Raw genomic sequence first — 56,174 nt, 5'->3', positions numbered from 1 at the left:
AGCAGGGTCACGAGTGCGAGGGGCACGAGGGGTGCGAAGCGCTTCAGCATGGGCACGACCGTGTCTGTAATCCTTTAGAAGGGGGAAACTATGCCCTCTATCACGGCCATTTGCAAATTTTATCGAAAAAGATGTGACTTTTTCGTTTTGCCCCTCAGAGCCCAGTGTTTACGGGCTTTACCAGCCGAGGGTTTCCTTCAGGAACGGGATGGTCAGCTTGCGTTGTGCCTGCAGTGAGGCTTGATCGAGCCGTTCGAGCAGGTCGAACAGCGCGCTCATGCTGCGCGTGCCACGGGTAAGGATGAAATGGCCGACTTCGTCGGTCAGGTGCAGGCCACGGCGCGAGGCGCGCAGCTGCAGGGCGCGCAGCTTGTCTTCATCGGACAGGCCGCGCATCTGGAAGACCAGGGCCAAGGTCAGCCGCGACTTGAGGTCGGGCAGTTTGATCGGCAGTTCGCGGGGCGAGGCCGAGGCCGCCAGCAGCAGGCGCCGGCCGCTGTCGCGCAGGCGGTTGAAGAGGTGGAACATGGCCTCTTCCCAATCCGCCTTGCCGGCGATCACGTGCAGGTCGTCGATACACACCAGTTCGTACTGGGCCAGGTAGTCGAGCAGTTCCACGCCGCGGTCGAGCAGTTGCGCCAGCGGCAGGTACACGGCCGGTTCGCCGCGTTGCTGGAAGCGGTGGGTGGCGGCCTGCAACAGGTGGCTGCGGCCAACGCCCTGCTTGCCCCACAGGTAGATGAGGCTCTCGGTCCAGCCGGCATCGGCTTCGCATAGCCGCTCGACATAGCCCAACGCCGCGGCATTGGCGCCCGGATAGTAGTTGATGAAGGTGGCGTCATCGCGCAGGCGCACACCCAGGGGCAACTGGATCGGTGGTTTCATGCTCGCGGGCAGTCGGGACGACCGCAGGGGGCCTTTGGTGAACAATGTGCAAAGTCTATACCCGCATTGCGGGGCGCACAATCACGCAGGCAGATAGCGCAAGGAAAATCAACGAGTTGCGGTGTGTGGCGAGGGGCCTGGGCGTTGAAGATTTCACCTCGGGCCCCTGCTGTCATCAAAGATCCGGGTCAGGATCACCCGCATACATGTCCGATTCTTTGTACAGATCGTGCACATGCCGCAGCAACACCATGATCACCGCCGCCACCGGCAGCGCCAGCAGCACGCCGGTGAAGCCGAACAACTCGCCACCGGCAAGAATGGCGAAGATCACCGCCACCGGGTGCAGGCCGATGCGGTCGCCCACCAGCAACGGGGTCAGCACCATCCCCTCCAGCGCCTGGCCGACCATGAACACCGCCACGATGCCCAGCATCGGGTACAGGTCGCCGCCGAACTGGAACAGCCCCGCCAGCAACGCCGCGCCAATGCCGATGATGAAGCCCATGTACGGCACGATGGCCGCCAGCCCCGCCAGCATGCCGATCAACAGCCCCAGTTCCAGGCCAACCAGCATCAAGCCTGCCGAATAGATGATGCCCAGGGCGACCATCACCAGCAGTTGCCCACGCACGAACGCCCCCAGTACCTCGTGGCACTCGCCCGCCAGGCTCACCACCTGCTCCTCCCGCTGGCGCGGCAGCAGGCTGCGCAGCTTGGCCATCATCAGGTCCCAGTCGCGCAGCAGGTAGAAGCCCACCACGGGGATCAGCACCATGTTCGCCAGCCAGGCGATCAATGCCAGGCTCGACGCGGTCGCCTGGGACAGCACCACGCCGACGATGTCGGTGGTCTGGCCCATGTGCTCGCCGATGGCGGCCTTGATCTTGTCGAACTTCCAGAAGCCATCGGCCAGGCCCAGCTTGTGCTGCACCCAGGGCAAGGCCACGTGCTGCAGCCAGTCGAGGATCTGCGGCGCCAACTCGTACAGGCGCACCAGCTGCTTGGCCAGCATCGGCACCAGCACCAGCAGCAGTGCCATCAGTACCAGGGTGATCAACCCGAACACCACCACCACGCCCCAGGTGCGCGACAGGCCCAGGCGCTCCAGGCGATCGACCAGTGGGTCGGCCATGTAGGCCAGCAGGATGCCCACCAGGAACGGGGTGAGGATGTTGTGCAGGCTATAAAGAAGCACGAGTACCAGCAAACCCGTGCCGAGCAAGATCCAGCGGCGCATATCAGTCACCAACGGTACTCCTTACCAGTGAAAACGCAGGCCGTCGAACGGCTTGGCCGCGGCGGGCGGCGGGTTCGTGCCAGGCGTTGTCCCTGGGGCGGCCGGCACTTCCTGCAACTTGGCCAGGCCAAGCTGGGCACGCAACTGCTCAGGGCTGCCGCTGACGGCATAGGTCAGGGTGCCACCCTCGGCCAATTGCAGGTGTGGGCCATAGGGTTCGAGCACGCGGCTGAGTTCGGCATAGCGCTGCAGGTTCATGCCTTGTACCTGCAGTTGTACCTGGCCGCTGCTGCCGGGCTTGGTGACGTAGCGTGGCGCCAGGCGGTTGCTCACCGCCAGCATCACCGCATCGGCCAGGGCCGCCTGGTCGGCGCCCTCGGCAGTGCCCTGCTCACGCTGGTTACCCAGCCACAGCTGCCATTTGCCCTGCCACTTGCCATCGGCTTGCTGGGCATGCACAGCCAGCAGGGCATCGGCGCCATAGCGCTCGGCCGCCTCACGCAGGGGCGCGGGGTCGTTGCCTTCGAGCTGCTTGGCATTAGCCACCAGTTGCTCCTGCAGGTCGGCCAACGGCAGGCGCAACGGCAACCCACGGTGCTGCGCGGCGTGGCGCAGCGGTTGGGCACTGGCCTGGCCATCGCCGACCAGGTTACTGCCCTCGGCGCTGTCGTTCAGCCACCAGCTGAGGATCGACGGCCGGTTGCTGCCCCACAGGGCCAGGCCCGCCTTGCGCAGGGCCTGCTCGGTGCTGCCCGGGTCGAACTCGACCAACACCGCCTCTGGCGGCCCGGCTTCGGTGCCGACCTGGTTGACGATACGCTGCGGGTCTTTGCGCAGCTCGGCCAGGGCCGGGTTCTGCGCAGCCTTCGGGTCGCCAGTCAGGCGCAGCACCAGGGTTTCGAAGGCCTTGGCGGTGGCAGCAGTGCGGGCTTCGGCGCCCTGCCCTTCGAGCGGTTGGTGGACCTGGTAGAGCCCGGAGACATTTTCAGCCTGGGCGGTGAGCGAAATCAGGGCCAGGCAACTGGCTGCCAGAATGGTGATTGAACGCATGGGGGATTCCTGTCCTTTTACCGCAATGCCTATACCTTATACACGGGGGCAGCAGGTAACCAGTCGCTAGGGGTGAAAGATAAGGGGGTGGGGGGATGTGTTGGGTCTGACAGGTGTTTGGCTTTACAGGTTCAGTGGCCGGGAGATCGAGCGGCGCCTGGGCGGCGCATCGCGAGCTGCGCTCGCTCCTACGGTTGTTCCGGGGGGGCAACACGATTTATGCCCATTTTCATGCCCTGCCCGTCGGCCTGAGGATGGCCGCTGCACGGCAACCCTGATAAAATCGCGCGTCTTCACAGACCACTGACGTTTCAGGCAGCCGCCGCTTTCCAGCCGGCCTTGGCCGTCTTGGTCGTTTTTACGAATCCCTCCCTCTTAAAGGCCTGGATCAATGAGCAAGCAACCCTCCCTGAGCTACAAGGACGCCGGTGTAGACATCGACGCCGGCGAAGCACTGGTCGAACGCATCAAGGGCGTGGCAAAACGCACCGCACGCCCTGAAGTCATGGGTGGCCTGGGCGGCTTCGGCGCCCTCTGCGAGATCCCGGCCGGCTACAAACAGCCGGTGCTGGTCTCCGGCACCGACGGCGTCGGCACCAAGCTGCGCCTGGCCCTGAACCTGAACAAGCACGACAGCATCGGCCAGGACCTGGTCGCCATGTGCGTCAACGACCTGGTGGTCTGCGGCGCCGAACCGCTGTTCTTCCTCGACTACTACGCCACCGGCAAGCTGAACGTCGACGTGGCCGCCACCGTAGTCACCGGCATCGGCGCCGGCTGTGAACTGGCAGGCTGCTCGCTGGTTGGCGGCGAAACCGCCGAGATGCCAGGCATGTACGAAGGCGAAGACTACGACCTGGCCGGCTTCTGCGTCGGCGTGGTGGAAAAGGCCGAGATCATCGACGGTTCCAAGGTTGCCACCGGCGACGCACTGATCGCCCTGCCGTCCTCGGGCCCGCACTCCAACGGCTACTCGCTGATCCGCAAGATCCTCGAAGTGTCCGGCACCGACATCGAGAACACCCAGCTCGACGGCAAGCCACTGACCGACCTGCTGATGGCGCCAACCCGCATCTACGTCAAGCCGCTGCTGCAGCTGATCAAGAACACCGGCGCCGTCAAGGCCATGGCCCACATCACCGGTGGCGGCCTGCTGGACAACATCCCGCGCGTACTGCCGAAAAACGCCCAGGCCGTGGTTGACGTGGCCAGCTGGCAGCGCCCGGCGGTGTTCGACTTCCTGCAGGAAAAAGGCAACGTCGACGAGCACGAAATGCACCGCGTGCTGAACTGCGGCGTGGGCATGGTCATCTGCGTGGCCCAGGACCAGGTCGACGCCGCCCTGAACGAACTGCGCACCGCCGGTGAGCAGCCATGGGTCATCGGCCACATCGCCGAGGCTGCCGAAGGTGCTGCCCAGGTCGAGCTGCTGAACCTCAAGGCACACTGATGCCGAGCAAGCCCTGCAATGTCGTGGTACTGCTGTCGGGTTCCGGCAGCAACCTGCAAGCGTTGATCGACAGTTGCCGCGCTGAGGGCAGCCCGGTGCGCATCGCCGCGGTGGTGTCCAACCGCGCCGACGCCTATGGCCTGCAACGGGCCGAGGCGGCGGGCATCGACACCGTCGTGCTCGACCACACCCAGTTCGACGGCCGTGAAGCCTTCGATGCCGCGCTGATGGCGCGCATCGACGGCTTCGCCCCCGACCTGGTGGTGCTGGCCGGCTTCATGCGCATCCTCAGTGGCGGTTTCGTGCGCCACTACCAGGGCCGCCTGCTCAACATCCACCCGTCGCTGCTGCCCCGCTACAAGGGCCTGCATACCCACCGCCGGGCACTGGAAGCAGGCGATGGCGAACATGGCTGCAGCGTGCACTTCGTCACCGAGGAACTCGATGGCGGGCCTCTGGTCGTACAGGCTGTAATACCGGTGGTGTCTGATGACACGGTGGAAAGCCTGGCCCAACGGGTCCACCATCAGGAACACCAGATCTACCCGTTGGCGGTGCACTGGTTTGCGCAGGGGCGCTTGCGCCTGGGCGAACAGGGTGCCTTACTGGATGACCAACCGCTGCCGGCCAGTGGTCACCTGATCCGACCTTAGGAGAATTTATGCGTCGCGCCCTGCTAATGGCTCTCGCCGTGCTCGCCCTGCCCCTCCAGGCAGCTGACCTGAAGCCGTTCGCGGCCAGCTACACCGCTGACTGGAAGCAGCTGCCCATGAGCGGCACCGCCGAGCGTAGCCTGGTCAAGAACAAGGACGGCAGCTGGAACCTTGATTTCAAGGCGTCCATGATGATCGCCAGCCTGACCGAGCAAAGCACCCTGCGCATGGACAACGACACCCTGCTGCCGCAGAAGTACCACTTCGAGCGCGGTGGCTTGGGCAAGGCCAAGACCGTTGACCTGACCTTCGACTGGACCGCCAAGAAAATCACTGGCACCGACCGCAAGGATGCCATCAGCCTGCCGCTCAACCGCGGCGTGCTGGACAAGTCGTCCTACCAGCTGGCACTGCAGCACGATGTGGCCGCCGGCAAGAAGAGCATGACCTACCAGGTGGTCGATGGCGACGAGATCGACAACTACGACTTCCGCGTGCTCGGCACCGAGAAGGTCACCACCAAGACCGGCCAGGTCGAGGCGGTGAAGGTCGAGCGCGTGCGTGCGCCCAGCCAGAACAAGCGCGTGACCGAGTTGTGGTTCGCCAAGGACTGGGACTACCTGCTGGTGCAACTGCGCCAGGTGGAAACCGATGGCAAGGAGTATGTGATCGTGCTGCAGGATGGCACGGTCGATGGCAAGTCGGTGAAAGGTAACTGAGCGGGCTCAAGCCCTGGGTTTGCGAAGCCCCGCCTTGTGCGGGGCTTTTTTATGCGCGTGGTTGGCGCCGCCGTGCGGCGCATCGCGAGCTTTGCTCGCTCCTACCAGAGCGATCCGTTCATGGCCCTGTAGGAGCGAGCAAAGCTCGCGATGCGCCATCAGAAACGGTACATGCCTGGCAGGCGCTCTGCGTTCCGGGGTTTCATGAAGATAGTTTCATCGCGGTTTTATTTACTTAGCCTGCTAACAAATTCTATAAAGGGGTTGTGCGACACAGTGTCGCAGACAACTCAAGCAGTGGAGTTTAACGATGACTGTCAAAGTAACCGAACGCGACGAATCGAAAATGTCCCACGAAGGCCAGGCTGCTGGCCTGCGGATTTGGGATGTGCACCAACAAGGCCAATTGGTCGGGATGTTCCACAACGAACAGGAAGCCCACCAATACCGCGTGGAGCTCGAAGACCTGGAAAACCAGCGCACCACGCAATGACACCGTCTTCCCATGAAAAACCCCGCCGAGGCGGGGTTTTTCGTGTTTACCACATCAGGTCGTCCGGAATCTTGTAGGCCGCGTACGGATCGTCCTCGTCCGCTTCCTCGACATGGGTGTTGAGCAGCAGGATGCGGCTAGGGTCGCGCTCCTGGATCTTCACCGCAGCTTCACGCGGAATCACCTCGTAGCCACCGGCGTGGGAAACGATGGCCAGCGCCCCGTTGCTCAGCCGGGTGCGCATCAGGGCGTTGACGGCGATGCGCTTGACCTTCTTGTCATCGACGAAGTTGTAGTAGTCCTCGGTGGTCAGCTTCGGCAGGCGGGTGGCTTCGATCACCTGCTTGATCTGCGCCACACGGGCCTTCTGCTCGGCCTTTTCCTGCTGCTGACGGTTCAGCTCCTGGTCGCGCTTGGCTTTTTCGGCCATCGCTTCCTTGGCGATGCGCTGCTGGCTGTCGTCGACTTCAACCTGGCCCTTGTGCTCCAGGCGTTTCTGTTTCTTTTCAGCCTTGTTGGTCTGCGAGACCTGTTTCTGGTTGACCAGGCCGGCTTTGAGCAATTGGTCGCGAAGGGAAAGACTCATGGATGTTCACTCACTTATGCAGCCGCTCAGCCGCAGCTGGGCAGGTTCTTTTCCTGACGCTTGGCTTCACCCCAAAGGGCGTCCAGCTCGTCAAGGTTACAGGCTTCAATCGGCCGACCGCTGTCGCGCAGCGCTTGTTCGATGAAGCGAAAACGCCGCTCGAACTTGCGGTTGGCGCGGCGCAGGGCATTTTCCGGGTCTTGCTTGAGGTGGCGGGCCAGGTTGACGGCGGCGAACAGCAAGTCGCCCACTTCATCTTCGAGGGCATCGGCGTCGTTGTCGGCCATGGCCTGCAACACTTCGTCGAGTTCCTCGCGCACCTTGTCCAGCACCGGCAGCGCGGCAGGCCAGTCGAAACCGACGGTGGCCGCACGCTTTTGCAGTTTGGCCGCACGCGACAGCGCCGGCAATGCCGCCGGCACGTCATCGAGCAGCGACAGTTGTTCGGGGGTGGTTTTTTCCGCGCGCTCCTCGGCCTTGATTTCCTCCCAGCGCGACTTCACCTGGGCTTCGTCCAGGCTGGGGGTGTCCAGCGGGGCGTAGAGTTCGCCGGTGGGGAACACGTGCGGGTGGCGGCGGATCAGCTTGCGGGTGATGCTGTCGACCACGCCGTCGAATTCGAAGCGCCCTTCCTCGCGGGCCAGCTGGCTGTAGTAGACCACCTGGAACAAGAGGTCGCCCAGCTCGCCCTGCAGGTGCTCGAAGTCGCCGCGCTCGATGGTGTCGGCCACTTCGTAGGCCTCCTCGATCGTGTGCGGGACGATGCTTGCGTAGTCCTGCTTCAGGTCCCATGGGCAGCCGTACTGCGGGTCGCGCAGGCGGGCCATGAGGTGCAGCAGGTCTTCGAGGGTGTAGGTCATGTTAAGCAGGTCCTTCGGTGGAGCCTTCTTCGCGGGCTAGCCCGCTGCCACAGGTGAAGTGCAGAGCTTGAAACTTGCACCTATCCCTGTGGGAGCGGGCTTGCCCGCGAAGCAGGCGCCGCGGTCTCAAGGGGTACGGTTACGCCGCGTCTCGATGATGTTCGGCAACTGCGAAATCCTGCCCAGCAAGCGCCCCAGCGCATCCAGGCCCGGAATTTCGATGGTCAGCGACATCAGCGCGGTGTTGTCTTCCTTGTTCGAGCGGGTGTTCACCGCCAGCACGTTGATCTTCTCGTTGAGCAGCACCTGCGACACATCGCGCAGCAGGCCCGGGCGGTCGTAGGCGCGGATCACGATGTCGACCGGGTAGGTCTGCACCGGGATCGGCCCCCAGCTCACCTGGATCATGCGCTCCGGCTCACGCCCGGCCAATTGCAGCACCGAGGCGCAGTCCTGGCGGTGGATGCTGACCCCGCGGCCCTGGGTGATGTAGCCAACGATGGCATCGCCCGGCAGCGGCTGGCAGCAGCCGGCCATCTGCGTCAGCAGGTTGCCGACGCCCTGGATCTGGATATCGCCACGCTTGCCGGTGCGCGGGCCGGTGGGCTTGCGCGGCACCAGCTCGATCTGCTCGATGCGCTCGGGTTCGAGCAACTGCTGGGCAGCGTTGACCAGGTGCGCCAGGCGCAGGTCGCCGGCGCCGAGCGAGGCGAACATGTCCTCGGCGGTCTTGACGTTGGTTTTCTCGGCCAGGCGCTCGAAGTCCACCTGCGGCAGGCCCAGGCGGCTGAGCTCACGTTCGAGCAGGGTCTTGCCGGCGGCGACGTTCTGGTCACGTGCCTGCAGCTTGAACCAGTGGACGATCTTCGCCCGCGCCCGCGAGGTGGTGACGTAGCCCAGGTTGGAGTTCAGCCAGTCGCGGCTCGGGTTGCCGTGCTTGCTGGTGATGATCTCCACTTGCTCGCCGGTCTGCAGGCTGTAGTTCAACGGCACGATGCGCCCGTTGATCTTGGCGCCCCGGCAGTTGTGGCCAATCTCGGTGTGCACCCGGTAGGCGAAGTCCAGCGGCGTGGCGCCTTTGGGCAGGTCGATGGCATGACCGTCCGGGGTGAACACGTAAACCCGGTCGGGCTCGATGTCGACCCGCAACTGCTCGGCCAGGCCACCGATGTCGCCCAGCTCCTCGTGCCACTCCAGCACCTGGCGCAGCCAGGAAATCTTCTCTTCGTAGTGGTTGGAGCTTGGCTTGACGTCGGTGCCCTTGTAGCGCCAGTGGGCGCACACGCCCAGTTCCGCTTCCTCGTGCATGCCGTGGGTACGGATCTGCACTTCCAGCACCTTGCCCTCGGGGCCGATCACCGCGGTGTGCAGCGAGCGGTAGCCGTTTTCCTTGGGGTTGGCGATGTAGTCGTCGAATTCCTTGGGGATGTGCCGCCACAGGGTATGCACGATGCCCAGCGCGGTGTAGCAGTCACGCACCTCCGGCACCAGCACACGCACTGCGCGCACGTCGTAGATCTGGCTGAATTCCAGGCCCTTGCGCTGCATTTTGCGCCAGATCGAATAGATGTGCTTGGCCCGGCCGCTGATGTCGGCCTTGACCCCGGTGGCCAACAGCTCGTTCTGCAGCTGGTTCATCACGTCGCTGATGAAGCGCTCGCGGTCCAGCCGGCGCTCGTGCAACAGCTTGGCGATCTGCTTGTACTGGTCGGGCTCCAGGTAGCGGAAGGACAGGTCTTCCAGCTCCCACTTGATATGGCCGATGCCCAGGCGGTGGGCCAGCGGCGCATAGATGTCGAACACCTCGCGCGCCACGCGCAGGCGTTTTTCGTCATCGGCGGCCTTCACCGCGCGGATCGCGCAGGTACGCTCGGCCAGCTTGATCAGCGCCACGCGCACGTCGTCGACCATGGCCACGAGCATCTTGCGCAGGTTCTCTACCTGCGCCTGCGAACCCAGCACCAGCGACTGGCGCGGGCTGAGGCTGGCACTGATGGCGGCCATGCGCAGCACGCCGTCGATCAGCTTGGACACCACCGGGCCGAAACGCTGGCCAACCTCGGCCAGGGTCACCTTGCCTTCGCGTACCGAACGGTAGATAACCGCCGCCACCAGCGAATCCTGGTCGAGCTTGAGGTCGGCAAGGATTTCGGCGATTTCCAGGCCCGCCTGGAAGCTGGACGTACCGTCGGCCCAGGAATGCTTGGCCGGGTTGCCTTTCTTCTCGATCTCCTGGGTGAAGTCGCACGCCTCCTTGAGCGCCACGCGATCCAGTGCCGAATCGACGCTCACCACATGATCGAGCCATGCATCGAGATTGATACTGCCGTCGGTGTTGACCGGCTGGTGCACTCTCACCTGTACCATCTTTGTTTTACCTTTCCATACAGCGCACCACACGGGTGCGCTGGCTATCACCGTGCGACCTCCACTCCCTGGAAGCCACACCAAGGGGCCAGCCTGCTAGCCCACTTCGAATAACGCCATGGCCTCGACATGCGCCGTCTGAGGAAACATGTCGAGAATCCCGGCCCTTTTTAACCGGTACCCCTGGCCGACCAGCACCTGGGCGTCTCGCGCCAGCGTGGCCGGGTTGCACGATACATACACCAGCCGCCTGGCGTTGAGCCGGGCGATGCCTTGCACCACCTCGTACGCACCGTCGCGCGGTGGATCCAAGAGTACCGCAGAAAAGCCCTCGGCGGCCCATCCGGCACCTGCCAAAGGCTGCGATAAATCGGCCTGAAAAAAGCGTGCATTATGCACATTGTTTTCCCGGGCATTGGCCGCGGCCCGATCGACCATGGCCTGCACACCTTCCACCGCCACCACCTCACGGGCCTGGCGCGCCAGTGGCAGGGCGAAGTTGCCCAGGCCACAGAACAGGTCCAGCACTCGCTCGTCGGCCTGCGGCGCGAGCCAGGCCAGGGCCTGCTCGATCATCGCCGTGTTGACCTGGGCGTTGACCTGGACGAAATCGCCCGGGCGCCACGCCAGCTCCAGCTGCCAGGGCGCCAGGGCAAAGCCCAGTTTGGCGTCCGCCTGTACCGGTGCCGGTTCCCCTTCGCCTTGCAGCCAGAGCTGCGCGTTGGCCTGCTCGCAGAACGCCTGCAAGCGCGCCAGGTCATCCTCCGGCAGCGGCGCCACATGGCGCACCAGCAGCGCGTCTGCGGTGCCGCTGAACAGCTCCACATGGCCAATCGCCTGCGGCTTGCCCAACGAGCGCAGCGCGGTGGGCAAGTGACGGAGAATAGTTTGCAAAGGCTGTACCAGCACGGCGCAGTCGTCGATGGCGACGATGTCCTGGCTGGCCTCGGCGCGGAAACCTACGTCCAGCCGCTTGGCCTTGACGTCCCAGCGCACCGCCACCCGCGCCCGGCGCCGGTAACCGAATTCCGGCCCGCTCAAGGGCGCGGCCCATTCCTCGGGCTGCACGCCTGCCACCCGTTGCAGTTGCTCGGCCAGGGTGCGCTGCTTGAGCGCCAGCTGGGCGTCATGGGGCAGGTGCTGCAGGTTGCAGCCACCGCAACGCTCGTAGTGGCGGCACGGCGCCTGGCGGCGCTCGGGGCTGGCTTGCAGCACGCGCTCCAGGCGCGCCTCGACCACCTTGCCACGGGCATTGAGCACGCGCGCTTCGACCGCTTCGCCGGCCAGTGCGCCACTGACGAACCAGGTGCGCCCTTCGAGGAAAGCGATGCCCCGGCCGTCACCGGCCAGGCGCTCGATGTCCAGGCGCTGTTTCTTGCCCACGGGAACCTGGGGCGTGCGGTTGCCACCGGCCGGCTGGAAGCGCAGGCCGGTGTTGCTTTTCTTCTTTGACATTTAGCTCGGGTCGAACAGGCCGGTGGACAGGTATCGGTCGCCGCGATCGCAGATGATCGCAACCATCACGGCATTTTCCACTTCGCGGGACAGGCGCAACATCGCCGCCACCGCACCGCCGGAAGACACGCCGCAGAAAATGCCCTCTTCACGGGCAAGGCGGCGGGTGGTGTCCTCGGCTTCCTGCTGGGACATGTCGACCACGCGGTCGACGCGGGTGGCGTCGAAAATTTTCGGCAGGTACTCCTCCGGCCAGCGGCGGATGCCGGGAATGGCCGAACCTTCCATCGGCTGCAGGCCGACGATCTGCACGTTGGGGTTCTGTTCCTTGAGGTACTGCGAGCAGCCCATGATGGTACCGGTGGTGCCCATGGAGCTGACGAAATGGGTGATGTTGCCCTGGGTCTGCTGCCAGATCTCCGGGCCAGTGCTGGTGTAGTGGGCGATCGGGTTGTCGCCATTGGCGAACTGGTCCAGCACCAGGCCGCGGCCTTCGGCCTGCAGCTTCTCGGCAAGGTCGCGAGCGCCTTCCATGCCCTCTTCCTTGGTCACCAGAATCAGCTCGGCGCCGTAGGCGGTCATGGCCGCCTTGCGTTCGGCGGTGGAGTTGTCGGGCATGATCAGGATCATCTTGTAGCCCTTGATCGCCGCCGCCATGGCCAGGGCGATGCCGGTGTTGCCGGAGGTGGCTTCGATCAGGGTGTCGCCCGGCTTGATCTGGCCGCGCAGTTCGGCGCGGGTGATCATCGACAGCGCCGGGCGGTCTTTCACGGAGCCGGCGGGATTGTTACCTTCGAGCTTAAGCAGGAGGGTATTGCTGGTTTCCCCAGCAATGCGCTGCAGGCGAACCAGGGGCGTATTGCCGACGCAATCGGCGATGGTTGGGTACTGCAAGGTCATGGCGTATTTCACAATCCGGACGGCAGGGGCGCCTATCATACCGGCAAACCTCCTGCGGCCATATCACGCAATCTGTGGTTGCTATAGCTACACGCTATAAGGGTGTCGCCTGCTTCACGGCAAGCCCGCGCCTACAGGGCTTGCGGTACCCCTGTAGGCGCGGGCTTGTCCCGCGCTGGGGCCGGCACATGCACCGGCAACCGCATGCACAGCCGCAGGCCACGCTTGCCATTTTCAGCCCACAAGGTCCCGCCCTGGCGCTGGATCGCACTGCGCGCGATGCTCAGCCCCAAGCCAAACCCGCCGTCACCCGGCCGCGAGCCGTCAAGCCGGGAGAACGGCGCGAAGATCCGCTCCAGGTCCTCCTCGGCCACCCCGCCACCTTCATCCTCCAGCCACAGCCGCCAGTACCCGCCCTCGCGCTGCCCACCCAGGCGCACCACACCATGTTCCGGCGAATGGCGGATGGCGTTGCGCAGCATGTTTTCCAGCGCCTGGGCCAGGTGGTTGAGGTTGCCCTGCACCCAGCAGTGGTTGGCCACCTCGCAGCGCAGGCGCCCGGGTAACCAGCCGCTTTCGTAGCGGGCATCCTCGACCAGCAACTCCCACAGCGCCGGCACCTGGATCGGCTCCAGGTTCATCGGGGCCCGCTCGGCGTCTTGCCAGGCCAGTTGCAAGGTGCCTTCCACCAGTTGCTGCATGCAGTCCACCTCGCGGCCCAGGCGTTCGCGCAGGCGGGCCAGGTCGGTTTCGCCGTCGCAGGCCACGCGCAGGCGGCTGAGCGGCGTGCGCATTTCATGGGACAAGTCGCGCAGCAACTGCTGCTGCATGGCCACCGTGCCCTGCAGGCGCTCGGCCATCTGGTCGAAGGCGCGGGCCAGCTCGCCCAACTCGTCGTGGCGGGCGATGGTGCGCGAGTCCAGCCGCGCCGAGAGCTGGTCGGCGCGCCAGGCATTGGCCTGCTCGCGCAACTGGTTCAGCGGCACGATCAGCATGCGGTACAGGCCCACGCACAGCAGCAAGGTGAACAGGCCGGGAATGATGCCGTTGGTGACCACCTGCCAGGCCACCCTGTAATGCCCGGGGTTCAGCCGCTGCGGCAGTTCGATGATCAGCATGCCCTGCTCCGGCGCCCCTGGAAACGGAATACGCAGCCAGGGCTGGGCGATGCTGCGCCGGCTCATCGGCCAGTCAACCCCGCGCAGGCGGGTCAGCCGCTGCATGATTTCCGGGCCGAGCACGGCGCTGTTCAAGGGCCGCAGGCTAGGGTCGAGCACGCCGACCCAGCCATGTTCACGCCCGTGCATCAACGCCACCCAGCGGTCCAGCCCTTCGCGGCCACCGCTGCGCCAGGCCTGCTCGGCCTCGCTGGCGTAGCCGCGCAGCACCTCGCGGGCCGGCTCGTCGAGAAAGGCGTTCTGGGTTTCCATGTGCCGGCCCCAGGTGTAGCTCAGGCCAATCATCAGCAGGCAGAAGCCCACCAGCAGGATGGCCAGTTTCCAGAACAGCGAATGGCGGTCGAGCATGGCTCAGTCTGCCTCGCCGACACTGAGCACGTAGCCCTTGCCCCACACCGTGCGCACCTGCCGCTCGTGGTAACCGATGCCCTTGAGCTTGCGGCGGATCTGGCTGACGTGCATGTCGAGGCTGCGGTCATGCCGCGAGTAGCCGCGCTGCAGCACCTGCTGGTAAAGGAAGGCCTTGCTCAGCACCTCGTCGAGGTTGCGGTGCAGGATGTCGAGCAGGCGGTACTCGCTGGGCGTCAGGCCCGCGCACTGCCCGGCCAGGCTGACATCGCACAGGCCGTCATCGAACTGCAATTGGTCGCTGGTGGCATCCAGCAGCGGCTGGTTGCGCCGCTCCAGGGCAACCCGGCGCAGAATCGCCTCGATGCGCACCTGCAGCTCGGCCATGCTGAACGGCTTGGGCAGGTAGTCGTCGGCGCCGCGCTGGAAGCCGCTGATACGGTCGGCCTCGGCCCCCAGCGCCGACATCAGGATCACCGGCGTGCTGCTGCGCTGGCGCAACACGGCCAGGGCGTCCAGGCCGTTCAGGCCCGGCAGCAGGATGTCCATCAGCACCACGTCGAACGCCTGGCGGCCGGCCGTCTCCAGCCCGTCCAGGCCATTGCGGCACCAGGTGACCTGGAACCCGCCGCGCTGCAGCTCTTCGTGCAGGTAGGCGCCCAGGACCGGATCGTCCTCGATGGCCAGGATGCTGGAGGTATGATTAGTTACAGGATTCATTGGCAACTGCCATCCATTCTCAGTTGCGCGATTATTGTGCATGCCCGGTTTCCAGGCAACCGCTCCACGACCAATGCCGCGAGTGCATCAACAATTGGCAGACAAAGGGTGCAATAGCACCGCCAGCGGAGTAACTTTCCGCTTTGGTCCGTCGCTGCGCCGACGGCATGCAGGCACATCACAGGAGGCGAGTGTGCTCGATCGTTTGGGAATCAGAAGCCGGGTGCTGTTGCTGGCGCTGCTGCCAGCCAGCCTGATGGCGCTGGTGCTGGGCAGCTACTTCACCTGGCTGCAGCAGAACCAGCTGCGCACCCAGTTGCTGCAACGCGGCAAGATGATTGCCGAACAGCTGGCGCCGCTGGCCGCCCCTGCCCTGGCCAAACAGACGCCGGCGCAGCTGGAACGCATCGCCTCGCAAACCCTGGAGCAGCCCGACGTGCGCGCGGTGGCCTTCCTCGCCCCGGACCGCAGCCGCCTGGCCCACGCCGGCCCAAGCATGATCAACCAGGCGCCCAGCGGCGGCACCGGCACCCAGTTGCTGCAACGCACCAGCAACGATGCCACCCGCTACCTGATGCCGGTGTTCGGCCACCACCGCGACCTTGCCACCGACGCCGTGCCCGCCGAGGCCGAGCGCCTGTTGGGTTGGGTCGAGATCGAACTGACCCACGATGGCATGTTGCTGCGTGGCTACCGCAACCTGTTTACCAGCGTGCTGCTGATTCTCGCCTGCCTGGCCCTCAGCGGTCTGCTGGCGATGCGCATGAGCCGCACCATCAACAACCCGATCGCGCGCATCAAGCACGCGGTCAACCAGCTCAAGGACGGGCATCTGGAAGAACGCCTGCCCGCCATGGGCAGCCATGAACTGGACGAGCTGGCCCGTGGCATCAACCGCATGGCCGAAACCCTGCACAGCGCCCACGAGGAGCTGCAGCACAGCATCGACCAGGCCACCGAGGACGTGCGCCAGAACCTGGAAACCATCGAGATCCAGAACATCGAGCTGGACATGGCGCGCAAGGAAGCCCTGGAGGCCAGCCGCATCAAGTCGGAGTTCCTGGCCAACATGAGCCATGAAATCCGCACCCCGCTCAACGGTATCCTCGGCTTCACCCACCTGCTGCAGAAAAGCGAGATGACCCCGCGGCAGCTGGACTACCTGAGCACCATCGAAAAATCCGCCGACAACCTGCTGGGGATCATCAACGAGATCCTCGACTTCTCCAAGATCGAGGCCGGCAAGCTGGTGCTCGACAGCATTCCGTTCAACCTGCGCGACCTGGTTCAGGACACCCTGACCATCCTCGCCCCCGCCGCCCACGCCAAGCAGCTGGAACTGCTCAGCCTGATCTACCGCGACACGCCATCGTCGCTGATCGGCGACCCGTTGCGGCTCAAGCAGATCCTCACCAACCTGGTGAGCAATGCGATCAAGTTCACCCGTGAAGGCACCATCGTCGTGCGCGCCATGCTTGAAGACGAGCATGAAGACAGTGCGCAACTGCGCATCAGCGTGCAGGACACCGGCATCGGCCTGTCGCCCCAGGATGTGCGTACCCTGTTCCAGGCCTTCAGCCAGGCCGACAACTCGCTGGCCCGCCAGCCAGGCGGCACGGGCCTGGGGCTGGTGATTTCCAAGCGCCTGATCGAGCAGATGGGCGGTGAGATCGGCGTCGACAGCACACCCGGCGAAGGTTCGCAGTTCTGGATCAGCCTGAGCCTGCCCAAGGCCCACGACGACATCGACGACCAGCCGCTGCAGGCGCTGCTGGGCCGCCGCGCCGCCATCGTCGACGGCCATGAACTGGCGCGCCAGGCCCTGGAGCATCAACTGGAGGACTGCGGCCTGAGCGTCAGCCTGTTCGCCACCTTCGACCAACTGCTACAAGGCGTGCAGGCCGGGTTCCAGGCCGGCATGCCGTTCGAGTTCGCCGTGCTCGGGGCCCACTTGGGCAACCTCTCGCCCGAGCAGCTTGGCCAGTACCACCAGCAACTGGAGCGCTTCAATTGCCAGTGCGTGGTGCTGTGCCCAACCACCGAGCAGGCGCTGTACCACCCCTTCCTGCCCAATGGCCATGGCCAGCTGCTGTCCAAGCCGACCTGCACGCGCAAGCTGCGCCGCCTGCTGCTGGAGCTGGTGCAGCCGCGCCGCCAGCTGGGCGAGCCGGGGCACAACCACGGCGGCGAGCGCCGGGCGAGAATTCTGTGCGTCGACGACAACGCCGCCAACCTGCTGCTGGTGCAGACCTTGCTGGAAGACCTCGGCGCCGAGGTGGTGGCGGTCGACAATGGCTACACCGCCGTGCAGGCGGTGCAGGCCGAGCCCTTCGACCTGGTGCTGATGGACGTGCAAATGCCGGGCATGGACGGGCGTGCCTGCACCGAGCAAATTCGTTTGTGGGAAAACACCCAGAGCAGCAGCCCGCTGCCGATCGTTGCGCTCACCGCCCATGCCATGGCCAACGAGAAGCGGGCGTTGCTGCACAGCGGCATGGATGATTACCTGACCAAGCCGATCAGCGAGCGCCAGCTGGCCCAGGTGGTGATGAAGTGGACCGGTTTGAGCTTGGGAGCGGCGCCGTTGGAGCAGGCCACCGAGTTGCAGGACGAAGGCCACGAGCTGCCGGTGCTCGACGCGGACGAAGGGTTGCGCCTGGCGGCTGGCAAGCCGGACCTTGCGGCGGACATGCTGGCGATGTTGCTGGCATCGCTGGAAAGCGACCGCAGGGCGATTCAGGCCGCGCGGGAGGCCGAGGACCGCACTACCCTGATCGAACAGGTGCACCGGTTGAATGGGGCTTCGCGCTATTGCGGCGTGCCGCAGTTGCGCGCGGCGTGCCAGCGCAGCGAGACATTGCTCAAGCAGGAGAATCCGCAGGCGCAGCAGGCGCTGGATGAGCTGGATGCCGCCATCAACCGCCTGGCGGCCCAGGCACGGTTGAGCGCGTGAGCGTTTGGGCGCGGTTTGAGGGATGTGGCGCCTGTGAGATCGAGCGCCGCTGTGCGGCGCATCGCGAGCTTCGCTCGCTCCTACCGATTCTGACCCGCCACCGCCTTGGTAGGAGCGAGCAGAGCTCGCGATGCGCCGCGCAGCGGCGCGCAATCGCTCACCAACGCCTGATCTAAAAGGACCCCCACCATGCGCGCCCTGTTGTTCAGCAGCCAGCACTACGACCAGGAAAGCTTCACCCAAGCCGCCCAGGCCAGCGCCCTGGAACTGCACTTCCAGCCCGCCCGCCTGACCCCGGGCACCGCCGCCCTGGCCCAGGGCTTCGAGGTGGTCTGCGCCTTCATCAACGACGAACTCGACGCCCAGGTGCTACAACACCTGGCCGCCGGTGGCACGCGCCTGATCGCCCTGCGTTCGGCCGGCTACAACCATGTCGACCTGGCTGCCGCCAAGCGCCTGGGCCTTAGCGTGGTAAGGGTGCCCGCCTATTCGCCGCACGCCGTGGCCGAGCACGCCGTGGCGCTGATCCTGGCGCTGAACCGGCGCCTGCACCGGGCCTACAACCGCACCCGCGAAGGCGACTTCACCTTGCACGGGCTGACCGGCTTCGACCTGCACGGCAAAACCGTCGGCGTGATCGGCACCGGGCAGATCGGCGAGGCCTTCGCCCGGATCATGGCCGGCTTCGGCTGCCAGCTGCTGGCCTACGACCCCTACCCCAACCCGCAACTGCTGGCCCTCGGCGCCCGCTACCTGCCGCTGCCCGAGCTGCTGCAGCAAGCGCGCATCATCAGCCTGCACTGCCCGCTCACCGAGCACACCCGGCACCTGATCAATGCGCAAAGCCTGGCCCAGCTTCAGCCCGGCGCCATGCTGATCAACACCGGCCGCGGCGCGCTGGTCGACACCCCGGCGCTGATCGACGCGCTGAAAAGCGGCCAGCTCGGCTACCTGGGCCTGGATGTGTATGAAGAGGAAGCCCAGCTGTTCTTCGAGGACCGTTCCGACCAGCCGCTGCAGGACGACGTCCTGGCCCGGTTGCTGACCTTCCCCAACGTGATCATCACCGCCCACCAGGCCTTCCTGACCCAGGAAGCACTGGCCGCGATCGCCAGCACCACGCTGGACAACATCATCCGCTGGGCGGCGGGCAATCCGCAGAATCTGGTCAGCGGTTGATGCTAGGATACGCGGCATTTCTGGAGGACCCATGGTCGAGCACGATTTCCGCTACACCCTTTTCAACCCGCAACACACCCTGATCGAGTGCCGCGCCCTGCTGCCGGGCCGTTACCAGGTCACCGGCAACGGTGGCTCGATGCACAAGGGCGATGTCCTGGTAGTGACCCTCAAGGGCAGCAAGGACCTGGCCATGCGCCTGACCGTGGAGAGCGTGCGCCACCTGATCAACCCGCGTGGCCAGTGGGTTGCCGTGGCCAGTGGCCCGGTGTTCAACGAGCTGGAAATCCTCACCTGGAAAGTTGAGTGCGACAGCTGCGACGCGGTGCTGGACTTCGAGTTCGCGGTGGACGCCAAGCTCGGCAAGCAGGCCCGCCAGCCAGCCGCCAGCGCCCGTGTTGCCGAGCTGGGCTGGGCCAGCCGTGGCGACAAGCACCTGTGCCCGCGTTGCCAGGAGAGCGCCGAGTGAAGCATCTGCTGACCGGCCTGCTGGTTGCCAGCGGCCTGCTCGGCTGCGCCGCCGAACCGTCCAAGCTCGAACAGGAGCGCAGCTATGTGCTGGAGTGGATCGGCGAACGCCCGCTGATCGACTACAGCCACCTGACCCTGACCCTGGCCAGCGATGGCCGCGCCTATGGCAATGCCGGCTGCAACCACTGGTTCGCGCCCTACACGCTCGATGGCGAGCAACTGAGCTTCGGCAAGGTCGGCAAAACCCGCAAGTTGTGCGCGCCGGCGTTGATGGAGCAGGAAAAACGCTTCCTGCAGGCGCTGGAGACGGTGCAGCGCTGGGATGTGTCGAAGACCGAGCAATTGCGCTTCTGGCCCGCCGAGGGCAAGCCACTGCGGTTCTGGCCTGAAGAAGGCTGAAGGCGATTTGGGCCGCAAAGCGGCCCAAGTGGGTCAGGCGCCCTTGAGGGCCTTGATCTTGGCCTGCAGCCCTTCCAGGGTTTGCTCGCCCATCAGTTGCTCGCGCACCTTGCCTTTGTCATCGATGATGTAGGTCACCGGCAAGGCCTCGCTGCGTGGCAGCTCATAGCGTTCGGCCGGGTCCTGGGCCAGCACGGTGAACCCGATGCCCAACGCATCGGCCGCCTGCTTGAGCTCCGGCCCTTGCAGGCCATCGAAATTCACCCCCACCACCTTGATGCCCTCGGCCGCCCACTGCTTGGCCGCCTGGTTCAGTTCCGGCACCTCGGTGCGGCACGGCCCGCACCACTCCGCCCAATAATTGAGCACCACCCAGTGCCCATCGATCTGTTCTGCCTTTACCGTCTTGCCATCTTGGTCCATGCCGTAATCGGCACCGCAACCACCGAGCAACAGGCTCGCGGTGATGGCCAGTACTGCTGCCAGACGCCTTGCCATGGGTCAATCCTTCTCGAAGTTTCAAGCAAATAGGTCAGTCGCTGCGGTTAGAATAGCCGCCACACCCAGCTGGATGCGACCCGACATGACTGACTTGACGCTCTATCATAACCCGCGCTGCTCGAAATCCCGCGGCGCGCTGGAACTGCTTGAACAACGCGGCCTGGCGCCGACCATCGTGCGCTACCTGGAAACCCCGCCCGACGCCGCTACCCTCAAGGCCTTGCTCGGCAAGCTGGGCATCACCCCGCGCCAACTGCTGCGCAGCGGTGAAGACGAATACAAGGCCCTGGAACTGGCCAACCCGGCACTCACCGATGCGCAGCTGATCGACGCCATGGCCCAGCACCCCAAGCTGATCGAACGGCCGATCCTGGTCGCCGGTGACAAGGCCGTGATCGGCCGCCCACCCGAGAAGGTGCTGGAGATCCTGCCGTGAGTGCGCCGTACATCCTGGTGCTGTATTACAGCCGCCACGGCGCCACCAGCGAGATGGCCCGGCACATTGCCCGCGGCATCGAGCTGGCCGGCCTGGAAGCACGCCTGCGCACGGTGCCGGCCATTTCCACCGAATGTGAAGCGGTGGCCCCGGACATCCCCACCAGCGGCGCGCTGTACGCGACCCTCGACGACCTGCGCCACTGCGCCGGCCTGGTGCTGGGTAGCCCAACGCGCTTTGGCAACATGGCAGCGCCGTTGAAATACTTCCTCGACGGCACCAGCAGCCTGTGGCTGGGGGGCGAGTTGGTTGGCAAGCCCGCGGGGGTATTCACTTCCACCGCCAGCCTGCACGGCGGCCAGGAAACCACCCTGCTGTCGATGATGCTGCCGCTGATGCACCACGGCATGCTGGTGATGGGCCTGCCCTACAGCGAGTCGGCGCTGCTGGAAACCCGCGGCGGCGGCACGCCGTATGGCGCCAGCCACCATGCCGGCGCCGACGGCAAGCGTGAACTGGACCCGCACGAGATCGCCCTGTGCCGTGCCCTGGGCCAACGCCTGGCAAGCACCGCCAAGGCCCTGGAGGCCGCGCGTGACTAGAAAGCCCAAGGTGTTGCCGCCATTGCAATGGCTGGCGCCGCGCCTGCGCCTGACGCGGGCATTGAGCCTGGCCTTCTACCTTGGCTTGATCGCGCTGCTGGTGGTGAACAACCTGTGGTTCGCCAACCTGCATGGGGCGCGGGTCGGGGTGATTCTGGCGATCGAGCTGGTGCCGCTGCTGCTGTTGCTGCCGGGCATGCTGAGCGGCAGCGCGCGGGCGCATGCCTGGACGTGTTTCGTGGTGAACATCTATTTCATCAAGGGCGTGCTGGCGGCGTTCGACCCGGGGCGGGCGGTGTTTGGCTGGCTTGAAGTGCTGGTGAGCCTGGGGTTGTTCATTGCCGGGCTTTTGTATGTGCGCTGGAAGTTTCAGTTCGAGCGGCGTATGGCGGGCGAAGGGCTTTGACGTTGGGGGCCGCTTGGCGGCCCATTCGCGGGGCAAGCCCGCTCCTACAGGGAGAATGGGCCACGCCGGATTCAATGGTTGACGGTATGCGCCAGCATCACCGACAACTGGCACAGCGGTCGCCCACTCTCTTCGTGCCATTGATTGAACGCCTGCTGCACCAGGGCCAGGTCGCGCTGGCTGGTGGGCTGCTTGTCGATCACCTTCTGCGCGATCAGCGCCGCCGCCATGTCATCGGTGGGAATGAACGTATCCTTGCCCACCATGCGCAGGAACCGTGGCGCCGACAACCCACCCAGCTGGTTGCCATGCTTGGCCAGGTACTTCCACAGCCCAACGATATCGGTCACCGGCCAGTCGGCGATGAACGCGCCGAAACTGCCCTGCTGCTTGGCGATGTCCAGAACCATCTGCGCATTGCGCGGCACGCTCTTGAGCTTGCCCAGGTGGCGGATGATGCGCTCGTCCTGCATCAGCCGCTCCAGGTGCTCGGCGCCCATCAGCACCACCTTCTCCGGGTCGAAGCCGAAGAACACCTGCTCGAAAGCCGGCCACTTGGCATCCACCAGGCTGTGCTTGAGCCCGGCACGGAACACGCGCAGGGCCAGGGTCGACAGGTAGCGATCATCGCCAATGCCGCGCAGCTGCGCCGGGGTGCGCGGCTGCGGCAGGAACGCTTCCAGTGCCTGGGCCGAGCCGAAGCGGTTCAGGCAATACTCATGCAGCCACTGGTAATCGCGCATGGGCTTAGAGGTTCACCACGTCGAGGAAACGTGGGGTGGCGTTCTCGTCGATCTTCAGGCTGGTGAAGTCGAACAGGTTGCGGTCGGCCAACTGCGACGGCGCCACGTTCTGCATGGCACGGAAGATACTCTCGGTACGGCCGGGGTGCTTGCGCTCCCAGTCCACCAGCATGTCCTTGACCACCTGGCGCTGCAGGTTTTCCTGCGAGCCGCACAGGTTGCACGGGATGATCGGGAATTCCTTCATGTCCGAATAGGCCTGGATGTCCTTTTCGCTGCAGTAGGCCAGCGGGCGGATCACCACGTTGCGGCCATCGTCGGCACGCAGCTTCGGCGGCATGCCCTTGAGCGCGCCGTTGAAGAACATGTTGAGGAAGAAGGTTTCGACGATGTCGTCGCGGTGGTGCCCCAAGGCCATCTTGGTCGCGCCGATTTCGTCGGCAAAGGTGTACAGGGTGCCACGGCGCAGGCGCGAGCACAGCGAGCAGGTGGTTTTACCTTCGGGCACCAACTCCTTGACCACCGAGTAGGTGTCTTTCTCGACGATGTGGTAATCGACGCCCAGTTCCTTCAGGTAGGCCGGCAGCACGTGCTCGGGGAAGCCCGGCTGCTTCTGGTCCATGTTCACCGCAACGATCTCGAACTTGATCGGTGCCACCTTCTGCAGGTGCAACAGAACGTCGAGCATGGTGTAGCTGTCCTTGCCGCCGGACAGGCAGACCATGACCTTGTCGCCATCCTCGATCATGTTGTAGTCGGTGATGGCTTCGCCGGCGAGACGACGCAGGCGTTTTTGCAGTTTGTTCTGGTTGACCGAGAGGGTGCCCATAGCGCTTGGATCCGCGAGGTGTGACAAAAGCCGGCTATTTTACGCACAAACCACGCGCACCTGTAGGGATTCCGACAAAGACTTCAAGGGAATCAGCAACCTTCCCGACAGTGCAATTTGCTCTAAAAAGCCGGGTGGACGCAGTAACGGGCTTCCTATACTGCGAAATAAGGCCACATTACCGCATTGCTACGGTTTCCTGGCCTCGGGCCGCTTGCGCTCCATGTGGGGGGCGGTTGGCAACACTGAGAGGAGTGACCGGCATGATTCATCACGTAGTGGGGCTGTTTACCCATCCCGACCAGGAGTGGCGGGAAATTCGTGGCGAAGAAGAAAGCATCAGCCACATGTACCTGACGCATACCTTGATTCTGGCGGCGATCCCTGCCATTTCGGCGTTTATCGGCACAACCCAGGTGGGCTGGGTGATTGGCGGGCGGCCAGCGGTGATGCTGACCATGGAAAGCGCTGTGTGGATGAGCATCATGTCGTACGTGGCGATGCTCGCCGGGGTGGCGGTGATGGGCGCGTTCATCCACTGGATGGCGCGCACCTACGACGCCAACCCGTCCATGGCGCAGTGCGTGGCGTTCGCCACCTACACGGCCACGCCCCTGTTCCTGGGCGGCCTGGCGGCGCTTTATCCGCACCTGTGGCTGGGCATGCTGCTGGGGACCGCAGCCATCTGCTACACCGTTTACCTGCTGTATGTCGGCTTGCCGACCTTCATGAACATCCCGACCGACGAAGGCTTCCTGTTCTCCAGCTCCGTGCTGGCAGTGGGCCTGGTGGTGCTGGTGGCGATCATGGCGGCCACCGTGATCATCTGGGGCCTGGGCGTGGGGCCGATGTATACCAATTAGAGTGACCAACACTGGGGCATCAAGCCAGGGGCCGCCGCAAGGCGGCCTTTGTCTGCCTGGGCCGCTGCTGACCGGTGGCTCGGCAGCCGCACCCTGCTTGCGGCATAATGCCCGGCCAGGAGAACCGCCCCGCCATGCCCGAGCTGCTTAAACAACGCGTCGAAACCTGTTACCAGCAAGCCGAAGCCTTCTTCAAACGCCCCTTCCCCCGCCCGGAAGTCAGCTTCAAGCTGCGCGGGCAGAAGGCTGGCGTTGCGCACCTGCACGAGAACCTGCTGCGCTTCAACCTGCAGCTGTACCGCGACAACCAGGAAGACTTCCTGCGCCAGACCGTGGCCCACGAGGTGGCGCACCTGGTGGCCCACCAACTGTTCGGTGACCGTATCCAGGCCCATGGCGAGGAATGGCAGCTGATCATGCGCGGGGTGTATGAACTGCCGCCCAATCGCTGCCACAACTATGAGGTACAGCGGCGGGTGGTGACGCGCTACATCTACCGCTGCCCGTGCCCGGAAAGTGATTTCCCGTTCACTGCGCAGCGGCACAAGCTGGTCCGGCAGGGGCGGCGGTACTTGTGCCGGCGCTGCCGGGCGATTCTGGTGTACAGCGGGGAAACCCGCGTCGAATAGCCCTGCTGCTGTAGGAGCGGGCTTGCCCCGCGAACACCGGCGAAGCCGGTGCCATGCACCGCGGTGCCTGCTTCGCGGGCCAAGCCCGCTCCTACAAAAATATCCGTTAGATATTTAGATTGCCCCACGAAGGGTCCGACACAGGCATAAGAAAGGCGACCCGAGGGTCGCCTTCTTGTTCACATCATCACGCTCAACGCGATGGGCCTTCAGCCACGCCCAGGTCGTCGGTTGGACGGGTATCGACCAGCGGGCCGCCGCCGGAAGCCAGTTCCGAGGCCAGCTTGTCGTTGTCCATTTCCTTGACCCACTTGGCCACGACCACGGTGGCCACGGCGTTGCCGACCAGGTTGGTCAGGGCGCGGGCTTCGGACATGAAGCGGTCGATGCCAAGGATCAGCGCCAGGCCTGCCACCGGCAGGTGACCAACCGCCGACAGGGTGGCAGCCAGCACGATGAAGCCCGAACCGGTCACGCCGGCAGCACCCTTGGAGGCCACCAGCAGCACCAGCAGCAGGGTGATCTGGTGGGTGATGTCCATGTGCGTGTCGGTGGCCTGGGCGATGAATACCGCGGCCATGGTCAGGTAGATCGAAGTACCGTCGAGGTTGAACGAGTAGCCAGTCGGGATCACCAGGCCAACCACCGATTTCTTCGCACCCAGGCGCTCCATCTTGGCCAGCATGCGTGGCAGGGCCGATTCCGAGGAGGAAGTACCCAGCACGATCAGCAGCTCTTCACGGATGTAGCGGATCAGCTTGAGGACACTGAAGCCGTGGGCGCGGCAGATACCGCCCAGCACCACCAGCACGAACAGCAGGCAGGTGATGTAGAAGCAGGCCATCAGGTAGCCCAGTTGCACCAGCGAGCCAACGCCGTACTGGCCGATGGTGAAGGCCATGGCACCCAGCGCACCGATAGGCGCGAGCTTCATGATCATGTTGATGATGTTGAACATTACATGGGCGAAGCGGTCGATCAGGTCGAGCACTGGCTTGCCGTAGCTGCCCAGGCGGTGCAGGGCGAAACCGAACAGCACCGAGAACATCAGCACTTGCAGGATGTCGCCGTTGGCGAAGGCGCCAACCACGGTGTTGGGGATGACGTTGAGCAGGAAGCCGACGGTGGTCTGCTGCGCGCCGGCGGCGGCATAGGCAGCCACGCTGCTGGCGTTCAGGGTGGTGACGTCGATGTGCATGCCGGCGCCCGGCTGGACCACGTTGACGACCACAAGGCCGATGATCAGGGCGATGGTGGAGACGATTTCAAAGTACAGCAGCGCGTAGCCGCCGGTTTTGCCGACCGACTTCATGCTCTGCATGCCGGCGATGCCGCTGACCACGGTACAGAAGATGATGGGCGCGATGACCATCTTGATCAGTTTGACGAAGCCATCACCCAGCGGCTTCAGGGCGACGCCGGTTTCAGGGTAATAGTGGCCGAGCAGGATACCGATGGTGATGGCGACCAACACCTGGACATACAGGGATTTGTACAGCGGCTGACGTGTCGTCATGGCTAATTTTCCTCAAGTGTGCCGCCTTCACCCTTCCCAGGGTGGTTGGGCACCTGAATCGCTAACCCTCCTGCACCTGGAGGGATTTGTCGTTGTGTTCGAGCTGCCTGGGCAGGCCTCTGCCAATGAGATAGCAAGGGCGATGCCAAAATGCCCATCCAGGGTGCAAATGCCCTGTTTGCTGGGTATGAATGCCCAATGACAGGGCAATTTCGCGGGAGGGTGTGGCGGATTTCCGCCCGGTGGCGGGAAATGTACAGGGGGGATGGCGGGAATCCGCCTGACCCTTTTAGGCAGGGGCGGCCTCTTCGCGGGGCAAGCCCGCTCCTACAGGGCGGGGTTGCTCGCGAACTGGTTAATCAAGGTGGAAGGTGATGCTGAAGGCTGCCCCACCCAAGGGCGAATCGCCCAGGCTCAGCTGGGCGTCGTAGCTGTCGACGATATCCTTCACCACCGCCAGCCCGATGCCCTGCCCCGGGTGCTGGCGGTCCAGCCGCTCGCCACGCTCAAGTATCCGCTCGCGCTGGTCGGCCGGCACGCCCGGCCCGTCGTCCTCGATGCACAGGGTCAGCACCCCCGGCGCTTGCTGCAGGGTAACCCGCACCTGCCCAAGGCTCAGGCGGTAGGCGTTCTCCAGCAGGTTGCCCAGCAGCTCCAGCAGGGCGCCGCGCTCCATTGGCAGGCGCGCCTGCTCGGGCACTTGCAGGTCCACCTGCACCTGCTTGTCGCGGTACACCTTGGCCAAGGTGCTGCACAGGCTCTGCAGCACTGGCAGCAACTGCACGCTGTGGCGCACCAGGCCGCTCTTGCGCATGCTGGCGCGCTGCAGCTGGTAGTCGATCTGCTGGCTCATGCGCTCGATCTGGCTTTGCAGCACCCGTGCCTGCTCGCGCTCGCCGTCGCGCTGCAACATGCTCTCGCCAACGCCCTGCAATACCGCCAACGGGGTCTTCAGGCTGTGCGCCAGGTCGCCCAGCGAGTCGCGGTAGCGCGTGCGCTGCTCGCGCTCGCTGCGCAGCAGGCGGTTCAGCGAGCGGGTCAGGCGCAGCAATTCACGCGGGTGCTCACCGCTCAGGCCATCGCGCGCACCCGCTTCCACCTCGTCCAGTTCGTGGCTCAACCGGCGCAGCGAACGCAGGCCCCAGGTCAGGCCGGCCCACAGCAGCACCATCAGCGCCAGCAAGGCTGCGCCGAAGCCCAGGTAAAGCTTTTCACGCAGGCCATGCAAGGTGGCCTTGTATTCGCTCAGCGGCTGCAGGGCGACGATGCTGTAGGCCGCGCTCTGGCCGCCCAGCAGCTTGATCTCCACGTCATAGACGAAGAATTCTTCACCATCGCCCTGGTGGATGCGGGCGAACTCATTGCCGCGCCCGTCGTAGCGCGGCTGGTAGTTGATGTGCTTGTCGGCCGTGGCACGCGAGCGCCACACCAGGTTGCCATCGCGGTCGAAGATATAGCCGAGCAGGCCGGTGTAGGGCAGGTTATAGCGCTCGTCGGGTAGCAGGTCAGGCATCTGCAACTGGCCGTGCTCGATGCGCGCGGCAGAGATCAGCGTGGTCACGTCCGAGGCCAGGCGCTGCTCGATCGACTCCTGCAGCGCCAGGCTGAAGGCTTTCTGCAGGGCTGGCAACAGCGCCAGCATGAACAACAGCGCCAGCACCGCCGCCGCGAGCATCAGGCGCACCCGCAGCGAACGGATCATCGGCAGCGCTCGGTGAACAGGTAGCCCAGGCCGCGCACCGTGTCGATCGGCTTGAAGCCGCTGTCGCCTTCGAGCTTGCGCCGCAGGCGGCCAACCAGCACTTCGATGACGTTAGGGTCACGCTCCTCGTCGCCTGGGTACAGCTGCTCCATCAGGCGGTCCTTGGGCACCACCTGCTGGTGATGGCGCATCAGGTATTCGAGGATGCGGTACTCGTAGGCCGTCAGGGCCAGGGGCTTGTCATCCAGGGTGGCCTGCTTGCGGTTGAGGTCGAGCAGCAGCGGGCCGGCGGCGATGGTCGACTGGGTGAAGCCGCTGGAGCGGCGCAGCAAGGCATTCAGGCGCGCTTCGAGTTCTTCGAACTGGAAGGGCTTGACCAGGTAGTCGTCGGCACCGGCGGCCAGGCCTTCGACCTTGTCCTGCCAGTTGCCGCGGGCGGTGAGGATAAGGATGGGGAACGCCTTGCCCTGCCCGCGCAACCGGCCGATCAGTTCCAGGCCGCTGATACCCGGCAGGCCGAGGTCGATGATGGCCAGGTCGAAATGGAAATGTTCGGTTTGGTAGAGCGCTTCTTCGGCGTCGGCCACGGCTTCGACCACATGGCCGCTTTCGCCCAGGCGCGTGTGGAGGTGGTGCCTGAGCAAGGCTTCGTCCTCGACCACCAGCAGTTTCATGTGAGGCTCCTTGATTGGGTAGTGCCTGTGCCGGCCTTTTCGCGGGGCAAGCCCGCTCCTACAGAGGATTGCGTATCCCTTGCAGGAGCGGGCTTGCCCCGCGAAGCGGCCGGCACAGCATAGCGCGATCAGAACTTGTAGGTGGCCGCCAGGTACGTCTGGGCGCTGCTGGTCAGGCGCAGGGTACCGTCTTTCGGCCCTCCGTGGTCGCCCACTTCGGTGGCCGCGTTGGTGCGCAGGTAACGATACCCGAGCTCCACCGAGGCCTTGTCGGTGATGTCCTGGATCACACCGCCCTGCAAGCCATAGGCATAACCGTAGTCGGTATCACGGCTGGCACCCGGCGAGTCCTGGGTCAGCTTGGTCAGGCCCAGGCTGGCACCGCCAAACAGCTTGGTGGTATCGCCCACCGGCAGGAACAGGTCGTAGCTGCCCAACAGGTTTTCCTGGCGCAGCTTCAGGCCGCTGTGGTCGCCCGACACGTTGTCGTAGGTCATGTAGTAGCGGCCCTGGTCGTTGATCTGGCCCAGGCGCACACCCCAGGTATCATCCTTGCCGATGATGCCGTCGGCATTGAGGTTGTCGGTGTTGCGTTGCAGCAGGCCAGACTTGCGAACCTTGTCGCTGGTCTGGCCGTAGGTCAGGCTGGCGAAGTTGTCGTCAGCGGCCTGGGCAGTGGTAATGCCGGCGGCACAAACGGCCATGGCAGCGAGCAGGGTGTTGAAGGTTTTCATGACTTCTTACTCCAGTTGAATGCGCTGTTGCGGTCTGGAAGCTAGAGTAAGCAGGGTGCCCTGAACCGCGGCTGAACCCTGGCTGAACCGCGGCTGAACGATTCGAGTGCAAAACAAGGAGTAGTGACCATGCGCGCCCTGCTGGCCGTAGTTCTGATGTGCAGCGCCGCCCTCGCCCAAGCGGCAGTGCAGACCCGAGAAATTCGTTACCAGGACGCCGACGGCACCGCGCTGATCGGCTACTACGCCTACGACGACGCGGTGAAGGGCGAACGCCCGGGCATCCTGGTGGTGCACGAATGGTGGGGCCTGAACGACTATGCCAAGCGCCGCGCCCGCGACCTGGCTGCCCTGGGCTACAGCGCCCTGGCCATCGACATGTATGGCAACGGCAAGCACACCGAACACCCGCAGGATGCCCAGGCCTTCATGGCCGAGGCGATGAAAGACCCGGATGCGGCGGCCAAGCGTTTCGACGCCGGGCTCGACCTGCTCAAGCGCCAGCCCTACACCAACCGCCATGAGCTGGGCGCGGTGGGGTACTGCTTCGGCGGCAAGGTGGTGCTGGACGCTGCGCGCCGGGGCGCGAGGCTCGATGCCGTGGTGAGCTTCCATGGCGCACTGGCCACCCAGACGCCGGTGGAGAAGCCTGGCGTGGTGCGGGCCTACATTCTGGTCGAGCACGGCGCGGACGACAGCATGGTCACCCCGCAACAGGTGGACGCCTTCAAGAAGGAAATGGATGCGGCCAAGGTCAATTACCAGTTCGTCAGCATTCCCGGGGCCAAGCACGGGTTCACCAACCCCGATGCCGACCGGTTGAGCCATGGCGACCACGGTGGGCCGGACATCGGCTACAACGAGGCGGCGGACAAAAGCTCGTGGGCGGACATGCAGACGTTCTTCAAGCAGGTGTTCAAGTAATTATCGCTGGGGCCGCTGTGCGGCCCTTCGCGGGGCCGGCACGCCCCTGCAAGAAGGTGAGCTGCGCCGCATCTCCCACACAAGGCTCACGGCTGGCACAATAGCCGCCATGAACAGAATCCCCGCCTGCTGCGCCCCACTTCAGCACCACTGGCCCCTGCCCCGCCCGTTGCCTGGCGCGGTGCTGGTCAGTTGCGCCTTCGACCCTGCCCATCTGGCTGCCGACGACTTCCAGCGCGCCGGCATCGTGCCCAGCGCCAGCCTGCAACGCTCAGTGGCCAAGCGCCAGGCCGAATACCTGGCCGGGCGCGTCTGTGCCCGCGCCGCGCTGCAGCGCCTGGATGGCCGCGATTACGTACCTGGCACCCACGCGGACCGCGCGCCGATCTGGCCCGCCGGCATCCATGGCTCGATCACCCACGGTAAAGGCTGGGCCGCCGCCGTGGTGGCCGCCGACGGCAGCTGCGGTGGCATCGGGCTGGATCAGGAAGCGCTGCTCGATGACGAGCGCGCCGAGCGCCTGATGGGCGAAATCCTGACACCACCCGAACTCGAACGCCTGGACCGCAGCCAACTCGGCCTGGCCGTCACCCTGACCTTCTCGCTCAAGGAAAGCCTGTTCAAGGCCCTGTACCCGCTGACGGGCCAGCGCTTCTATTTCGAACATGCCGAGGTGCTGGAATGGTCGGCCGATGGCCTGGCGCGCCTGCGCCTGCTCACCGACCTCTCTGCCCAATGGCACCACGGCGTGGAACTGCAGGGCCAGTTCTGCGTGCAGGACGGCCACCTGCTCAGCCTGATCAGCGTCTAAGCCTTACTGCGCGGCTTGCTCGCGCGGCCAGGTGAGGCTGAAGCAGGCACCGCCCAGCGCCTCGCTGCGCCCTACCGTGGCGCGGCCGGCGTGCCAGTAGATGATCCGCCGCACGATCGACAGGCCCAGGCCATGGCCGCCCGAGGCGCGGGTGCGGCTGTCGTCCAGGCGGGTGAAGGGGGTGAAGATGCGGTCCCAGAAGCCTTCCGGGATACCCGGGCCATCGTCTTGCACATCGATGCGGCAACGCTGCTGGCCCAACTGGTAGCTCAAGCGCACCTCACTGGCAGCGTGGCGCAGGGCATTGCTCACAAGGTTCTGCAGGGCGCGGTGCAGGTAGCGGGGTTCGGCCTCCACCCAGGCCCCGTCGTGGCCCTGGCACTCGCCGCGCACCAGGCGCACTTTACTGTTGAGCGGCGCCAACTCCTGGATCACCCGGCCGAGCAAGGCGTCGAGGTCGACGCGCTGGAACTTCAGGGCCGGTGCGCCCTGCTCCAGGCGGGCGTAGGTCAGCATCTCGTCCACCAGCTTGTCCAGGTCCTGGATGTCGCCATCCATGCCGGCCAGGTGCTTGGCGCGGGCTTGCTCGGTGCTGGCGCTTTCGAGCATTTCCAGGCCGAAGCGCAGCCGCGCCACCGGCGTGCGCAGCTCGTGGGACACGGCACGCACCAGTTCGCGTTGCATACTCAGCGAGCGCTGCAGGTGTTCGGCCATGCCATTGAAGGCCGCCGCCAGGCGCCCCACCGAGTCGGCGTCGCCGGCCGGCACACGGGTGTCGAGGCTGCCCTGGGCGATGCGCGTGGCCGCAACCTCCATGCCCGACACCCGTCGCTCCAGCTGGCGCACCAGCAAGTACACCACCAGACCGATCAGGCACAGGCCCAGGCAGGCGATCAGCACCAGCAACTGCGGCGGGTACGGGTTTAATTGATACAGCGGGCCGATTTCCAGCACCAGGGGCGAGCCCGGCAGGCCGGCGAACACGCGGATCGAGTCGCCATCGCGGCCCAGCGCCATGACCGTGTCGCCCTCCTCTACCCGGCGGCGCTGGTCATCGTCCAGGCCCGCGCGCTCGATGCGCTGCAGGGCCACGCCAAAGCCGAAGCCCTTGCTGCGGGTGATGTCCGCCAGGCGCTGCGGCTGCTCGGTCACCGGGTAGCGCACCAGTTCGTCGGCCAGCAGGTACAGGGTGGCGCGCGCCAATTGCTCGCTGACCTGCTTGACCTGCGCCACCAGCAGCCACTCTTCCTGGCCGACCCTGCGCAGCACCTGGGCGGCGTGCGGGCCGGTCTTCTCCACCACCACCAGGCCGCGCTGCAGGCGTGCGCGCTGGCCGCCGTCGAGGGTGCGCGCGGTGATCGGCTGCAAGACCAGCGGCACCCCGAGCAGGCGCTCCCAGATCAGCAGCGAGCGTTTGCGTTCGGTGTCGTTCTGCTGCGCCAGGTTATCGGCCATCAGGCTGAAGGTGCCCTGGGCCAGGCGTTCGCGGTGCTGGGCGGCGCGCACTTCGTTGACCAGGTGCAGGCTGAGCGCCCCGAGCAGCGCCACCAGCACCAGCACGCCGAGCATGCCGCCGTAGATGCGCAGGAAGATCGAGCGGTTGAGGTTCATGGCGCCTCGCCGACGAACAGGTAGCCCTTGCTGCGCAGGGTCTTGATCAGCCGCGGCTGGAGGGGATCGTCGCCGATCTTGGGGCGGATTCTGGAGATGCGCACGTCGATCGAGCGGTCCTGGCCGTCGTAGCCCACACCCCGCAGCGCGGTGAAGATCTGCTCGCGGGACAGTACCCGCCCGGCATGGCTGGCCAGCAGCCAGAGCAGGTCGAACTCGGCGCCGGTAAGGTCGATGGGGTGCTCGCCAAGCCACGCCTCGCGCAGGCGGTTGTCGATGCGCAGGGCGCCGAAGGCCAGGGCCTGGCGCTTGTTGTCGGGGCTTTCGCTGCGCCGCAGCAGGGCCTGGATGCGCGCCAGCAGCAAGCGCGGGCGCACCGGTTTGCAGACGTAGTCATCGGCCCCCAGGTCCAGGCCCTGAACCTGGTCGAGCTCGTCGCTGCGCGCGGTGAGCATGAGGATCGGGCCGGGGTACTGGCTGCGTACCCGGCGGCAGATGCTCAGGCCATCTTCGCCGGGCAGCATCAGGTCGAGAATCACCAGGTCTGGCTGGCTGTCGACGATGCGCCGCGCGGCACGGGCGCCATCGCCCTCCACCGCCACCTCGAAACCATTGCCTTGCAGGTATTCGGCGGTGAGTTCGGCCAGGCGCTGGTCGTCTTCGACGATGAGGATGCGGTTGCTGGGTTGGTCCATGGCGGTTGTCTTTTTTATTGGGGGCGCGGTAGGGCTGAGGGTAAGGCTGTAGATGTCTGGCGTCCATGAGATCGAGCGCCGCCCGCGCGGCGCATCGCAGGCAAGCCTGCTCCTACATCTGTTTCGGGCCAATGTTCATGTTGCCTGCGCGCGCGCCCCCCTGGCGTACGACACGATATCGTGGTGAACGAACAGGGCGGTCGCGCGCAATGGCACAGGCGTAACTGGCCCGAAACAGATGTAGGAGCAGGCTTGCCTGCGATGCGCCGCGCGGGCGGCGCTCGATCTCAAGGCACACGCCCCTCAAAAGCCGTACACCTACGCCCCTCGACTGAACCGTTTTTTGTGATAGGGTTCGCGCCCGAAATTTTCTGCCTGGGGGCAGCGGGCGAGAGAAAAATAGTGCAAACCCCTTGGCACTAGGCCTACAGCGATTACCCACTATTCACACACAAAGTACGCACAAGTTATCCACAGGCGATTGCCTTGCAAAGACCCCTGGACCGCATTATCTTGTATCCCCAGCGCAGCAAACCACTAGATGTTGGGTTTCACCCACCAACGCCAAGCATGAGTCAGCAGAGAAATTCAAGCGATTTTTCTGGCAGAACTCGTTGTGGTTTCAACGATCAAACCGCTCCTAGCGGAAACTGAACAGCCTGTTTTGGCCTATGCCAGAGCATTTGACTTCGGCCAGGGAGCGGCAAGGTTCTTGCCCCTAATTCCTGATCTGTCCCGAAGTCGGTACGCCCGAGCGGGTGGATGCGCGTGCATGACGCATCCTCGCCAGGGCCATCGAGCAAGTGGACGGAACGGTGGGCGCCCATAAGGCGCCTGAACACTATAGAAACTGTGGAGACACCCACCCATGCAAACCGACACAACTCGCGAGAACCCGCAGGCCAAAGCGCCCCAGGCCGCCGAATCCAACCAGGATCTGGCCGCCACCGCGCCGGGCCAACTGCGCGTGATCAAGCGCAACGGCACTGTCGTCCCCTACACCGACGACAAGATCACCGTGGCCATCACCAAGGCGTTCCTCGCAGTTGAAGGCGGCACCGCCGCCGCCTCGTCGCGCATCCACGACACCGTCGCGCGCCTGACCGAGCAGGTCACCGCCACGTTCAAGCGTCGCATGCCATCGGGTGGCACCATCCACATCGAAGAAATCCAGGACCAGGTCGAACTGGCCCTGATGCGTGCCGGCGAGCAGAAAGTCGCCCGTGACTACGTGATCTACCGCGAGCAGCGCGCCAAGGAGCGTGCCACCCGCGTCAGCACCGACGCCGTGGTCGAGCCGCACCCAAGCATCCGCATCACCCTGGCCGACGGCAGCCTGGCGCCGCTGGACATGGCGCGCCTGAACACCATCATCAGCGAAGCCTGCGAAGGCCTGGCCGAAGTCGATGGCGACCTGATCCAGCGCGAAACCCTGAAGAACCTGTACGACGGCGTGGCCATCAAGGACGTCAACACCGCCCTGGTGATGACCGCCCGTACCCTGGTCGAGCGTGAGCCGAACTACTCGTTCGTCACCGCCCGCCTGCTGATGGACACCCTGCGCGCCGAAGGCCTGGGCTTCCTGAACGTCGCCGACAGCGCCACCCACCACGAGATGGCCGACCTGTACGCCAAGGCCCTGCCGGCCTACGTGGCCAAGGGTATCGAGTTCGAGCTGCTGAACCCGGCGCTGGCCGACTTCGACCTGGAAAAACTGGGCAAGGCGATCAACCACGAGCGCGACCAGCAGTTCACCTACCTGGGCCTGCAAACCCTGTACGACCGCTACTTCATCCACAAGGATGGCGTGCGCTTCGAGCTGCCGCAGGTGTTCTTCATGCGTGTGGCCATGGGCCTGGCGCTGGAAGAGAAAGACAAAGAAGCCCGTGCGATCGAGTTCTACAACCTGCTCTCGTCGTTCGACTACATGGCCTCGACCCCGACCCTGTTCAACGCCGGCACCCTGCGCCCGCAACTGTCGAGCTGCTACCTGACCACCGTGCCGGACGACCTGTCGGGCATCTACCACGCGATCCACGACAACGCCATGCTGTCGAAATTCGCCGGTGGCCTGGGCAACGACTGGACCCCTGTGCGTGCACTGGGCTCCTACATCAAGGGCACCAACGGTAAATCCCAGGGCGTCGTGCCGTTCCTGAAAGTGGTCAACGACACCGCCGTTGCCGTGAACCAGGGTGGCAAGCGCAAAGGCGCCGTGTGTGCCTACCTGGAAACCTGGCACCTGGACATCGAAGAATTCATCGAGCTGCGCAAGAACACCGGTGATGACCGCCGTCGTACCCACGACATGAACACCGCCAACTGGATCCCTGACCTGTTCATGAAGCGCGTCTTCGATGACGGCAAGTGGACCCTGTTCTCGCCATCGGAAGTGCCAGACCTGCACGACCTGACCGGCAAGGCCTTCGAAGAGCGCTACGAGTACTACGAAGCCCTGACCGAGTACAACAAGATCAAGGTGTTCAAGACCATCCAGGCCAAAGACCTGTGGCGCAAGATGCTGTCGATGCTGTTCGAGACCGGCCACCCATGGCTGACCTTCAAGGACCCGTGCAACCTGCGCTCGCCGCAGCAGCACGTGGGCGTGGTCCACAGCTCGAACCTGTGCACCGAGATCACCCTGAACACCAACAAGGACGAGATCGCGGTCTGCAACCTGGGCTCGATCAACCTGCCGAACCACATCGTCGACGGCAAGCTGGACACCGCCAAGCTGCAACGCACCGTGAACACCGCCGTGCGCATGCTCGACAACGTGATCGACATCAACTACTACTCGGTGCCGCAAGCGCGTAACTCGAACTTCAAGCACCGCCCGGTTGGCCTGGGCATCATGGGCTTCCAGGACGCGCTGTACCTGCAGCACATCCCGTACGGCTCCGACGCGGCCGTCGAGTTCGCCGACAAGTCGATGGAAGCGGTCAGCTACTACGCGATCCAGGCTTCCTGCGACCTGGCCGACGAGCGTGGCGCCTACGAGACCTTCCAGGGTTCGCTGTGGTCCAAGGGCATCCTGCCGCTGGATTCGCAACAGATCCTGATCGAGGCCCGTGGCCAGAAGTACATCGACGTCAACCTGGAAGAGTCCCTGGACTGGGCGCCGGTGCGTGCCCGCGTACAGAAAGGCATTCGTAACTCGAACATCATGGCCATCGCGCCAACCGCGACCATCGCCAACATCACTGGCGTTTCGCAGTCGATCGAGCCGACCTACCAGAACCTGTACGTGAAATCGAACCTGTCGGGCGAGTTCACCGTGATCAACCCGTACCTGGTCCGCGACCTGAAGGCCCGTGGCCTGTGGGACTCGGTGATGATCAACGACCTGAAGTACTACGACGGTTCGGTGCAGCAGATCGAGCGTATCCCGCAAGAGCTCAAAGACCTGTACGCCACCGCGTTCGAAGTGGAAACCAAGTGGATCGTCGACGCCGCCTCCCGTCGCCAGAAGTGGATCGACCAGGCTCAGTCGCTGAACCTGTACATCGCCGGCGCCTCGGGCAAGAAGCTGGACGTGACCTACCGCATGGCGTGGTACCGTGGCCTGAAAACCACCTACTACCTCCGTGCCCTGGCCGCCACCAGCACCGAGAAGTCGACCATCAACACCGGCAAGCTCAACGCCGTATCCAGCGGCGGCGACAGCGCCCCGGTCCAGGCAGCGGGCCCAGCGCCAGTGCCAAAGGCCTGCGCGATCGACGAGCCGGATTGCGAAGCCTGCCAGTAAGGTGAAAAAAGGGCGATCGAAGGGGTAACCCTTCTATCGCCCTTTTTATACTGACTTGTGTTCAACAGAAGAAGCCGGGAGGATTTAGCGCCCGGCTTTTTCTTTTGTAGTGACAACATGGGCAGCGCTTTAAAACTATGGCACCCCAGCCATTTGATTGACCATCACAGCCTTCCGCGAATCACATCAACCAGTTTATTTAGCACGCCCTCTTCGTATTGGCGCTCATAACAGCCAGGCTGATTCGGCGGAGTGGCGTCGCATGCAATGCTGTGAACGTTACCGCGACCGCCGTAGGGGCTATTGAAGAAGTGGGAGCAACCACAGAGCATACATACTGCTAAAGCGATTAATAGTTTTTTCATGACCAGTACACTGTAATTTGTTTTTCTCTGCGCATGAACAATCGTATTGAGCAGGGTAAGTGTTTCAACTATGGATCCTTCTGGAGTGGTTCATGAACAGACTGCTCCAAAGGTCGTCAGCTGTAGAACCATACCAGTAGCCAGCAGGCCTTGATGCAGGACGGTTCTGGTTGGTGCGTGGGATTTGGTGCAAGGCCTACCATTGAAGCGAGTGACCGCTCACCCCTGCCCTGAGATTTTTGCACCTTGCGAAGCCATCACACGGCTTGAGCGCCTCATCACCTCTGGAACAGGATGAGTTGCAGGTCGCGCAGGCGGGTGTGGCGCACGAGTGCCAACCCACCCTTTCGCGCCTACGCAAGCAGCTCGCAAACGACCCGACATCCCGTAGTGCGGGCCTTCAGGGCGCGGACTCTCGCTTTGATGTCGAAAACCATCGAACACAATATGCTGTGCCGAAAAATATGAACTGGCACAACATATAGGATGGCGCTACACTTCCCCTCCGTAGGATTCGGAAAGAGCCAGCCGAACGGAAGCGCGCCACACCGGTCGAAAATTTACCTTCACCCGCAAGACACGCGCCCCGATCGAAAGCGAATTCCGGTATACTCCGCCCCCTCTGAAAAGGGCACCCATTCATGTCCCTGGCCCCTTCCCAAGGCCTGGCCAGGCACAAGCCAGATGTAACGAGAGTCAGCCTCTCAGCTGTCCATTCGCCGTAACGGCCTTGCGTCAGGCATCACATTCTTAAAATCCAACCGGTTGCCCCAGGGCGACCCTCAAGCAGGAGCCAAACCATGCTGAGCTGGGACGAATTCGACAAAGAAGACGGCGAAGTCGCCGCCAAAGGCAACACCCCTGCGCAGGCCTCTGCCGCTGCCACCCTCGACAAGCTCGACAGCGCCGGTGGTGCTGCCGCCCTGGAAGCCCGTGCGGCCACCGCGACCGACTCGGACGCGGTAAAGCGCGCCAAGGCTGCCCTGGACGCCCTCGACATCGCCGAAGGCCTGGCCGAGCTGGAAGGCTCCTCGGCCCGTGTTGCGGTTGACGAAAAGCGCATGATCAACTGCCGCGCCGATCTCAACCAGCTGGTTCCATTCAAGTACGACTGGGCCTGGCAGAAGTACCTGGACGGCTGCGCCAACCACTGGATGCCGCAAGAGGTCAACATGACCGCCGACATCGCCCTGTGGAAGAGCATGGACGGCCTGACCGAAGACGAGCGCCGCATCGTGATGCGTAACCTCGGCTTCTTCTCCACCGCCGACTCGCTGGTTGCCAACAACCTGGCCCTGGCCGTGTACCGCCTGATCACCAACCCGGAGTGCCGCCAGTACATTCTGCGCCAGGCCTTCGAAGAGGCGATCCACACCCACGCCTACCAGTACTGCATCGAGTCGCTGGGCATGGATGAAGGCGAGATCTTCAACATGTACCACGAGATCCCGTCGGTGGCGAAGAAAGCCGCCTGGGGCCTGAAGTACACCCGCGCCATCTCCGACCCGGAATTCAACACCGGCACCGTCGAGACCGACAAAGAGCTGCTGCGCAACCTGATCGCCTACTACTGCGTGCTGGAAGGCATCTTCTTCTACTGCGGCTTCACCCAGATCCTGTCGATGGGCCGCCGCAACAAGATGACCGGCGTTGCCGAGCAGTTCCAGTACATCCTGCGTGACGAGTCGATGCACCTGAACTTCGGTATCGACGTGATCAACCAGATCAAGATCGAGAACCCGCACCTGTGGGATGCGGCGATGAAGGAAGAAGCGACCCAGATGATCCTGCAAGGGACCCAGCTGGAGATCGAATACGCCCGCGACACCATGCCACGCGGCGTACTGGGCATGAACGCAGCGATGATGGAGGACTACCTCAAGTTCATCGCCAACCGTCGTTTGACTCAGATTGGCCTGAAGGAAGAGTACCCAGGGACTACCAACCCGTTCCCTTGGATGAGCGAGATCATGGACTTGAAGAAAGAGAAGAACTTCTTCGAGACGCGGGTGATCGAGTATCAAACGGGTGGTGCGTTGAGCTGGGACTGATTGTTCGAGCTGATCGTCGAGAAGGCTGCCGTATGGCAGCCTTTTTTATTGCAAGGAAATAGAGGACGCGTCCTACAGGCTCCAACCTTGCCTCTCCTTTGAGATCGCGATAGCGTTTTCCAGCGCTTAAGAACGCTCACATAGCGGCATCCCGTTCCCGTCAGAAACGGCTCTCCCATATCAGGATGGCCAAGCATGGACAGTCTCTATACACCTACCCTCTTCACCCGCAACAACCGCCCTCTTAATACCCTCTGGCTCGAATCCCAAGCCTGGTTCTGCGCCCACGAACTCGGCCGGCTGAGCGCTCGTTTCTTCGACGAACACTGCATCCGCAAGCTCGACTCAGACCAGTACCGTACCGTGCAGCTGCTGCGCTACGGGCATTACCAGGAAACCACGATGGTCAGCGAGTCCGGGGCGTATACCTTGCTGGCGCATCACCATGTGCCGGAGAACCGCCATTTGCGCTGGTGGCTGACCCATGAGGTGGTGGCGATGCTGCGTGATGGCCAGGTGGATGGGGAAGCGGATACGCCGCGGTTGGGGCGGATGTGCTGGCCTGGAGGGCGGACGGCGACGCTGTTGTATTGGCAGAGTGAGTCTTGGGTGAGGATGCGGGATATGCCGGTGGTGATGGCGGCTGAAGGTGATGGGATCGCACCGCTGGCGCTCAGGTTGCATGGAATATAGCTGACCTGTGCAGTTACTGTGGGAGCGGGCTTGCCCGCGAACACCGGCGAAGCCGGTGCCTGCCACCGAGTTGTCTGCTTCGCGGGCAAGCCCGCTCCCACAGGTTCTGCGTGTAGCCAGAGTTCGGCTATTCCTGCAATGGACTCATCGATGGCAAGGCCAGCACCTACAGAAATTACGAAACCTTTCGGAGCAACTGTCTTGCTCAGAATTTAAAAAGCCTGCGTGATCCAGTAGTAGCTAGCGTAGCTCGCGATGGGCTGCGCAGCGGCCCCTGGTTCTCAGCTTCGCAGCCAATATTGCCGGGGCTGCCTTGCAGCCCATCGCGAGCTGCGCTAGCTCCTACAGAGACTGCGCAGCCCCCTGCAAATACCGGCGGAGCTGGTGCCATTCACCGCGCAGGCCTGATGTGAGAATTGGCACTGGGTAGCGCTCAAAAAACCGAAGCAACCCAAAGCATAAGAGCTGCTATAGTAGTTTTTATCTAGCATAAGAACTGTTTTAGCAGGCCTTAAAATGAATATTTTTCCTTTAGCGTGTGCCGACAGGCTAATGAAAATAGGGCTTCTGGCCAAAACCAGGCGACTAGAGCGAAAAATTCGCCAAAAAGACCTGGCCGCCCAATCCGGATTATCCATCACGACGCTCGCGAAAATCGAATCCGGTACGCCTACCGTAGAGATGCGCAGCTATATGATCGCGCTATGGCATCTCGGCCTGCTCGACGAGGTATTCCAGGATGTGCCGATGTCTTCTCCGGCCTCCTTCGCCACTGAGCACAGGGTACGCCTCAAGAACGTGACCGAGGACGACTTCTGATGACAACCATCTACCTCTACATGCAAATGCCAGATTCACTCGAGGTCGCCACCATCGGACGACTGAGCGTGGAGAATAACATCGGCGAATTCGTCTACAACCCCACCCACGTAGACGCCGGTGGCTGGGTGCCTGATGCGTCACGCTATCCCCTTCGATCACAACCCTACAAACGCATCACCAAGAACCGGGGCATCCCCGGCTTTATCCGGGATGCAGCGCCAGATGGCTGGGGGGAGCGCCTGGTTACACGGGAGCATGGGGATCAGAAAGAGGCTGTCAGCTTCATTCTGAAATCGCCAAACCATGACCGTACTGGAAGCCTTCATAAAGTTCGCGGACGGGGTACAAGGTGGATTCCCGCGCGACACCGACAAAGCCACTAAAGCAACGCTGCAACAACGGTCGTCGCTCGGTGGGGCTCGCCCCAAATGCACACTGATCAATGAAGACCGGCTACTGCTGGCCAAACCACGTGACCGCCACGATGCCTATGATGTTCCAGCACTTGAACACGCCTGCATGACATTTGCGGCGAACAAAGGCATGAACGTGGCAACGGTACAGTTACATCGTGGCCGGGTGAACACGTTGCTGGTCGAACGCTTTGACCGGAAATCCGCTGCCGGCGGACATTTCTACCGTATCCCGATGTTGAGCGGTTTAACGTTGCTTGATAGCGACTGGAACAACCCGTCGGGATGGGCACAGGAGTGGCACTATGGTTTGCTGGCAGACGAAATGAGCCGGCGTGGCGTGCCTGACAAGGACCTCCAAGAGCTGTTCAAGCGCATCTGCTTCAACATTTTGGTCGGCAACGATGATGATCACCCGAAAAACGTGGCCGTGCTTTATCGGAACGGCACCTGGAGGCTGTCCCCCATGTATGACGTGCTGCCAACCACCGAAGGGGCAGCACCCAACAGCCTCGCCATGGGGGTCGGGAGTTTCGGAAAGGAACTGTCGCGGCGCAATTTGCTGAGCCAGGTTGGCCACTATGGCCTATCTCAAGCTCTGGCGCAGTCCATCCTTGATGAGGTGGCGGGATGGGAATCGGAGTTGGCGGCGCACTATCGGCAGCATCTGCAACCTGCTGAACTTGAACTTGCTTTGGCTGCGATGGGCGCTGGCAAGCTGCGAGCTTGAGTCACTGCTCACTGGCTGGCGGACCTAGAGATCTTCCAAGTGCACCCGAACGCGCTGCGGGCAAGCCAGTCGTTTTTTCACTGTGGCCAGGAGGTCTGGATTCTGGCCAGCATGCCCCACACGACGAGAGCCCTTGAAGGGCTCAGCTGTTGCCTGGGGCACTCGTCGCATTTTCTTGGTCTGAGGCATATCTGGATTTTCAGTTTCTGCACGAGACTCTGAAGGCAAGCTTAGCGGGCAGCCTCAAACCGCAAATGAGGTAGAGACCTCGCCCACGCCGACAAGAGGGGTACGACACACTGTGTTGCCATGTGCCGGGACTGGACATGCCAGTCTACGTGGTCGAGGGCGAGGCCGTTGGTGAGTATAAGAACGTATCCCGAAAAGTACCACCCCGGGAGAGCAGTCCCTCAGCAGCCAGCTTGCCCCGAGAACAGCGGCGAAGGCGTTGCCATAGACCGCGTTGCCTGCTTCGCGGCGGTTCGACGCCTCGACAAACCCGCCCCCACAGGACCCGGTAGGAGCGAGCGCAGCTCGCGATGGGCTGCATAGCAGCCCCAGCACTATGAGCCACGAGGCTGAAACCCTGGGGCCGCTGCGCGCCCCATCGCGAGCTGCGCTCGCTCCTACCGCGGCGCTGGCCTGGAGATGGGCGCTTGATCGGCAACCCAGGGTTGTGGTGTAGGTCAAGCGCCGGTGGGCGCGTATCGCATTTTTGGGCACTCACGCATTGCGGCGCGCCCGCTGGCTATAAGTCATCAGCACGGGCCGAAACGGCAGCTTGCCTGGTTCTCTTGTCATAGTACGACCTGAAAAAAAGCCAAGCCCCTGAGATAGAGCCATCGCTGCCTATATTTCACTTGACGCCTCGCAATTATTGCTATTCAGAGCGTTGACAGGCAGTTATCCGCTTGTTAAAAATCGCCACAGTTGTACGACAACACATAACAAAAACAACAATCGTGGATGGATTCCCATGTCGAAAATCTGCCAGAACCACCTGCCCTTCGCGCTGATCGGTGCCGGGCTGCTCGCTGCTGTGCCTGACGTCGGCGTGGCCGAGGGTTTTGTCGAAGACAGCAAGGCCGTGCTTGGCCTGCGCAACTTCTATATCAACCGCAATTTCACCAACCCGGCCAACCCGCAAGCCAAGGCCGAGGAATGGACCCAGAGTTTTATTCTCGATGCCCGTTCCGGCTTCACCGAGGGGCCGGTGGGCTTTGGCGTGGATGTGCTGGGGCTGTGGTCGCTCAAGCTCGATGGCGGCGGCGGCACCTACGGCACGGCGCTGCTGCCGCGCCACGACGATGGTCGGCCTGCCGGTGACTATGGGCGCCTGGCGGTGGCGGGCAAGGCACGCATTTCCAAGACGGAACTGAAAGTTGGCGAGTGGATGGTGGTGCTGCCGATTCTGCGCTCGGACGACGGCCGCTCGCTGCCGCAAACCTTTCGCGGTGGCCAGGTAACCTCCAGGGAAATCGCCGGCCTGACCCTTTACGGCGGCCAAATGCGCGGCAACAGCCCACGCAATGACGCCAGCATGGAAGACATGAGCTACGGCGGCGGCGTGTCGGACCGCTTCAACTTCGTGGGCGGCGAATACACCTTCAACCAGGACCGCACGATGGTTGGCGCGTGGAATGCAGTGCTCAAGGACGTCTACGAGCAGCAATACCTGCAACTGACCCACAGCCAGCCCGTTGGCAGCTGGACCTTCGGCGCCAACCTGGGCTACTTCCACGGCGGCGAAGACGGCTCGGAACGCGCCGGCAAGCTGGACAACAAGACCTACTCCGGGATGTTCTCGGCCAAGTATGGCGGCAACACCTTCTGGGTGGGGCTGCAGAAGGTCGACGGCGACACCTGGATGCGGGTCAACGGCACCAGTGGCGGCACCTTGGCCAACGACAGCTACAACTCAAGCTTCGACAACGCCAACGAACGCTCGTGGCAGGTGCGCCACGACTTCAACTTCGTCACCCTCGGGGTGCCGGGGCTGACGCTGATGAACCGCTATATCAGCGGGCGCGACGTGCACACCGGGGCGGTGACCGATGGCAAGGAATGGGTGCGTGAGTCGGAGCTGGCGTACGTGATTCAGAGCGGGCCGTTCAAGGACCTGAGCGTGAAATGGCGCAACTCGACGATTCGCCGGGACTACAGCAACAACGAGTTCGATGAGAACCGGGTGATCTTCAACTATCCGCTGTCGTTGTTGTGAGCTGGAGGCTGCATTACCTCCTGTAGGAGCGGGCTTGCCCCGCGAAGCAGGCGATGCCGTGGATGGCACCGGCTGCGCCGGTGTTCGCGGGGCAAGTCGGGTCGCCGCACCGCCGCTCCTACAAGGTGGGCAGGCAGTGATGCAAAAGCCACACACGCAGCATTGACAAGCGCCGAAACCGCTGCCGATAATCAAGCTAGTCATACGACAACTTACAACAATTAACAACAAGTAGAGCCGCCATGACCACAACCCCCTTCAAGCGCCTGCTGCTCACCGGAGCCGCAGGCGGCCTGGGCCAGGTGCTTCGCCAACGCCTCAGCGGTTGCGCCGAGGTGCTGCGCCTGTCCGATATCGCGCCCATGGCCCCGGCCAGCGGGCCCCATGAAGAAGTCGTCCCTTGCGACCTGGCCGACAAGGCCGCAGTCCACGCCCTGGTCGCCGGCGTCGATGCCATCGTGCACTTCGGCGGCGTGTCGACCGAGCATGCGTTCGAGGACATCCTCGGCCCCAACATCTGCGGCGTGTTCCACATCTATGAAGCCGCGCGCCAGCATGGGGTCAAGCGCATCATCTTCGCCAGCTCCAACCACGTGATCGGCTTCTACGGCCAGGACCAACGTATCGACGCCCACGCCCAGCGCCGGCCCGACAGCTACTACGGCCTGTCCAAATGCTACGGCGAGGATGTCGCCAGCTTCTACTTCGACCGCTACGGCATCGAAACCGTCAGCATCCGCATCGGCTCATCCTTCCCCGCGCCGCAGAACCCACGCATGCTCTGCACCTGGCTGAGCTACGACGACCTCACCCAGCTGATCGAACGTGGCCTGTTCACCGCCAATGTCGGCCACACCGTGGTCTACGGCGCCTCCAACAACCGCATGGTGTGGTGGGACAACCGCCATGCCGCGCACCTGGGCTACCAGCCCAAGGACAGCTCCGAGGTATTCCGCGCCGAGGTGGAAGCCAAACCGGCCCCCGCCGCCGATGACCCGAGCATGCGCTACCAGGGCGGGGCCTTCGTCGCCGCCGGCCCCTTTGCCTGACGCCACACCTTTTTGCCAGGAGGCTCCAACATGCACTGCGAACTGATCGTCGACGCCCGCAACGGCACCGGCGAAAGCCCGGTGTGGCACCCCACCGAACATGCCCTGTACTGGGTCGATATCCCGGCCCGCCAGCTGCACCGCTGGCAAGACGGCGCTCATCAGGTATGGCTGGGCGAGGAAATGCTCGCCTGCATCGCCCGTAGCGCCGAGGGCTGGGTGGCAGGCATGCAAAGCGGCGTTTTCACGCTGCAGCCCAAGGCCGATGGCCGCCTCGACAGCCGCCTGCTGTGCAGCGTGGAACACGCCCAACCGGGCATGCGCTTCAACGACGGGCGCTGCGACCGCCAGGGCAGGTTCTGGGCGGGCACCATGCTCATGGACATGCAGCAAGGCGCCCATGTTGGCGCCCTGTACCGGGTGGATGGCGAAGGTGCCCTGCACCAGCAACTCCAAGGCATGATCGTTCCCAACGGCCTGGCCTTCAGCCCTGACGGGCGGCGCATGTACCTGTCCGACTCGCACCCCAACGTGCAGAAAATCTGGGCCTTCGACTACGACACCGACAGCGGCACGCCGCACAACCAGCAGCTGTTCGTCGACCTGCGCGCCTACCCCGGCCGCCCGGACGGCGCCGCCGTCGACGCAGACGGCTGCTACTGGATCTGCGGCAACGACGCAGGCCAGGTCCACCGCTTCACCCCGGACGGCCGCCTGGACCGTTCGCTCAGCGTGCCGGTGAAGAAGCCGGCGATGTGCGCCTTCGGTGGCGCCAACCTCGACACCCTGTTCGTCACCTCGATCCGCCCCGCCGGCATCGACCTCAGCGACCAGCCCCTGGCTGGCGGTGTGTTCGCCCTGCACCCCGGCGTCCAAGGCCTGGAGGAACCTGCCTGGCGGGGCTGAATGCAACCCTGCGCAGTACCGCGGCACCCAACACTTACGCGCGAAACCGGATAATAAAAAACACGGAGTTTCACCATGACCTTCAAACGCAAGCTGCTTCTTGCCGTACTCCCCTTCGCTTTCAGCCTGTCTGCGCCAGCCTCGGCGCTGGACATCAAGTTCGCCGAGATTCACCCCGCCGGCTACCCGACCGTGGTGGCCGAACAGAACATGGGCAAGAAGCTCGAACAGGCCAGCAATGGCGACATCACCTTCAAGATGTTCGCCGGCGGCGTACTGGGCTCGGAAAAGGAAGTGATCGAACAGGCGCAGATCGGCGCCGTGCAGATGACCCGGGTGAGCCTGGGCATCGTCGGGCCGGTGGTGCCAGACGTGAACGTGTTCAACATGCCGTTCGTGTTCCGCGACCATGCACACATGCGCAAGATCATCGACGGTGACATCGGCCAGGAAATTCTCGACAAGATCACCAACTCCGAATTCAACCTGGTGGCCCTGGCCTGGATGGATGGCGGCTCGCGCAGCCTCTACACCAAGAAGCCGGTGCGCAGCCTGGAAGACCTCAAGGGCATGAAGATCCGCGTGCAGGGCAACCCGCTGTTCATCGACATGATGAACGCCATGGGCGGCAACGGCATCGCCATGGACACCGGCGAGATTTTCAGCGCCTTGCAAACCGGGGTAATCGACGGCGCCGAGAACAACCCGCCCACCCTGCTCGAACACAACCACTACCAGAGCGCCAAGTATTTCACCCTCACCCACCACCTGATCCTGCCCGAGCCTGTGGTGATGTCCAAGACCACCTGGAACAAGCTCAGCCCCGACCAGCAGGCACTGGTGAAAAAGGTCGCCCGCGAGGCGCAGATGGAAGAACGCGCACTGTGGGATGCCAAGTCCGCAGCCAGCGAAGAGAAACTCAAGGCCGCCGGTGTCGAGTTCATCACCGTCGACACCAAGCCGTTCTTCGAGGCCACCGCCTCGGTACGCGAGAAGTACGGCGCGCAGTACGCCGACCTGATGAAGCGTATCGACGCGGTCGAGTAAGCCCGGCCCCTTTTCCAAGATGACCTCGGCAGCGTGGCCACGCCACCCTGCCGCTTTGGTGATGCCTATGAAAATGCTCTTCCTGCGCGTCAACGACACGCTGTACCGCGCCTGCATCTGGGTGGCCGGCCTGTCGATCCTGACCATGTCGCTGATCATCCCCTGGGGCATCTTCGCCCGCTACGTGCTCGGCACCGGTTCCAGTTGGCCGGAGCCGGTGGCGATCCTGCTGATGGTGCTGTTCACCTTCATCGGCGCCGCCGCCAGTTACCGCGCCGGGGCGCACATGGCGGTGGCGATGATCACCGACCGCCTGCCCGAGGGTACCCGCCGCCTGGTGAATGTGCTGACGCAACTGCTGATGGTGGCGGTGTGCGTGTTCATGACCTGGTACGGCTACAAGCTGTGCGTCACCACCTGGAACCAGTACATGGCCTCGCTGCCCAGCGTGCGGGTGGGCATGAGCTATGCGCCCATCCCGGTAGGCGGTGTGCTGACGCTGATCTTCGTGCTGGAAAAACTCCTGCTGGGCGACCAGAGCCAGCGCAGGGTGGTGCGTTTCGACCTGGTGGAAGAAAGCGAGGGGGTGGCGTAAATGGATGCGTTCATTCTGTTGGGCAGCTTCATCGCCCTGATTCTGCTGGGCATGCCGGTGGCCTACGCCCTGGGCCTGTCGGCGCTGATCGGTGCCTGGTACATCGACATCCCGCTGCAGGCGATGATGATCCAGGTGGCCAGTGGGGTTAACAAGTTCTCGCTGCTGGCCATTCCGTTCTTCGTGCTGGCCGGGGCGATCATGGCCGAGGGCGGCATGTCGCGGCGCCTGGTGGCCTTTGCCGGGGTGCTGGTGGGCTTCGTGCGTGGCGGGCTGTCGCTGGTCAACATCATGGCCTCGACCTTCTTCGGCGCTATCTCCGGCTCGTCGGTGGCCGACACGGCCTCGGTGGGCTCGGTGCTGATTCCGGAAATGGAGCGCAAGGGCTACCCGCGCGAATTCTCCACCGCCGTCACCGTCAGTGGCTCGGTGCAGGCGCTGCTGACCCCGCCCAGCCACAACTCGGTGCTGTACTCGCTGGCGGCCGGGGGCACGGTGTCGATCGCCTCGCTGTTCATGGCCGGGGTCATGCCGGGGCTGCTGCTGAGCGCGGTGATGATGGGCCTGTGCCTGATCTTCGCCAAGAAGCGCGACTACCCCAAGGGCGAGGTGATTCCACTGCGCCAGGCGCTGAAAATCGCCGGCGAGGCGCTGTGGGGCCTGATGGCCATGGTGATTATCCTGGGCGGCATCCTGTCGGGGGTGTTCACCGCCACCGAGTCGGCGGCGGTGGCGGTGGTGTGGTCGTTCTTCGTGACCATGTTCATCTACCGCGACTACAAGTGGCGCGACCTGCCCAAACTGATGCACCGCACGGTGCGCACCATCTCGATCGTGATGATCCTGATCGGCTTCGCCGCGAGCTTCGGCTACGTGATGACCCTGATGCAGATTCCGTCGAAGATCACCACGGCGTTCCTGACCCTGTCGGACAACCGCTACGTGATCCTGATGTGCATCAACTTCATGCTCCTGCTGCTGGGCACGGTGATGGACATGGCGCCGTTGATCCTGATTCTGACGCCGATTCTGCTGCCGGTCATCAGCGGCATCGGCGTGGACCCGGTGCACTTCGGCATGATCATGCTGGTGAACCTGGGGATAGGGCTGATTACCCCACCGGTGGGCGCGGTGCTGTTCGTGGGCTCGGCAATCGGCAAGGTGAGCATCGAAGCCACGGTGAAGGCGCTGTTGCCGTTCTACCTGGCGCTGTTCCTGGTGCTGATGGCAGTGACCTACATTCCGGCGATTTCGTTGTGGCTGCCTAGCGTGGTCTTGTAATCGCAATGGGGGGCCGTTTTGCGGCCCATCGCCGGCAAGCCAGCCCCCACCTGTAGGCGCTGGCTTGCCTGCGATGGGCTGCAAAGCAGCCCCCGGTTCTCAATGCAAACGGATCCTGCACATGGCTGTTTCTTCCTCTGCTGCAACCCTCTTCCCACGCAAGCTCGCGGTCGCCCTGTTGGCCCTGCTGGCCTGCGCGTTCGCCGGCAACCACATCGCCGCACGCATCGCCTTCGACGACAACACCGGCGTGCTGCTGGCCATTCTCTGCCGTTCGGGTATCACGTTCCTGGTGCTGGCCAGCCTGCTGCTGTGGCAGCGCCAGCCCCTGGGCTTGCCGAGCGGCACCCGCCGCTGGCAACTGCTGCTGGGCCTGTTGATCGCCACCCAGAGCCTGTGCCTGTATTCAGCGGTGGCGCGTATTCCGGTGGCCCTGGCGCTGCTGGTGGGCAACACCTTCCCGATGCTGCTGGCGCTGCTGACCTGGGCCTTGGGCGGCCCCCGGCCCGGCGGGCGCACGGTGCTGTTCATGGGGCTGATTCTCAGCGGCCTGGTGCTGGCGCTGGACGTGCCGGGCCACCTCGGCGCCAGCAGCGGCGCCAACCCGCAGTGGGCCAGCGGCGTAGGCCTGGCCTTCGGCGCCGCCTGCGTGTTCGCCTGCGCGCTGTGGATCACCGACCACAAGCTGGCCAGTGTGCGCGGCCCGGTGCGCAGCCTGCTGACCTTGTTGATCGTGTTCAGCAGCATGTTGCTGGCAGGTGTCAGCGGGGTGATGCCGTCTGGCCTGTCGCTGCCGGGCAGCAGCAGTGGCTGGCTGGCCCTGGCCAGCCTGGTGGTGCTGTACGGCATTGCCTTCAGCCTGCTGTTCGTCTGCGTGCCACGGCTGAACATGGCGCAGAACGCGCCGGTGATGAACGTCGAACCGATCGCCACACTGGTGCTGGGCTGGGCCTTGCTGGAACAACAATTGAACACCCTGCAGCTGCTGGGCGGCGCCGTGGTGGTGTGCGGCATCGTCCTGTTGACCTACCGGAGGCCCTGATGAGCGTGCCCCTGCTGCACCTGCAAGACCACCTGACCCGGCTGACCCTCGCCCCCAGCCTTGGCGCCAGCCTGGTCAACTGGCAGGCCAAGGCCACCGGCCAGGCCCTGCTGCGCCCTGCCGACCCCACCGCGTTGGCCAGCGCCAGCCCAAGGCGCCTGGGCGGCTACCCGCTGGCCCCGTGGTCCAACCGCATCGGCGACGGCGGTTTCGCCAACCCCGACGGCTGGCTGGCCCTGGCACTGAACACCGAGCACGACCCCTACCCCATCCACGGCAGCGCCTGGCAGCAGGCCTGGCAGGTGGCGCACCACAGCGAACGGCGGGCGCGGCTGACGCTGGACAGCCAGGTGCCGTTCGCCTACCAGGCCACCCTCGATGTGCACTTGCTGGCGGGTTGCCTGAACCTCGACCTGCACGTGACCCACCGCGATGCCCGGCCGATGTGGCATGGCCTGGGCCTGCACCCGTATTTTCCCCGTCACCGCGAAACCCGGCTGCACGCCCCGGCGCACAGCGTGTGGCTGGCCGAGCAAGGCCAACTGCCGACGCGCCAGGCGCCGATCCCCGCGCAGTGGAATTTTGCACGCCTGCTGGCGCTGCCCGATGACACCGTCGACCATGCGTTCAGCGGCTGGGCTGGAGAATGCATGATCGCGCAACCGGGCTACCGCCTGGCCTGTCGCGCCACGGGCGCCGGGCACTTCCTGCTGTTCTGCCCCGCCGGCCAGCCGTTCTTCTGCTTCGAGCCGGTCAGCCACCCGATCAACGCCCACCACCTGCCCGGGCGGCCTGGGCTGAAGCTGCTGGAGCAAGGCCAGGCCCTGAGCCTGGGCTTGCGCCTGCACTACCAGCCCGATCAGTCCAGCTGATGGCCACGCAACTGCTGGGCCAGCATGTCGACGAATGAGCGCACCTTGGCCGAGCCGTACTTGCTTTCCCGGTGCATCACATGGATCGGCCACGGCGCTTCTTCGTAGTCGGCCAGAAGCACCTGCAACTGGCCGTTGGCGATCTCCTCCACCACCTGGTACGACAGCAGGCGGGCGATCCCCAACCCACCCACGGCGGCGGCGATGGCGCTGTCGTTGCTGGTGACCGTCAGGCGCGGCTTCATGCGCACCAGGGTTGGCTCATCGGTGACGCCAAAGCGCCAGCCGGCCCGTGGCGACAGGTTGGTGGTGGCGATCACCGCGTGGGTGTGCAGGTCCGAGGGGTGCTGTGGCACGCCATGGCGCGCCAGGTAATCGGGGGATGCGCACAGCATGCGCCGCACCCGGCCTACGCGCAGGGCCTTGAGCCCGGAGTCGGGCAACGGGCCGATGCGCACGGCAACGTCCATGCCCTCCTCGACCAGGTTGACGATACGGTCGAGGAAGTAGGCCGACACGTCCACCTCGGGGTATTGCTGCAGGTAGCGCACGATGCAGGGCATGACGAATTTCCTGCCGAACAGGATCGGCGCGGTGACTGCCAGCTCGCCCTTGGGCGTGGCGTTGATGCCGGCGGCGGCTTCGTTGGCCTCGTGGATGCTGGCAAGGATCAGGCGGGTGTCTTCCAGGTAGCGGCCACCGGCCTCGGTCAGGCGCACGCTGCGGGTGGTGCGCAGCAGCAGCTTGACCCCCAGCTGCTCTTCCAGGGCGCTGACGGCGCGGGTAACGGCTGCGGGCGAGATGTCCAGGTGGCGGGCGGCGGCGGCGAAGCTTTCCAGCTCGCCGACGGCGACGAACACCTTCATCAGGTGGATCTGGTCCATGCGGGGTCCTGGGCCTTGGGGGGTGGGGGGATTATCGGGTATTTGCGGTGCCTGTGCCGGCCCTTTCGCGGGGCAAGCGCGCTCCTACATCCGCGAAAGGGCCGGCACAGGCAACCTCACAACGCCAGCACCAACGCCTGCGCCGGCACCGCACAGCAGATCAACGCCGTCCCCGCCTCGGGCATCTCGGCTGGCGGGTTGGGGTAATGCACCGCCCCGCTCACCACCTTGGTCTTGCACGTCCCACACGACCCGCCCCGGCAGCTGAACTCCGGCGTCAGCCCACGGGCCTCGGCCAGCTCCAGCAAGGTTCCGCCGCCCGGCGCCCAGCGCGCCTCCTTGGCGGAGCTTGCGAAATACACCGGCACCGGCTCACTCGCCGCTGGCGGCTGTTGCAGCGTCGGCTGGTGGTCATCGCCATGGCGCCTGAGGGTCGAGGGGCCGAAGGCTTCTGCGTGAATCCGTGCATCTGGCACATGCACCCCACGCAAGCCTTGGTAAAGGTTCTGGGTGAAGCTGGCCGGGCCACACAGGTAGAAGTCGTAGTCATCCAGCGCCAGCACCGCCTTGACCTGCGCGATACCCAGGCGCCCGGCCTGCTCGTAGTCGCGGCCCAACACGGCATCGGCCTCAGGCTGGCTCAGCGAGCGGTGCAGGCTCAACAGGCCACCGGCCTGCCCACGCAGCGCCTCCAGTTCGTGCTGGAACGGCAGGTCTGCCAGGCTGCGCGCCCCGTGGAACAGGTGAATACGCCGCCCCCGCGCCAGGGCCAGCTGTTCGCGCAGCATGGCGATCAGCGGTGTGATGCCCACCCCTGCACCAATCAGCACCAGGGGCCGGCAGCTTTGCGGGTCGAGGGTAAAGCTGCCCATGGGCACACGTACGTCGAGCACATCGCCCACCTTCACCTGCTCGTGCAGGTAGCGCGACGCCGGGCCCTGGGCCTTGACGCTGATACGCAAGTAGCCATCCGAAGGCGCGCAGGACAGGCTGTAGGTACGAATCAACGGCGCTTGGTCGCCCTGCGGAATCCGCACCGGTATGTGCTGCCCCGGCGCAAAGCTCACCGGCGCTGGCGGGGCCAGGTAGAACGAACGGATATCGCGGCTTTCCTGCTCCACCCGCTGCACCTGCCAACCCTGCCACTGGCGCTGCCGCTCGCGCTGCTGCAGGCGCTGCTGCGCTTCGGCCCAGGTGCCGGTGGCAAGGCTGGTGGGGGCGTATTCATTGAAGGCCCAACGCAACGACACCGCCGCCCGGCGCAGCACCACCTGCTCGATGTCCAGCGTCCACAAGCGCTCGGCGCCCTCGAAGGCCTGGATCAGCGGGCTGTCGAGGATAACCTCGGCACGCCCGCTCACTTGCAACAGGTTGCCGTTGCTAAAGTCGACGAACAGCAGCCCGGCCACTGGGTTCTCCAGCAGGTTGCCCAGGGTGTTGAAATGCAGGTTGCCCGCGTAGTCGGGGATGGTCAGGCGGTTGCCTTCGACCCGCACGAAGCCGGGCCGGCCACCCCGGTGGGAAACGTCCACTGCCCGCTGGCCATCGGCGTGCTCGATGTAGCTGGCAACGAAGAAGGTGTCGGCCTGGGCGATCATCTGGGCGGTGCCCTCGTCCAGCGCCTGGGCATCGATGCGCCCCTGTGCCGGGGCATCGACCCGGCGGTAGTCACGCAGCTGGATGTACTGCGGGCAGTTGCCGAAGGACTGTTCCACCGTGACCGCCAACTGGCCGCTACGGGCGGTGTGAATACGCCCGTTCATGCGGTTGCGCCGGCGTGTGTGCAGTTCGATGCCGAGCAGACCAATGGCCTCGCCGGCGGCAAGGCCCGGGGTTGCCGGGTCGTCGCCGGCAAGCCGGGTGTCGATCAGCAGTTGCCGAGGGTCCGGTGAGCTGACGAAGCCTGGCGCGCCTTCGAGCAGGGTCGCCCAGGGTTTGCCTTGCGCATCCACCGCGCCCGCCACAATGAACGGCAACTGCTGGTAGAACTGCCGATGCTGGTCGGGCATGTGGTCACGAATCACCTTGGGCCCGAACACATCCATGCGTTCCGACACACCGACCTTTTCTTGCAGGGTTTTCTCCCCGGCGTGCCAGGGTGAAGGCAATGTTTGCATGGCGGCAGTCCTTCGGTTCAGGCGCCTCAGGCGCTGGCTTGCAGGCCTACGGCCGTGCGTGGCATGGCGACGAAACCTGGCAGCGCCTCGATCCGCGCAAGCCACGCGCGCACGTTCGGGTAGGGCTCCAGCGAAACATTGCCCTCGGGGGCGTGGGCGATGTACGAGTAGTTGGCGACATCGGCGATGGTCGGTTGGCTGCCGGCCAGGAATGCGGCCTTGGCCAATTCGCTGTCGATCACCTTGAGCAGGGTGTGGGCGCGGCCAATCACTTCATCGGGATTGAATGCGGCCCCGAACACGGTCACCAGGCGCGCGGCTGCGGGGCCGAACGCCAGCGGGCCGGCGGCCACCGACAGCCAGCGCTGCACGCGGGCAGCCGCCACGGGGTCGTGGGGCAGCCACTGGCCGGAGGGGTCGTAGGTGCTGGCGAGGTAGACGAGGATGGCGTTGGAGTCGGCAATCACGGTGCCGTTGTCATCGATCACCGGCACCTGGCCGAAGGGGTTGAGGGCGAGGAATTCGGGTTGCTTGTGCGCACCCTTGGCAAGGTCGACGAACACCTGCTCGGCGGGCAGCCCAAGCAGCGACAGCATCAGCTCGATGCGGTGGGCGTGGCCGGACTTGGGGAAGTTGTAGAACTTGATCATGGCTGGGCTCCAAGGTGACACCGGGGTGGTATCGGGTGGAGCCCATGCTGCGCCGATTCGGCGGCAAGCAGAATCAGCGCAGCGGGGAAACCATAATTTCGCCTGGCGAAATAATGCGTGTCAGTGGCGCTGCTGCTTCTGGTAGCGGTACAGGCCGCGGGCGGCTTCAATCACATGGGGCACGCAGGCCTGCAGTTCATCGAAGCTCATGGCATCGAGCACTTCGACGTTATCTTCCAGGCCATGCAGCGAGATGGCCTTGAGCAGTTGGTCCTGCTCCGGCGGCAGTGCTTCCCAGCCCGCCACCTGGGTGCCGCGCATGTAGCCAAAGCACCATTCTTCCATGATGATCGCCGGGCCCTCCTCGGCCTCGCTTTCCTCGAACAGCGGCTCGAAGCCGTCGAGGTCATCGGCCAGTTGCTCGGCGACCTGGTAGGCATAGCGCAGCATCAGGGCGGTGTAGGCCTCTTCATGGGCGGGCTTCTTGAACTTGGGCACCTTGCCGCCAGCGACGGTGGGCAGCCACTGCTCCGGCAGTATCTCCACCGGCGAGCTGGCCAGGGCGGTGAAAAAGCCGTTCAGCTCGGCCAGGTTGAGCACCGAATAGTCGTTGCCGTAGGTGATCAGCAGGTCTTCGAGACGGTCGAGTTCTTTTTCGCTGAGCGCGGGGAGCATGGGTAAAAATCCTGGAAAGCAAAGATGTGTGCACCCTAGCACAGGACGGCTCGAAGCAAGCCCGCCGCCACGCTTCGGCGGGCAATTTCCTTGCTGCCACCCAATGTGAATATCGAGGCTGGCACGATCGACACGATTGCGCGCAGATATCACAGGAGTAAATGGATCGAAACAGATGTAGGAGCAGCGGTTCGGTGGTCCGACTTGCCTGCTCCTACCTATTTGGAAAGCGGGCAGCCCATGGCTGGATGGTTATGCGTTGACCCTATGGTCATGGTCGCGTGCTCTGAAGGAACGCGGGAGGATGGCACCGGCTTCGCCGGTGTTCGCGGGGCAAGCCCGCTCTCATCAAACAAAATGCAACCCACTGATTTTTAAGGCACTCAGGCAGCGACAAGTTGATACCCCAGTTTCCGGGCTTTGCGCAGCAA

52 protein-coding genes and 1 pseudogene (1 of these 53 running past the window's edge) are annotated in these 56,174 nt (G+C 64.2%); 29 read left to right on the top strand and 24 right to left on the bottom strand.

The features are described from left to right. The 4 genes from F3J45_RS30625 to F3J45_RS25120 all read right to left on the bottom strand — a co-directional run. A protein-coding gene (locus tag F3J45_RS30625; RefSeq protein ID WP_205300672.1) for a C40 family peptidase crosses the window boundary here: on the bottom strand, positions 1 to 26 show its 5' end (the start). 589 nt of this gene lie to the left of the window's left edge; 26 of the gene's 615 nt are visible here — the first part of the coding sequence; the start codon lies at positions 24 to 26; the stop codon falls past the left edge of the window. Between the two features lie 151 nt (positions 27 to 177). Beyond that, entirely contained in the window at positions 178 to 885 is a 708-nt protein-coding gene (hda, locus tag F3J45_RS25130; RefSeq protein ID WP_008092169.1) for a DnaA regulatory inactivator Hda, read from the bottom strand. Between the two features lie 175 nt (positions 886 to 1,060). Beyond that, positions 1,061 to 2,125 (bottom strand): AI-2E family transporter, encoded by a 1,065-nt coding sequence (locus tag F3J45_RS25125; RefSeq protein ID WP_240164703.1) that lies wholly within the window; start codon positions 2,123 to 2,125, stop codon positions 1,061 to 1,063. Between the two features lie 21 nt (positions 2,126 to 2,146). Beyond that, on the bottom strand, positions 2,147 to 3,175 hold the full coding sequence (locus F3J45_RS25120; protein WP_167069528.1) for a DUF2066 domain-containing protein: 1,029 nt from the start codon (positions 3,173 to 3,175) through the stop codon (positions 2,147 to 2,149). Between the two features lie 391 nt (positions 3,176 to 3,566). Between F3J45_RS25120 and purM the strand changes: the two genes are divergently transcribed. The 4 genes from purM (at position 3,567) to F3J45_RS25100 (ending at position 6,490) form a co-directional block, all read left to right on the top strand. Further along, complete coding sequence (gene purM, locus F3J45_RS25115) at positions 3,567 to 4,625, top strand: phosphoribosylformylglycinamidine cyclo-ligase (RefSeq protein WP_167069526.1); 1,059 nt, start codon at positions 3,567 to 3,569, stop codon at positions 4,623 to 4,625. Continuing rightward, positions 4,625 to 5,278, top strand: coding sequence for a phosphoribosylglycinamide formyltransferase (gene purN, locus F3J45_RS25110; RefSeq protein ID WP_167069524.1), 654 nt, complete (start codon positions 4,625 to 4,627; stop codon positions 5,276 to 5,278). The genes purM and purN overlap by 1 nt, the downstream gene beginning before the upstream one ends. An 8-nt stretch (positions 5,279 to 5,286) precedes the next feature. Beyond that, the gene (locus tag F3J45_RS25105; RefSeq protein WP_167069522.1) at positions 5,287 to 5,997 is read left to right on the top strand and encodes a DUF3108 domain-containing protein; all 711 of its coding nucleotides are present in this window, start codon (positions 5,287 to 5,289) and stop codon (positions 5,995 to 5,997) included. A gap of 310 nt (positions 5,998 to 6,307) precedes the next feature. After that, the gene (locus F3J45_RS25100; protein WP_167069520.1) at positions 6,308 to 6,490 is read left to right on the top strand and encodes a hypothetical protein; all 183 of its coding nucleotides are present in this window, start codon (positions 6,308 to 6,310) and stop codon (positions 6,488 to 6,490) included. A 46-nt stretch (positions 6,491 to 6,536) separates the two neighbouring features. Here the strand turns inward: F3J45_RS25100 and F3J45_RS25095 are convergent, their stop codons facing one another. From F3J45_RS25095 to F3J45_RS25065, 7 genes are all read right to left on the bottom strand, one after another. Further along, complete coding sequence (locus tag F3J45_RS25095) at positions 6,537 to 7,076, bottom strand: DUF2058 domain-containing protein (protein ID WP_167069518.1); 540 nt, start codon at positions 7,074 to 7,076, stop codon at positions 6,537 to 6,539. Between the two features lie 26 nt (positions 7,077 to 7,102). Next, on the bottom strand, positions 7,103 to 7,936 hold the full coding sequence (mazG, locus tag F3J45_RS25090) for a nucleoside triphosphate pyrophosphohydrolase (protein ID WP_167069516.1): 834 nt from the start codon (positions 7,934 to 7,936) through the stop codon (positions 7,103 to 7,105). 126 nt (positions 7,937 to 8,062) lie between these two features. Next, on the bottom strand, positions 8,063 to 10,303 hold the full coding sequence (relA, locus tag F3J45_RS25085) for a GTP diphosphokinase (protein ID WP_167069515.1): 2,241 nt from the start codon (positions 10,301 to 10,303) through the stop codon (positions 8,063 to 8,065). Between the two features lie 96 nt (positions 10,304 to 10,399). Continuing rightward, the gene (gene rlmD, locus F3J45_RS25080; protein ID WP_167069513.1) at positions 10,400 to 11,758 is read right to left on the bottom strand and encodes a 23S rRNA (uracil(1939)-C(5))-methyltransferase RlmD; all 1,359 of its coding nucleotides are present in this window, start codon (positions 11,756 to 11,758) and stop codon (positions 10,400 to 10,402) included. Next, positions 11,759 to 12,658, bottom strand: coding sequence for a cysteine synthase CysM (cysM, locus tag F3J45_RS25075; RefSeq protein WP_205300209.1), 900 nt, complete (start codon positions 12,656 to 12,658; stop codon positions 11,759 to 11,761). Between the two features lie 131 nt (positions 12,659 to 12,789). After that, entirely contained in the window at positions 12,790 to 14,184 is a 1,395-nt protein-coding gene (locus F3J45_RS25070) for a sensor histidine kinase (RefSeq protein ID WP_167069509.1), read from the bottom strand. Between the two features lie 3 nt (positions 14,185 to 14,187). Beyond that, on the bottom strand, positions 14,188 to 14,904 hold the full coding sequence (locus F3J45_RS25065) for a response regulator transcription factor (RefSeq protein WP_167069507.1): 717 nt from the start codon (positions 14,902 to 14,904) through the stop codon (positions 14,188 to 14,190). A gap of 193 nt (positions 14,905 to 15,097) precedes the next feature. Between F3J45_RS25065 and F3J45_RS25060 the strand changes: the two genes are divergently transcribed. From F3J45_RS25060 to F3J45_RS25045, 4 genes are all read left to right on the top strand, one after another. Further along, the gene (locus F3J45_RS25060; RefSeq protein WP_167069505.1) at positions 15,098 to 17,857 is read left to right on the top strand and encodes a response regulator; all 2,760 of its coding nucleotides are present in this window, start codon (positions 15,098 to 15,100) and stop codon (positions 17,855 to 17,857) included. 189 nt (positions 17,858 to 18,046) lie between these two features. Continuing rightward, complete coding sequence (locus F3J45_RS25055) at positions 18,047 to 19,036, top strand: 2-hydroxyacid dehydrogenase (protein WP_167069503.1); 990 nt, start codon at positions 18,047 to 18,049, stop codon at positions 19,034 to 19,036. 31 nt (positions 19,037 to 19,067) lie between these two features. Further along, the gene (locus tag F3J45_RS25050; protein ID WP_167069501.1) at positions 19,068 to 19,505 is read left to right on the top strand and encodes a hypothetical protein; all 438 of its coding nucleotides are present in this window, start codon (positions 19,068 to 19,070) and stop codon (positions 19,503 to 19,505) included. Then, positions 19,502 to 19,906 carry an META domain-containing protein gene (locus tag F3J45_RS25045; RefSeq protein ID WP_167069499.1) on the top strand — a complete coding sequence of 135 codons (405 nt, stop codon included), beginning with the start codon at positions 19,502 to 19,504 and terminating at the stop codon, positions 19,904 to 19,906. Before F3J45_RS25050 ends, F3J45_RS25045 begins: the two co-directional genes overlap by 4 nt. 33 nt (positions 19,907 to 19,939) lie before the next feature. Here F3J45_RS25045 and F3J45_RS25040 read toward each other — a convergent pair whose 3' ends face one another. Beyond that, the gene (locus F3J45_RS25040; protein ID WP_167069497.1) at positions 19,940 to 20,404 is read right to left on the bottom strand and encodes a TlpA disulfide reductase family protein; all 465 of its coding nucleotides are present in this window, start codon (positions 20,402 to 20,404) and stop codon (positions 19,940 to 19,942) included. A gap of 85 nt (positions 20,405 to 20,489) precedes the next feature. Between F3J45_RS25040 and arsC the strand changes: the two genes are divergently transcribed. From arsC to F3J45_RS25025, 3 genes are read left to right on the top strand one after another with little or no spacing between them, the layout of a single operon-like run. Next, the gene (arsC, locus tag F3J45_RS25035; RefSeq protein WP_167069495.1) at positions 20,490 to 20,843 is read left to right on the top strand and encodes an arsenate reductase (glutaredoxin); all 354 of its coding nucleotides are present in this window, start codon (positions 20,490 to 20,492) and stop codon (positions 20,841 to 20,843) included. After that, positions 20,840 to 21,445, top strand: coding sequence for an NAD(P)H:quinone oxidoreductase (wrbA, locus tag F3J45_RS25030; RefSeq protein WP_167069493.1), 606 nt, complete (start codon positions 20,840 to 20,842; stop codon positions 21,443 to 21,445). The genes arsC and wrbA overlap by 4 nt, the downstream gene beginning before the upstream one ends. After that, positions 21,438 to 21,851 carry a DUF2069 domain-containing protein gene (locus F3J45_RS25025; RefSeq protein WP_167069491.1) on the top strand — a complete coding sequence of 138 codons (414 nt, stop codon included), beginning with the start codon at positions 21,438 to 21,440 and terminating at the stop codon, positions 21,849 to 21,851. The genes wrbA and F3J45_RS25025 overlap by 8 nt, the downstream gene beginning before the upstream one ends. Before the next feature lie 71 nt (positions 21,852 to 21,922). Here the strand turns inward: F3J45_RS25025 and F3J45_RS25020 are convergent, their stop codons facing one another. Then, complete coding sequence (locus tag F3J45_RS25020; RefSeq protein ID WP_167069490.1) at positions 21,923 to 22,594, bottom strand: DNA-3-methyladenine glycosylase I; 672 nt, start codon at positions 22,592 to 22,594, stop codon at positions 21,923 to 21,925. A gap of 52 nt (positions 22,595 to 22,646) precedes the next feature. Further along, positions 22,647 to 23,423: pseudogene (ttcA, locus tag F3J45_RS25015) on the bottom strand (tRNA 2-thiocytidine(32) synthetase TtcA); the annotation flags it as partial. 266 nt (positions 23,424 to 23,689) lie between these two features. Between ttcA and F3J45_RS25010 the strand changes: the two are divergent. Together F3J45_RS25010 and F3J45_RS25005 are read left to right on the top strand one after the other, a co-directional pair. Next, positions 23,690 to 24,286, top strand: coding sequence for a Yip1 family protein (locus F3J45_RS25010; RefSeq protein ID WP_370526476.1), 597 nt, complete (start codon positions 23,690 to 23,692; stop codon positions 24,284 to 24,286). 134 nt (positions 24,287 to 24,420) lie between these two features. Beyond that, positions 24,421 to 24,915: a SprT family zinc-dependent metalloprotease gene (locus F3J45_RS25005; RefSeq protein ID WP_167069484.1), complete on the top strand. Its 495-nt coding sequence runs from the start codon at positions 24,421 to 24,423 to the stop codon at positions 24,913 to 24,915. Positions 24,916 to 25,108: 193 nt separating this feature from the next. Here F3J45_RS25005 and F3J45_RS25000 read toward each other — a convergent pair whose 3' ends face one another. From F3J45_RS25000 to F3J45_RS24985, 4 genes are all read right to left on the bottom strand, one after another. After that, positions 25,109 to 26,431: a dicarboxylate/amino acid:cation symporter gene (locus F3J45_RS25000; protein ID WP_167069482.1), complete on the bottom strand. Its 1,323-nt coding sequence runs from the start codon at positions 26,429 to 26,431 to the stop codon at positions 25,109 to 25,111. Positions 26,432 to 26,786: 355 nt separating this feature from the next. After that, on the bottom strand, positions 26,787 to 28,133 hold the full coding sequence (locus F3J45_RS24995) for an ATP-binding protein (RefSeq protein ID WP_167069480.1): 1,347 nt from the start codon (positions 28,131 to 28,133) through the stop codon (positions 26,787 to 26,789). After that, a complete protein-coding gene (locus F3J45_RS24990; RefSeq protein WP_167069478.1) occupies positions 28,130 to 28,807 on the bottom strand; it encodes a response regulator in 678 nt (225 codons plus the stop codon). The genes F3J45_RS24995 and F3J45_RS24990 overlap by 4 nt, the downstream gene beginning before the upstream one ends. Positions 28,808 to 28,935: 128 nt before the next feature. Beyond that, positions 28,936 to 29,541, bottom strand: a complete 606-nt coding sequence (locus F3J45_RS24985; protein ID WP_167069476.1) for an outer membrane beta-barrel protein — start codon at positions 29,539 to 29,541, stop codon at positions 28,936 to 28,938. 129 nt (positions 29,542 to 29,670) lie between these two features. Here F3J45_RS24985 and F3J45_RS24980 point away from each other — a divergent pair, with 129 nt between their 5' ends. After that, positions 29,671 to 30,465, top strand: a complete 795-nt coding sequence (locus tag F3J45_RS24980; RefSeq protein WP_167069475.1) for a dienelactone hydrolase family protein — start codon at positions 29,671 to 29,673, stop codon at positions 30,463 to 30,465. Between the two features lie 109 nt (positions 30,466 to 30,574). Beyond that, positions 30,575 to 31,276 (top strand): 4'-phosphopantetheinyl transferase, encoded by a 702-nt coding sequence (locus tag F3J45_RS24975; RefSeq protein ID WP_167069472.1) that lies wholly within the window; start codon positions 30,575 to 30,577, stop codon positions 31,274 to 31,276. 3 nt (positions 31,277 to 31,279) lie between these two features. Here the strand turns inward: F3J45_RS24975 and F3J45_RS24970 are convergent, their stop codons facing one another. Next, positions 31,280 to 32,887 carry an ATP-binding protein gene (locus tag F3J45_RS24970; protein WP_167069470.1) on the bottom strand — a complete coding sequence of 536 codons (1,608 nt, stop codon included), beginning with the start codon at positions 32,885 to 32,887 and terminating at the stop codon, positions 31,280 to 31,282. After that, entirely contained in the window at positions 32,884 to 33,582 is a 699-nt protein-coding gene (locus tag F3J45_RS24965) for a response regulator transcription factor (RefSeq protein ID WP_167069468.1), read from the bottom strand. The genes F3J45_RS24970 and F3J45_RS24965 overlap by 4 nt, the downstream gene beginning before the upstream one ends. 868 nt (positions 33,583 to 34,450) lie before the next feature. On the opposite strand from F3J45_RS24965, the gene F3J45_RS24960 reads away from it, so the two are divergent. From F3J45_RS24960 to F3J45_RS24900, 14 genes are all read left to right on the top strand, one after another. After that, positions 34,451 to 37,330 (top strand): ribonucleoside-diphosphate reductase subunit alpha, encoded by a 2,880-nt coding sequence (locus F3J45_RS24960; protein WP_167069466.1) that lies wholly within the window; start codon positions 34,451 to 34,453, stop codon positions 37,328 to 37,330. Positions 37,331 to 38,495: 1,165 nt separating this feature from the next. Then, positions 38,496 to 39,746: a ribonucleotide-diphosphate reductase subunit beta gene (locus F3J45_RS24955; RefSeq protein ID WP_167069464.1), complete on the top strand. Its 1,251-nt coding sequence runs from the start codon at positions 38,496 to 38,498 to the stop codon at positions 39,744 to 39,746. Positions 39,747 to 39,941: 195 nt separating this feature from the next. Continuing rightward, positions 39,942 to 40,439, top strand: coding sequence for a Bro-N domain-containing protein (locus F3J45_RS24950; RefSeq protein WP_167069462.1), 498 nt, complete (start codon positions 39,942 to 39,944; stop codon positions 40,437 to 40,439). Positions 40,440 to 40,955: 516 nt separating this feature from the next. Then, positions 40,956 to 41,258: a helix-turn-helix domain-containing protein gene (locus tag F3J45_RS24945; protein ID WP_167069460.1), complete on the top strand. Its 303-nt coding sequence runs from the start codon at positions 40,956 to 40,958 to the stop codon at positions 41,256 to 41,258. Then, positions 41,258 to 41,644 carry a HipA N-terminal domain-containing protein gene (locus F3J45_RS30620; protein ID WP_205300670.1) on the top strand — a complete coding sequence of 129 codons (387 nt, stop codon included), beginning with the start codon at positions 41,258 to 41,260 and terminating at the stop codon, positions 41,642 to 41,644. Before F3J45_RS24945 ends, F3J45_RS30620 begins: the two co-directional genes overlap by 1 nt. Then, entirely contained in the window at positions 41,565 to 42,404 is an 840-nt protein-coding gene (locus F3J45_RS24940; protein WP_205300669.1) for a type II toxin-antitoxin system HipA family toxin, read from the top strand. Before F3J45_RS30620 ends, F3J45_RS24940 begins: the two co-directional genes overlap by 80 nt. A gap of 976 nt (positions 42,405 to 43,380) precedes the next feature. Beyond that, the gene (locus tag F3J45_RS24935) at positions 43,381 to 44,625 is read left to right on the top strand and encodes an OprD family porin (protein WP_167069458.1); all 1,245 of its coding nucleotides are present in this window, start codon (positions 43,381 to 43,383) and stop codon (positions 44,623 to 44,625) included. 242 nt (positions 44,626 to 44,867) lie between these two features. Next, positions 44,868 to 45,674 (top strand): NAD(P)-dependent oxidoreductase, encoded by an 807-nt coding sequence (locus tag F3J45_RS24930; RefSeq protein WP_167069456.1) that lies wholly within the window; start codon positions 44,868 to 44,870, stop codon positions 45,672 to 45,674. 30 nt (positions 45,675 to 45,704) lie between these two features. After that, a complete protein-coding gene (locus tag F3J45_RS24925) occupies positions 45,705 to 46,580 on the top strand; it encodes an SMP-30/gluconolactonase/LRE family protein (protein ID WP_167069454.1) in 876 nt (291 codons plus the stop codon). Between the two features lie 75 nt (positions 46,581 to 46,655). Further along, on the top strand, positions 46,656 to 47,627 hold the full coding sequence (locus F3J45_RS24920; protein ID WP_167069452.1) for a TRAP transporter substrate-binding protein: 972 nt from the start codon (positions 46,656 to 46,658) through the stop codon (positions 47,625 to 47,627). Between the two features lie 67 nt (positions 47,628 to 47,694). Then, the gene (locus F3J45_RS24915) at positions 47,695 to 48,222 is read left to right on the top strand and encodes a TRAP transporter small permease (protein WP_167069450.1); all 528 of its coding nucleotides are present in this window, start codon (positions 47,695 to 47,697) and stop codon (positions 48,220 to 48,222) included. After that, entirely contained in the window at positions 48,223 to 49,503 is a 1,281-nt protein-coding gene (locus tag F3J45_RS24910) for a TRAP transporter large permease (protein WP_167069448.1), read from the top strand. A 121-nt stretch (positions 49,504 to 49,624) separates the two neighbouring features. Beyond that, positions 49,625 to 50,545: a DMT family transporter gene (locus F3J45_RS24905; protein ID WP_167069446.1), complete on the top strand. Its 921-nt coding sequence runs from the start codon at positions 49,625 to 49,627 to the stop codon at positions 50,543 to 50,545. Further along, positions 50,545 to 51,417, top strand: a complete 873-nt coding sequence (locus tag F3J45_RS24900) for an aldose 1-epimerase (RefSeq protein ID WP_167069444.1) — start codon at positions 50,545 to 50,547, stop codon at positions 51,415 to 51,417. The genes F3J45_RS24905 and F3J45_RS24900 overlap by 1 nt, the downstream gene beginning before the upstream one ends. Here F3J45_RS24900 and F3J45_RS24895 read toward each other — a convergent pair. From F3J45_RS24895 to F3J45_RS24880, 4 genes are all read right to left on the bottom strand, one after another. Further along, entirely contained in the window at positions 51,405 to 52,301 is an 897-nt protein-coding gene (locus F3J45_RS24895; protein ID WP_167069442.1) for a LysR family transcriptional regulator, read from the bottom strand. The two genes, F3J45_RS24900 and F3J45_RS24895, sit on opposite strands and share 13 nt — an antisense overlap. 116 nt (positions 52,302 to 52,417) lie before the next feature. Further along, on the bottom strand, positions 52,418 to 54,418 hold the full coding sequence (locus tag F3J45_RS24890) for a pyridoxamine 5'-phosphate oxidase family protein (protein WP_167069440.1): 2,001 nt from the start codon (positions 54,416 to 54,418) through the stop codon (positions 52,418 to 52,420). 26 nt (positions 54,419 to 54,444) lie between these two features. Then, complete coding sequence (locus F3J45_RS24885) at positions 54,445 to 55,068, bottom strand: glutathione S-transferase family protein (RefSeq protein ID WP_167069438.1); 624 nt, start codon at positions 55,066 to 55,068, stop codon at positions 54,445 to 54,447. A 120-nt stretch (positions 55,069 to 55,188) separates the two neighbouring features. After that, complete coding sequence (locus F3J45_RS24880) at positions 55,189 to 55,743, bottom strand: UPF0149 family protein (protein ID WP_167069436.1); 555 nt, start codon at positions 55,741 to 55,743, stop codon at positions 55,189 to 55,191. Between the last annotated feature and the right edge of the window lie 431 nt (positions 55,744 to 56,174).

The sequence above is a fragment of the Pantoea sp. Ap-967 genome (assembly GCF_011752565.1).
Taxonomy (GTDB): domain Bacteria; phylum Pseudomonadota; class Gammaproteobacteria; order Pseudomonadales; family Pseudomonadaceae; genus Aquipseudomonas.
Note: the sequence above shows the minus strand (reverse complement) of the source record. Positions and strands in the feature narration are given on the sequence as shown.

What these genes read in the sequence shown, in the direction of transcription:
- hda (WP_008092169.1), bottom strand. Translation starts at nt 885, where the DNA reads ATGAAACCACCGATCCAGTTGCCCCTGGGTGTGCGCCTGCGCGATGAC.
- F3J45_RS25125 (WP_240164703.1), bottom strand. Translation starts at nt 2,125, where the DNA reads ATGCGCCGCTGGATCTTGCTCGGCACGGGTTTGCTGGTACTCGTGCTT.
- F3J45_RS25120 (WP_167069528.1), bottom strand. Translation starts at nt 3,175, where the DNA reads ATGCGTTCAATCACCATTCTGGCAGCCAGTTGCCTGGCCCTGATTTCG.
- purM (WP_167069526.1), top strand. Translation starts at nt 3,567, where the DNA reads ATGAGCAAGCAACCCTCCCTGAGCTACAAGGACGCCGGTGTAGACATC.
- purN (WP_167069524.1), top strand. Translation starts at nt 4,625, where the DNA reads ATGCCGAGCAAGCCCTGCAATGTCGTGGTACTGCTGTCGGGTTCCGGC.
- F3J45_RS25105 (WP_167069522.1), top strand. Translation starts at nt 5,287, where the DNA reads ATGCGTCGCGCCCTGCTAATGGCTCTCGCCGTGCTCGCCCTGCCCCTC.
- F3J45_RS25100 (WP_167069520.1), top strand. Translation starts at nt 6,308, where the DNA reads ATGACTGTCAAAGTAACCGAACGCGACGAATCGAAAATGTCCCACGAA.
- F3J45_RS25095 (WP_167069518.1), bottom strand. Translation starts at nt 7,076, where the DNA reads ATGAGTCTTTCCCTTCGCGACCAATTGCTCAAAGCCGGCCTGGTCAAC.
- mazG (WP_167069516.1), bottom strand. Translation starts at nt 7,936, where the DNA reads ATGACCTACACCCTCGAAGACCTGCTGCACCTCATGGCCCGCCTGCGC.
- relA (WP_167069515.1), bottom strand. Translation starts at nt 10,303, where the DNA reads ATGGTACAGGTGAGAGTGCACCAGCCGGTCAACACCGACGGCAGTATC.
- rlmD (WP_167069513.1), bottom strand. Translation starts at nt 11,758, where the DNA reads ATGTCAAAGAAGAAAAGCAACACCGGCCTGCGCTTCCAGCCGGCCGGT.
- cysM (WP_205300209.1), bottom strand. Translation starts at nt 12,658, where the DNA reads ATGACCTTGCAGTACCCAACCATCGCCGATTGCGTCGGCAATACGCCC.
- F3J45_RS25070 (WP_167069509.1), bottom strand. Translation starts at nt 14,184, where the DNA reads ATGCTCGACCGCCATTCGCTGTTCTGGAAACTGGCCATCCTGCTGGTG.
- F3J45_RS25065 (WP_167069507.1), bottom strand. Translation starts at nt 14,904, where the DNA reads ATGAATCCTGTAACTAATCATACCTCCAGCATCCTGGCCATCGAGGAC.
- F3J45_RS25055 (WP_167069503.1), top strand. Translation starts at nt 18,047, where the DNA reads ATGCGCGCCCTGTTGTTCAGCAGCCAGCACTACGACCAGGAAAGCTTC.
- F3J45_RS25050 (WP_167069501.1), top strand. Translation starts at nt 19,068, where the DNA reads ATGGTCGAGCACGATTTCCGCTACACCCTTTTCAACCCGCAACACACC.
- F3J45_RS25040 (WP_167069497.1), bottom strand. Translation starts at nt 20,404, where the DNA reads ATGGCAAGGCGTCTGGCAGCAGTACTGGCCATCACCGCGAGCCTGTTG.
- arsC (WP_167069495.1), top strand. Translation starts at nt 20,490, where the DNA reads ATGACTGACTTGACGCTCTATCATAACCCGCGCTGCTCGAAATCCCGC.
- F3J45_RS25020 (WP_167069490.1), bottom strand. Translation starts at nt 22,594, where the DNA reads ATGCGCGATTACCAGTGGCTGCATGAGTATTGCCTGAACCGCTTCGGC.
- F3J45_RS25005 (WP_167069484.1), top strand. Translation starts at nt 24,421, where the DNA reads ATGCCCGAGCTGCTTAAACAACGCGTCGAAACCTGTTACCAGCAAGCC.
- F3J45_RS25000 (WP_167069482.1), bottom strand. Translation starts at nt 26,431, where the DNA reads ATGACGACACGTCAGCCGCTGTACAAATCCCTGTATGTCCAGGTGTTG.
- F3J45_RS24995 (WP_167069480.1), bottom strand. Translation starts at nt 28,133, where the DNA reads ATGATCCGTTCGCTGCGGGTGCGCCTGATGCTCGCGGCGGCGGTGCTG.
- F3J45_RS24990 (WP_167069478.1), bottom strand. Translation starts at nt 28,807, where the DNA reads ATGAAACTGCTGGTGGTCGAGGACGAAGCCTTGCTCAGGCACCACCTC.
- F3J45_RS24985 (WP_167069476.1), bottom strand. Translation starts at nt 29,541, where the DNA reads ATGAAAACCTTCAACACCCTGCTCGCTGCCATGGCCGTTTGTGCCGCC.
- F3J45_RS24980 (WP_167069475.1), top strand. Translation starts at nt 29,671, where the DNA reads ATGCGCGCCCTGCTGGCCGTAGTTCTGATGTGCAGCGCCGCCCTCGCC.
- F3J45_RS24975 (WP_167069472.1), top strand. Translation starts at nt 30,575, where the DNA reads ATGAACAGAATCCCCGCCTGCTGCGCCCCACTTCAGCACCACTGGCCC.
- F3J45_RS24970 (WP_167069470.1), bottom strand. Translation starts at nt 32,887, where the DNA reads ATGAACCTCAACCGCTCGATCTTCCTGCGCATCTACGGCGGCATGCTC.
- F3J45_RS24965 (WP_167069468.1), bottom strand. Translation starts at nt 33,582, where the DNA reads ATGGACCAACCCAGCAACCGCATCCTCATCGTCGAAGACGACCAGCGC.
- F3J45_RS24960 (WP_167069466.1), top strand. Translation starts at nt 34,451, where the DNA reads ATGCAAACCGACACAACTCGCGAGAACCCGCAGGCCAAAGCGCCCCAG.
- F3J45_RS24955 (WP_167069464.1), top strand. Translation starts at nt 38,496, where the DNA reads ATGCTGAGCTGGGACGAATTCGACAAAGAAGACGGCGAAGTCGCCGCC.
- F3J45_RS24950 (WP_167069462.1), top strand. Translation starts at nt 39,942, where the DNA reads ATGGACAGTCTCTATACACCTACCCTCTTCACCCGCAACAACCGCCCT.
- F3J45_RS24945 (WP_167069460.1), top strand. Translation starts at nt 40,956, where the DNA reads ATGAATATTTTTCCTTTAGCGTGTGCCGACAGGCTAATGAAAATAGGG.
- F3J45_RS30620 (WP_205300670.1), top strand. Translation starts at nt 41,258, where the DNA reads ATGACAACCATCTACCTCTACATGCAAATGCCAGATTCACTCGAGGTC.
- F3J45_RS24940 (WP_205300669.1), top strand. Translation starts at nt 41,565, where the DNA reads ATGACCGTACTGGAAGCCTTCATAAAGTTCGCGGACGGGGTACAAGGT.
- F3J45_RS24935 (WP_167069458.1), top strand. Translation starts at nt 43,381, where the DNA reads ATGTCGAAAATCTGCCAGAACCACCTGCCCTTCGCGCTGATCGGTGCC.
- F3J45_RS24930 (WP_167069456.1), top strand. Translation starts at nt 44,868, where the DNA reads ATGACCACAACCCCCTTCAAGCGCCTGCTGCTCACCGGAGCCGCAGGC.
- F3J45_RS24925 (WP_167069454.1), top strand. Translation starts at nt 45,705, where the DNA reads ATGCACTGCGAACTGATCGTCGACGCCCGCAACGGCACCGGCGAAAGC.
- F3J45_RS24920 (WP_167069452.1), top strand. Translation starts at nt 46,656, where the DNA reads ATGACCTTCAAACGCAAGCTGCTTCTTGCCGTACTCCCCTTCGCTTTC.
- F3J45_RS24915 (WP_167069450.1), top strand. Translation starts at nt 47,695, where the DNA reads ATGAAAATGCTCTTCCTGCGCGTCAACGACACGCTGTACCGCGCCTGC.
- F3J45_RS24910 (WP_167069448.1), top strand. Translation starts at nt 48,223, where the DNA reads ATGGATGCGTTCATTCTGTTGGGCAGCTTCATCGCCCTGATTCTGCTG.
- F3J45_RS24905 (WP_167069446.1), top strand. Translation starts at nt 49,625, where the DNA reads ATGGCTGTTTCTTCCTCTGCTGCAACCCTCTTCCCACGCAAGCTCGCG.
- F3J45_RS24900 (WP_167069444.1), top strand. Translation starts at nt 50,545, where the DNA reads ATGAGCGTGCCCCTGCTGCACCTGCAAGACCACCTGACCCGGCTGACC.
- F3J45_RS24895 (WP_167069442.1), bottom strand. Translation starts at nt 52,301, where the DNA reads ATGGACCAGATCCACCTGATGAAGGTGTTCGTCGCCGTCGGCGAGCTG.
- F3J45_RS24890 (WP_167069440.1), bottom strand. Translation starts at nt 54,418, where the DNA reads ATGCAAACATTGCCTTCACCCTGGCACGCCGGGGAGAAAACCCTGCAA.
- F3J45_RS24885 (WP_167069438.1), bottom strand. Translation starts at nt 55,068, where the DNA reads ATGATCAAGTTCTACAACTTCCCCAAGTCCGGCCACGCCCACCGCATC.
- F3J45_RS24880 (WP_167069436.1), bottom strand. Translation starts at nt 55,743, where the DNA reads ATGCTCCCCGCGCTCAGCGAAAAAGAACTCGACCGTCTCGAAGACCTG.